53 protein-coding genes and 1 pseudogene (2 of these 54 running past the window's edge) are annotated in these 57,671 nt (G+C 47.9%); 47 read left to right on the forward strand and 7 right to left on the reverse strand.

Annotation, left to right across the window (positions count from 1 at the left end; translation table 11 throughout):
• The 8 genes from lipS2 to ACYQ2N_RS15305 all read left to right on the forward strand — a co-directional run.
• Positions 1–60, forward strand: the 3' portion of a protein-coding gene (gene lipS2 / locus ACYQ2N_RS15270) for a LipS2 family lipoyl synthase (protein WP_460000121.1). It extends 888 nt beyond the left edge of the window; only the last 60 of its 948 coding nucleotides appear in the window; the start codon falls outside the window, past its left edge; it ends in the stop codon at positions 58–60.
• 77 nt (positions 61–137) lie between these two features.
• Positions 138–947, forward strand: a complete 810-nt coding sequence (locus ACYQ2N_RS15275) for a lipoate--protein ligase family protein (protein WP_460000122.1) — start codon at positions 138–140, stop codon at positions 945–947.
• A 123-nt stretch (positions 948–1,070) separates the two neighbouring features.
• On the forward strand, positions 1,071–1,811 hold the full coding sequence (locus ACYQ2N_RS15280; RefSeq protein WP_460000123.1) for a 2-phosphosulfolactate phosphatase: 741 nt from the start codon (positions 1,071–1,073) through the stop codon (positions 1,809–1,811).
• 4 nt (positions 1,812–1,815) lie between these two features.
• Complete coding sequence (locus ACYQ2N_RS15285) at positions 1,816–2,358, forward strand: pyruvate kinase alpha/beta domain-containing protein (RefSeq protein ID WP_460000124.1); 543 nt, start codon at positions 1,816–1,818, stop codon at positions 2,356–2,358.
• Positions 2,359–2,411: 53 nt separating this feature from the next.
• Positions 2,412–3,002, forward strand: a complete 591-nt coding sequence (pduL, locus tag ACYQ2N_RS15290) for a phosphate propanoyltransferase (RefSeq protein WP_460000125.1) — start codon at positions 2,412–2,414, stop codon at positions 3,000–3,002.
• A 197-nt stretch (positions 3,003–3,199) separates the two neighbouring features.
• A complete protein-coding gene (locus ACYQ2N_RS15295) occupies positions 3,200–3,595 on the forward strand; it encodes a DUF5665 domain-containing protein (protein WP_460000126.1) in 396 nt (131 codons plus the stop codon).
• A gap of 67 nt (positions 3,596–3,662) precedes the next feature.
• Positions 3,663–4,337 (forward strand): TraR/DksA C4-type zinc finger protein, encoded by a 675-nt coding sequence (locus ACYQ2N_RS15300; protein WP_460000127.1) that lies wholly within the window; start codon positions 3,663–3,665, stop codon positions 4,335–4,337.
• A 182-nt stretch (positions 4,338–4,519) separates the two neighbouring features.
• Positions 4,520–5,656 carry an MFS transporter gene (locus tag ACYQ2N_RS15305; protein ID WP_460000128.1) on the forward strand — a complete coding sequence of 379 codons (1,137 nt, stop codon included), beginning with the start codon at positions 4,520–4,522 and terminating at the stop codon, positions 5,654–5,656.
• Positions 5,657–5,742: 86 nt separating this feature from the next.
• On the opposite strand, the gene ACYQ2N_RS15310 is transcribed toward ACYQ2N_RS15305, so the two are convergent.
• The 4 genes from ACYQ2N_RS15310 to ACYQ2N_RS15325 form a co-directional block, all read right to left on the reverse strand.
• The gene (locus ACYQ2N_RS15310; RefSeq protein ID WP_460000129.1) at positions 5,743–7,086 is read right to left on the reverse strand and encodes a hexokinase family protein; all 1,344 of its coding nucleotides are present in this window, start codon (positions 7,084–7,086) and stop codon (positions 5,743–5,745) included.
• 21 nt (positions 7,087–7,107) lie between these two features.
• Entirely contained in the window at positions 7,108–8,802 is a 1,695-nt protein-coding gene (locus tag ACYQ2N_RS15315; protein WP_460000130.1) for a glycoside hydrolase family 13 protein, read from the reverse strand.
• A gap of 178 nt (positions 8,803–8,980) precedes the next feature.
• Positions 8,981–11,203 (reverse strand): bifunctional alpha,alpha-trehalose-phosphate synthase (UDP-forming)/trehalose-phosphatase, encoded by a 2,223-nt coding sequence (locus ACYQ2N_RS15320; protein WP_460000131.1) that lies wholly within the window; start codon positions 11,201–11,203, stop codon positions 8,981–8,983.
• A gap of 347 nt (positions 11,204–11,550) precedes the next feature.
• Positions 11,551–13,014 (reverse strand): metallophosphoesterase family protein, encoded by a 1,464-nt coding sequence (locus ACYQ2N_RS15325; protein ID WP_460000132.1) that lies wholly within the window; start codon positions 13,012–13,014, stop codon positions 11,551–11,553.
• Between the two features lie 421 nt (positions 13,015–13,435).
• On the opposite strand from ACYQ2N_RS15325, the gene ACYQ2N_RS15330 reads away from it, so the two are divergent.
• From ACYQ2N_RS15330 to ACYQ2N_RS15505, 36 genes and pseudogenes are all read left to right on the forward strand, one after another.
• Positions 13,436–13,711, forward strand: coding sequence for a PadR family transcriptional regulator (locus ACYQ2N_RS15330; protein WP_460000556.1), 276 nt, complete (start codon positions 13,436–13,438; stop codon positions 13,709–13,711).
• Between the two features lie 91 nt (positions 13,712–13,802).
• Positions 13,803–14,444, forward strand: a complete 642-nt coding sequence (locus tag ACYQ2N_RS15335) for an ABC transporter ATP-binding protein (protein ID WP_460000133.1) — start codon at positions 13,803–13,805, stop codon at positions 14,442–14,444.
• An 81-nt stretch (positions 14,445–14,525) separates the two neighbouring features.
• Positions 14,526–15,311 carry an ABC transporter permease gene (locus ACYQ2N_RS15340; protein WP_460000134.1) on the forward strand — a complete coding sequence of 262 codons (786 nt, stop codon included), beginning with the start codon at positions 14,526–14,528 and terminating at the stop codon, positions 15,309–15,311.
• A gap of 67 nt (positions 15,312–15,378) precedes the next feature.
• Positions 15,379–15,543, forward strand: a complete 165-nt coding sequence (locus tag ACYQ2N_RS15345; RefSeq protein WP_460000136.1) for a hypothetical protein — start codon at positions 15,379–15,381, stop codon at positions 15,541–15,543.
• 19 nt (positions 15,544–15,562) lie between these two features.
• Positions 15,563–15,676 (forward strand): LuxR C-terminal-related transcriptional regulator, encoded by a 114-nt coding sequence (locus ACYQ2N_RS15350; RefSeq protein ID WP_460000138.1) that lies wholly within the window; start codon positions 15,563–15,565, stop codon positions 15,674–15,676.
• Positions 15,677–15,942: 266 nt separating this feature from the next.
• The gene (locus ACYQ2N_RS15355) at positions 15,943–16,407 is read left to right on the forward strand and encodes a hypothetical protein (protein ID WP_460000139.1); all 465 of its coding nucleotides are present in this window, start codon (positions 15,943–15,945) and stop codon (positions 16,405–16,407) included.
• Position 16,408: 1 nt separating this feature from the next.
• Positions 16,409–16,720: a hypothetical protein gene (locus ACYQ2N_RS15360; RefSeq protein ID WP_460000140.1), complete on the forward strand. Its 312-nt coding sequence runs from the start codon at positions 16,409–16,411 to the stop codon at positions 16,718–16,720.
• 160 nt (positions 16,721–16,880) lie between these two features.
• A complete protein-coding gene (gene lspA, locus ACYQ2N_RS15365; protein ID WP_460000141.1) occupies positions 16,881–17,342 on the forward strand; it encodes a signal peptidase II in 462 nt (153 codons plus the stop codon).
• Between the two features lie 75 nt (positions 17,343–17,417).
• Entirely contained in the window at positions 17,418–18,350 is a 933-nt protein-coding gene (locus ACYQ2N_RS15370) for an RluA family pseudouridine synthase (RefSeq protein WP_460000143.1), read from the forward strand.
• 246 nt (positions 18,351–18,596) lie between these two features.
• Positions 18,597–19,154 carry a bifunctional pyr operon transcriptional regulator/uracil phosphoribosyltransferase PyrR gene (gene pyrR / locus ACYQ2N_RS15375; RefSeq protein ID WP_460000144.1) on the forward strand — a complete coding sequence of 186 codons (558 nt, stop codon included), beginning with the start codon at positions 18,597–18,599 and terminating at the stop codon, positions 19,152–19,154.
• Between the two features lie 243 nt (positions 19,155–19,397).
• Positions 19,398–20,333 (forward strand): aspartate carbamoyltransferase catalytic subunit, encoded by a 936-nt coding sequence (locus ACYQ2N_RS15380; RefSeq protein ID WP_460000145.1) that lies wholly within the window; start codon positions 19,398–19,400, stop codon positions 20,331–20,333.
• The gene (locus ACYQ2N_RS15385) at positions 20,320–21,621 is read left to right on the forward strand and encodes a dihydroorotase (protein ID WP_460000146.1); all 1,302 of its coding nucleotides are present in this window, start codon (positions 20,320–20,322) and stop codon (positions 21,619–21,621) included. Before ACYQ2N_RS15380 ends, ACYQ2N_RS15385 begins: the two co-directional genes overlap by 14 nt.
• 80 nt (positions 21,622–21,701) lie before the next feature.
• Positions 21,702–22,511, forward strand: a complete 810-nt coding sequence (locus tag ACYQ2N_RS15390; protein WP_460000147.1) for a dihydroorotate dehydrogenase electron transfer subunit — start codon at positions 21,702–21,704, stop codon at positions 22,509–22,511.
• On the forward strand, positions 22,501–23,421 hold the full coding sequence (locus ACYQ2N_RS15395) for a dihydroorotate dehydrogenase (RefSeq protein ID WP_460000149.1): 921 nt from the start codon (positions 22,501–22,503) through the stop codon (positions 23,419–23,421). Before ACYQ2N_RS15390 ends, ACYQ2N_RS15395 begins: the two co-directional genes overlap by 11 nt.
• A gap of 109 nt (positions 23,422–23,530) precedes the next feature.
• Positions 23,531–24,241 carry an orotidine-5'-phosphate decarboxylase gene (gene pyrF, locus ACYQ2N_RS15400; RefSeq protein WP_460000150.1) on the forward strand — a complete coding sequence of 237 codons (711 nt, stop codon included), beginning with the start codon at positions 23,531–23,533 and terminating at the stop codon, positions 24,239–24,241.
• A gap of 107 nt (positions 24,242–24,348) precedes the next feature.
• A complete protein-coding gene (gene pyrE / locus ACYQ2N_RS15405; RefSeq protein WP_460000151.1) occupies positions 24,349–24,966 on the forward strand; it encodes an orotate phosphoribosyltransferase in 618 nt (205 codons plus the stop codon).
• Between the two features lie 125 nt (positions 24,967–25,091).
• Entirely contained in the window at positions 25,092–26,573 is a 1,482-nt protein-coding gene (locus ACYQ2N_RS15410; RefSeq protein ID WP_460000153.1) for an alkaline phosphatase family protein, read from the forward strand.
• 796 nt (positions 26,574–27,369) lie between these two features.
• Positions 27,370–30,879, forward strand: coding sequence for a pyruvate:ferredoxin (flavodoxin) oxidoreductase (gene nifJ / locus ACYQ2N_RS15415; RefSeq protein ID WP_460000154.1), 3,510 nt, complete (start codon positions 27,370–27,372; stop codon positions 30,877–30,879).
• A 243-nt stretch (positions 30,880–31,122) separates the two neighbouring features.
• Positions 31,123–31,395, forward strand: coding sequence for a type II toxin-antitoxin system Phd/YefM family antitoxin (locus ACYQ2N_RS15420; protein WP_460000156.1), 273 nt, complete (start codon positions 31,123–31,125; stop codon positions 31,393–31,395).
• On the forward strand, positions 31,382–31,684 hold the full coding sequence (locus tag ACYQ2N_RS15425) for a type II toxin-antitoxin system RelE/ParE family toxin (protein WP_460000158.1): 303 nt from the start codon (positions 31,382–31,384) through the stop codon (positions 31,682–31,684). Before ACYQ2N_RS15420 ends, ACYQ2N_RS15425 begins: the two co-directional genes overlap by 14 nt.
• Positions 31,685–31,704: 20 nt before the next feature.
• Positions 31,705–32,796, forward strand: coding sequence for a cache domain-containing protein (locus ACYQ2N_RS15430; protein ID WP_460000159.1), 1,092 nt, complete (start codon positions 31,705–31,707; stop codon positions 32,794–32,796).
• 344 nt (positions 32,797–33,140) lie between these two features.
• Complete coding sequence (gene fdnG, locus ACYQ2N_RS15435) at positions 33,141–36,188, forward strand: formate dehydrogenase-N subunit alpha (protein WP_460000160.1); 3,048 nt, start codon at positions 33,141–33,143, stop codon at positions 36,186–36,188.
• A gap of 1 nt (position 36,189) precedes the next feature.
• Positions 36,190–37,008, forward strand: a complete 819-nt coding sequence (locus ACYQ2N_RS15440) for a 4Fe-4S dicluster domain-containing protein (protein WP_460000161.1) — start codon at positions 36,190–36,192, stop codon at positions 37,006–37,008.
• A complete protein-coding gene (locus ACYQ2N_RS15445) occupies positions 37,008–37,706 on the forward strand; it encodes a formate dehydrogenase subunit gamma (RefSeq protein WP_460000162.1) in 699 nt (232 codons plus the stop codon). The genes ACYQ2N_RS15440 and ACYQ2N_RS15445 overlap by 1 nt, the downstream gene beginning before the upstream one ends.
• Before the next feature lie 188 nt (positions 37,707–37,894).
• A complete protein-coding gene (locus ACYQ2N_RS15450) occupies positions 37,895–38,677 on the forward strand; it encodes a formate dehydrogenase accessory protein FdhE (RefSeq protein ID WP_460000163.1) in 783 nt (260 codons plus the stop codon).
• A gap of 191 nt (positions 38,678–38,868) precedes the next feature.
• The gene (locus ACYQ2N_RS15455) at positions 38,869–39,132 is read left to right on the forward strand and encodes a type II toxin-antitoxin system Phd/YefM family antitoxin (RefSeq protein WP_460000165.1); all 264 of its coding nucleotides are present in this window, start codon (positions 38,869–38,871) and stop codon (positions 39,130–39,132) included.
• On the forward strand, positions 39,125–39,433 hold the full coding sequence (locus ACYQ2N_RS15460; RefSeq protein ID WP_460000167.1) for a type II toxin-antitoxin system RelE/ParE family toxin: 309 nt from the start codon (positions 39,125–39,127) through the stop codon (positions 39,431–39,433). The genes ACYQ2N_RS15455 and ACYQ2N_RS15460 overlap by 8 nt, the downstream gene beginning before the upstream one ends.
• 208 nt (positions 39,434–39,641) lie before the next feature.
• On the forward strand, positions 39,642–40,718 hold the full coding sequence (locus tag ACYQ2N_RS15465) for a Fic family protein (RefSeq protein WP_460000168.1): 1,077 nt from the start codon (positions 39,642–39,644) through the stop codon (positions 40,716–40,718).
• 96 nt (positions 40,719–40,814) lie between these two features.
• Positions 40,815–41,576, forward strand: a pseudogene (locus tag ACYQ2N_RS15470) (HsdM family class I SAM-dependent methyltransferase); the annotation flags it as partial.
• Entirely contained in the window at positions 41,569–42,723 is a 1,155-nt protein-coding gene (locus ACYQ2N_RS15475) for a restriction endonuclease subunit S (RefSeq protein ID WP_460000169.1), read from the forward strand. The pseudogene ACYQ2N_RS15470 and the gene ACYQ2N_RS15475, both read left to right, overlap by 8 nt.
• 85 nt (positions 42,724–42,808) lie before the next feature.
• The gene (locus ACYQ2N_RS15480) at positions 42,809–43,663 is read left to right on the forward strand and encodes a KilA-N domain-containing protein (RefSeq protein ID WP_460000170.1); all 855 of its coding nucleotides are present in this window, start codon (positions 42,809–42,811) and stop codon (positions 43,661–43,663) included.
• A gap of 15 nt (positions 43,664–43,678) precedes the next feature.
• On the forward strand, positions 43,679–45,682 hold the full coding sequence (locus tag ACYQ2N_RS15485; protein ID WP_460000171.1) for a DEAD/DEAH box helicase family protein: 2,004 nt from the start codon (positions 43,679–43,681) through the stop codon (positions 45,680–45,682).
• A 24-nt stretch (positions 45,683–45,706) separates the two neighbouring features.
• Positions 45,707–47,026: a type I restriction-modification enzyme R subunit C-terminal domain-containing protein gene (locus ACYQ2N_RS15490; protein WP_460000172.1), complete on the forward strand. Its 1,320-nt coding sequence runs from the start codon at positions 45,707–45,709 to the stop codon at positions 47,024–47,026.
• Positions 47,027–47,237: 211 nt separating this feature from the next.
• On the forward strand, positions 47,238–47,600 hold the full coding sequence (locus ACYQ2N_RS15495) for a YccF domain-containing protein (protein WP_460000174.1): 363 nt from the start codon (positions 47,238–47,240) through the stop codon (positions 47,598–47,600).
• A 207-nt stretch (positions 47,601–47,807) separates the two neighbouring features.
• The gene (locus ACYQ2N_RS15500) at positions 47,808–49,043 is read left to right on the forward strand and encodes an AAA family ATPase (protein ID WP_460000176.1); all 1,236 of its coding nucleotides are present in this window, start codon (positions 47,808–47,810) and stop codon (positions 49,041–49,043) included.
• Positions 49,040–49,687 carry an HNH endonuclease gene (locus tag ACYQ2N_RS15505; protein WP_460000178.1) on the forward strand — a complete coding sequence of 216 codons (648 nt, stop codon included), beginning with the start codon at positions 49,040–49,042 and terminating at the stop codon, positions 49,685–49,687. Before ACYQ2N_RS15500 ends, ACYQ2N_RS15505 begins: the two co-directional genes overlap by 4 nt.
• Positions 49,688–49,863: 176 nt before the next feature.
• Here ACYQ2N_RS15505 and ACYQ2N_RS15510 read toward each other — a convergent pair whose 3' ends face one another.
• A complete protein-coding gene (locus ACYQ2N_RS15510; protein WP_460000179.1) occupies positions 49,864–51,687 on the reverse strand; it encodes an Rqc2 family fibronectin-binding protein in 1,824 nt (607 codons plus the stop codon).
• A 512-nt stretch (positions 51,688–52,199) separates the two neighbouring features.
• Here ACYQ2N_RS15510 and ACYQ2N_RS15515 point away from each other — a divergent pair.
• From ACYQ2N_RS15515 to ACYQ2N_RS15525, 3 genes are all read left to right on the forward strand, one after another.
• A complete protein-coding gene (locus ACYQ2N_RS15515) occupies positions 52,200–54,938 on the forward strand; it encodes a calcium-transporting P-type ATPase, PMR1-type (RefSeq protein WP_460000181.1) in 2,739 nt (912 codons plus the stop codon).
• A gap of 172 nt (positions 54,939–55,110) precedes the next feature.
• Positions 55,111–55,947, forward strand: a complete 837-nt coding sequence (dapF, locus tag ACYQ2N_RS15520) for a diaminopimelate epimerase (protein ID WP_460000182.1) — start codon at positions 55,111–55,113, stop codon at positions 55,945–55,947.
• A 60-nt stretch (positions 55,948–56,007) separates the two neighbouring features.
• Entirely contained in the window at positions 56,008–57,186 is a 1,179-nt protein-coding gene (locus ACYQ2N_RS15525; protein ID WP_460000557.1) for an LL-diaminopimelate aminotransferase, read from the forward strand.
• A gap of 78 nt (positions 57,187–57,264) precedes the next feature.
• Here ACYQ2N_RS15525 and ACYQ2N_RS15530 read toward each other — a convergent pair whose 3' ends face one another.
• Positions 57,265–57,501 (reverse strand): DUF4368 domain-containing protein, encoded by a 237-nt coding sequence (locus ACYQ2N_RS15530; protein WP_460000183.1) that lies wholly within the window; start codon positions 57,499–57,501, stop codon positions 57,265–57,267.
• 26 nt (positions 57,502–57,527) lie between these two features.
• Positions 57,528–57,671: the 3' portion of a recombinase zinc ribbon domain-containing protein gene (locus tag ACYQ2N_RS15535; RefSeq protein WP_460000184.1), read on the reverse strand. Its footprint extends 354 nt past the window's final position; the window shows 144 of its 498 coding nt (coding positions 355–498); its start codon lies beyond the right edge, outside the window; its stop codon occupies positions 57,528–57,530.

Raw genomic sequence — 57,671 nt, forward strand, 5'->3', positions numbered from 1 at the left:
TACCCGCGCCCCTTAACCAAGGAGGAAGCTGCCCAAGCCTGGGAAGTGCTGCGCACCTGACAAATACCATTATCCGTTCAGGAATGCGGCGGCAAGCCTTGGAGATATAGGGTATTTTCTAAGAGAGGAAGAAGCTTATGAAGAAGTGGCGGTACTTGCCCTATGAGGTTCATACCGGCGCTGAAAACATGGCAATTGATGAAGCAATTCTGCTGGGCTTACGGTCGGAAGGCTGGGAAGCGACTTTACGCTTCTATGGCTGGAACCCGGCAACACTCTCTTTGGGTTACGCCCAAAGTTATGCGAAGGAGGTTGACGAAGAAGCCTGTAAGGCCGAAGGGTTGGATATTGTCAGGCGGCCTACAGGGGGTCGGGCCGTGCTGCATCAGTATGAACTTACATATAGTGTGATAGCCCCGGAAACGGAGGAAAATGTAGCCGGTACGGTGATTGAATCATACCTGAAAATAAGCCAAGCCCTGCTCAAAGCGTTTCAAACCCTCGGGATTCCGGCAGAAATGGTTGCGCATGCAAATATGAAAGAGTTAAGCTCAGCTGCCTGTTTTGACGCGCCTTCCTGGTATGAATTAGTGGTAGCAGGGCACAAGCTTGTTGGCAGCGCCCAGGTGCGCAAAGACGGAGTCTTGCTGCAGCATGGTTCGATCATCCTTCATTTTGATGCCGATCTGTTATTTCGGGTCTTGAGGTTTCCCAGTGAGGGAGTGCGGCAACGTTTACTTCAAAGTTTTAAACGTAAGGCTTGCGCCTTAGATGAAGTGTGGCTCAAGCCTGTCAGCAGAGCAGAGCTGGAAACGGCGATTTGCCAGGGATTTGAAGAGGTGATGGGGATTAAACTGGAAGGGGGTACTCTCTCAGAAGGGGAAAGATCGTTGCTGTCTGAGTTAACAGGCAAGTATTTGTCAGAGGAATGGACGAAAAAACGTTGAATTATGGGTTTAATCATGACGATTTTTATCGAAAGAGCTTGTGAATTTGTGTTTATAGCAGGAATCAGGGAACAAGAGGTGGAATTTCTGTCATAACACATAATTTGAGCCTGAGGTGACACCATGTTAATTGAAGTTCTTCATAGCGCAAGTTCACCGTTTTTACCATACTTGGAAGACAAACTAGTAATCGTCATTGATGTCCTGCGCGCCACCAGCACGATTGTCACTGCCCTTGCCAACGGGTGTCAGGCAGTTGTTCCCGTGCTTTCGCCGGAAGAAGCCCTGGAAAAACGGCTTACCCTCCCGGGATCACTTTTGGGCGGAGAGCGCTACGCTGTGAGAATTGAAGGATTTGACCTAGGGAATTCTCCGTTTGACTATGTACCGGAAAAAGTGGGAGGAAAAACAGTTATCTTAACCACTACCAACGGCACCAGGGCTATTAGGGCCGCATCTGAGGCCCCCCAGGTATGGCTTGCTTCTTTTGTCAACCTTCAGAGCATCGTGCATTCGATTTTCCGGGAGATGGAAAGAAACAGCGGACTGCAGGGGATAGCAATCTTTTGTGCAGGGACAGAGGACAGATTTGACCTCCCGGATATCCTGTGTGCGGGCATGCTGATCGATGCGCTGGGACCGGAAGTGGAAGTTAATGACCTTGGTGAAGCCTCACGCATGTTGTACCACGCTGCGGAAGGCCATTTGATCGAGACGATCTGCCGCTCTGACCATGGGCGGAAACTTTTGTCATTAGGGCTTGAAAGAGATATAATTTACTGTGCAACCACAAACATCTTGCCGATTGTGCCGGTGCTGGCAGACGGTGAGATTGTCTGGCTTACTGATGATATGAGGGGGTAGAATGATGGTGCTTTTCGAAAAGAGCGGGGCGGCAAACACCGAGCGTACAGTTTCCCTGGTGCTTAAACGGGCGCGTGAACTGGGAATTACTACGGTCGTAGTGGCTTCAAATTCCGGCGAGACGGCAGAGACCTTCCACGGCCACGATCTGCAAGTAGTGTGTGTTACCCATCATGTGGGCTATGCAGGCCCCGGTATTGATGAAATGGAAGCGGAGCGGCGTGCCAGTCTCAGTGCACAGGGGGTAAAAGTTTTAACAACTACCCATCTTTTTGCAGGAATCGACCGGGCTCTGCGCATTCAAGCAGGAGGGCTCTATCCGGCTGAGATTGTCGCTCATACATTGCGCATGTTCGGTCAGGGTGTCAAAGTAGGAGTGGAGTGCGCGGTCATGGCTTTAGACGCGGGGCTCATCGAATTCGGGAGCAAAGTGATCGCAGTAGGCGGTACTGGGCATGGTGCTGACAGCGCGCTGGTCATTACGCCCAACCATTCGAATCATTTCTTTGCCAGCAAAATTCACGAAATTATCTGTAAACCTGTTTAGTTAAATCATTTCTCCTGCTTCGTGAAATACTATGAACGACAGGAGGTGATATAATGCCCGATTTTGACGTTCCTCTCGGAATTTCTAGTCGACATGTTCATCTAACGCAAGAGCACGTTGATATTTTATTTGGACGAGGGCACAAGCTCACTCCTACTAAAGCTTTAAGCCAACCCGGCCAGTTCGCTTCTGATGAAACGGTAACGATTGTGGGTAACAAAGGCTCGCTTGAAGGAGTGCGTGTTCTGGGTCCGGTTCGCAACTATTCCCAGGTAGAATTGGCCACAACTGATACTTTTAAATTAGGAGTCAAAGCTCCTGTACGCGAATCAGGTGAACTGGAAGGGACGCCTGGGATTGAACTTGTCGGCCCTGTCGGTAAACTTAAACTTAATTCCGGAGTAATCATAGCCGCCCGCCACATTCATATGACTCCGGAAGAAGCTAAAGAACATGGGCTTAAAGACGGAGATCATGTGAGCGTTGAAATTCCAGGATCAAGAGGCGGAGTTTTGGATGAGGTTCTTATCAGGGTTAGTCCCAAATTTGAATTAGATATGCACGTGGATACTGATGAGGGAAATGCTTTTAATCTTCACACTGGAGACACAGTAGAAGTACTCCCGCAGGAGCGGGACTGCTAGGGCGGGTTATTTTGGATTATTAATGACGAGCTAGATCATTAATTTAAGAGATTAGATATTAACCTTATTTTAATTCGAACAGCTCTTAAGCATACTTAAACAGTGTGATTCAAGGGCTGTTGTTTTTGTGTAATTTTCTTATTCATGGGGCACAATGAATTCAGGTTTCAAGGTTAATAACTGAGGTGATGCTCGTAGTGGAGAAATCGCGCTCCCTAACTAGCAAGCTTAGGTTCATAAAGCTTAAAAATGCTGAGCTTAGCTACCCGGAAGAGAAACAGGATGAAAGTGCAGAGCTTGTACTGGAGCCGGAGTTAGAGGAAGTTCAGGGGCAAGTGGCAAAACTGGCGAAAATCCTTGAGCAAATGCGGCTTGCCGATTATATCACTTATCTGAACCGCCCCGGAAGACTGCTGCTCATAAACTTTGCAACCGGATTGGCTCGGGGCTTGGGGGCTGCCATTGGGGCAACTTTGTTGGCAGGCTTGGCAATTATGGTGTTGAAATGGTTGGGAGTGCTTAATCTGCCCCTTATTGGCGGAGTGATCGCAGATCTGGTGGAGATTGTGAATGAGCATATTGGAAGTAGATAAGGAGAGCTAATTATATAAGCGACTAAGTTTTGGGATAGGTTTTAGGATTGTGAGGAGGTCAAAAAGTATGGCAACCAAGAAGAGAGCACAGTATTCCCGCTTAATTGAAGCCCTGAAGGAAGAAAAAGAAAATTCCCTTGAGCTGGCGGCCAACTTGATCAGTGGGGATATGCGCGATTCTTTGGCCGAATTGTCACTCGCTGATAATCATCCGGCAGACATCGGCTCTGAGGTTTACCAGCGCTCGCGGGATGTGGCTATTCACGACCGCCTCCTGCATAAGGTTGAGGCGATTGATGCAGCTTTGGAGAGATGGGAAAACGGTACTTACGGAACGTGTGAGCACTGCGGCCGTGAAATTCCGCTCGCACGCCTGGAAGCGCTGCCCTATACAACCGTGTGCACGGAATGCAGTCGGGAAGAGGAACAGGAAGAACAGCATTCCCTTTATCGGGAACCGGTAGAAAATGAGATTTTGAACCGGCCTTTCGCCCGTACCTTTAACGACAGCACCGGGAAAGTGGAGTTCGATGGGGAAGACTCGTGGCAGGCCGTTGCCCGCTACGGTAGTTCGGATACCCTCCAGGACTTAGGGACGAACAGGGATATTGAGAGAGCGAGCGATCTTTGGGAAGACTCTGACGAGTGGGTGGGGGCCGTGCAGGATATTGAGACGATTCCGACCGTGCGCGAGCCTGGGAGGGAAAATACCAACCATTCCAGCAGTGAGCATGGGCGGTAGGCGAGGGGCTAGCTCGAAGGGCAACAAATAGATGTTTACCCCGACTGTTATGGTGACATTCGGGGTTTTTTGAAATTCTCGGATGCGGGTTTATAATGGTGAAGTGATAAGATATCCGGATACCGAGATCAGGTCAATCATGCCGGATTCGGAGCATCAGAGTACCGTTGGGGTGGAGAGCTTTGTTTAACGTAATTGTTTTAGGAATTGTAAGTTTATTGACCGATATCAGCACGGAGATGGTCTACCCTCTGCTGCCGATCTTTCTTACTTCGACTCTGGGCGCGAGCCCGGCGGTGGTCGGTATTATTGAAGGGATTGCCGAAAGTTTGGCCAGTTTGCTGAAGGTGTTTTCGGGGTACTGGGGAGATAAGACGAAAAAGAAAAAGGAACTGGCGATCGTTGGCTACGGCAGTTCCTTTGTCGGGAAAGTTACGCTCATTCTGGCCGGGTCTTGGGGCGGGGTCTTGCTCGCCAGAGTAGTAGACCGTTTAGGGAAGGGAATCCGCACGGCCCCGCGCGATGCTCTGATCGCAGATTCAGCCGATGCCAAAGCCCGCGGGCATGCGTTCGGACTGCACCGGGCGATGGACACTTTCGGCGCAGCGGTTGGAGTGGGGATAGCCTATCTTCTGCTCGTCAGCGATGCACAAGGTTATAAGCGTATTTTTTTCTTGTCTATGATTCCGGCTTTCTTAGGAGTTGTAGTTCTCTTTTTCGTGAGGCAGCCACGGGAGCTTAAAGCAAGCGGCAAGAAATTTTCATTCTCCTGGTCCCAGCTTGACAGTAAGCTTAAAGCGTTCTTGATCCTGGCGTTTGTTTTTACCCTCGGGAACTCATCCAACCAATTTTTACTGCTGAGGGCCAGCGGCCTTGGAGCTTCGGCTCCGTTAGTTGTCTTGCTCTATCTGGTTTACAATTTGAGTTATGGGGTTCTTTCGTACCCGGCAGGAAGGTTTTCCGACCGCATCGGGCGCAAGCGTGTGCTGGTAGCGGGGTATTTGGTTTATGCTCTGGTGTATTTTGCGTTTGCGCGGGTGACCAACCTATCTACGATGTGGACCTTGTTCATCGTGTACGGGATTTATATTGCGTTTACTGAAGGCGTGGAAAAAGCGTTGCTGGTGGACATTGCCCCGACACATCTGCGGGGGACTGTCATAGGGCTGCACGCGGCCCTCGTAGGGGCAGCGTTGCTTCCTGCATCCTTTATCGCCGGCTTTTTATGGGATCTGTTCGGCCCGGCGGCACCTTTTTACTTCGGGGGCGGCATGGGACTTTTGGCGGCTTTGGGGCTTATAGTGATTCTCAAGGACTGACATTGGGGTCGTAGCGCGTGCCTAGAAAAGGTGTTTTTTATTCTCGACCAAAAAATGTTAGCTCTAATAAAAATACTACGCAGCCATTATTTTATCTCGGTTAAGGCCGCTGCGATGGCGGCCCCCGTAAGGGAGCCGCCAGCTGACAATTTAACTGTGACCAGGCTCGTTTTACTCTCTAACGCTTCACTTAAGGCAGCAGTTAGTTCCTGGGCGTAGCCAGGCATTCCTTCGTACAGGGAGCCGTCAATCGCGACAGTGTGACGATTGTCGAGGTGCGGGTCGAGATGTCGGACAACCCCGATCAAGCTGGCCGCCACCAACCGGGCTGAACGTTTTGTGAGTATATGGGCGATCTGTTTGAGAGCAAAGAGCTCACCACTCTGGGCTAAAAGGCTGCGCAGAGAGTCTTTTCCTGGATCAAGTAAGCCGGAATCTTCCTTCGTAAGTATCAGGGCCAAGTCTTTGCCGCTTACGGAATAGGGTTGGTTCCAGCGGGCAGGGGGATTATTAAGCGTGCCAAGAAGCCCCCGGTGGGAAAAATCCAGGACAATCTGACGGAAAAGCTCTCCGAGGTATTTGCCGGAGAGCATTTTTTCGAATCTTTGCTCCCCTGGGTTATCGCTTTTCTGATCTAGCCTTTGATCAAAGGCGGTTTCCGGAGCGGCGGAGAAGTTCCCGGACTCGGTGTTTATTATGACAGGAGCATCAAATCCCGGTGCTTTCTGTTCAAGGTAGCAGGTGTTGTGTCCGGTGCCGATGATCGAGGCGATGTCTACGTTTGGGTCTTGATAGGCTGCTGTCAGGAAGGTGGCCACAGTGTCGTTGATAATGGCCGTGGGTTTAACCAGAGTGCCTAGTCCCCGGCGTTCCAGGGCAGCTGAGAGCAATTCTCCGACGTCTTTCCCGACTACCCCGGAAGTCTTCACTTCTTTATCCCAGTTGAGGAGAATTCCTTCGTTTATCCTTCTTTGCCGATAGGGAAAGGAGAAGGCGAAACCCAGGGGAAGTGGTTCTGAAGTGCTGGAATTCATCGTGGGATTCGCAGGAGAGTTAATTAGCACTTCTTGAATTATCCCTGCGAGAAAGTCGAAGAGTTCTTCAGCCGTCACGGCTGCGGCGCGGTAGTCGCGCCCGGACTCGGGGTCTGACAAAGGCCGGGCTAGCTTATGTAATTCCAGAAATTTCCTCTTTCCTTTAAGCCCGACGACAGCAGCCCGGACATTCGAGCCGCCGAAATCAAGGGTTAGAAAAACACCGGCTTCGTAGCCGCTCGGAGCCCGGAGATAGGAGGGAAACATCTTAAGCGAGCTTACGCGTCCGCTTAAACCTTGCTCCATGTGCTCCTGAAAACTGGAGGCAATATTTAAGATCTTGCTCTGAGAGATAGATAATTCTTTCTCCAGTTGCGCTAAAACTTGCTCTAGCAAAACACACACCCTCTCCTACGGCTAATTCAGCAAATAAACGCGCGCTTCGTACGGGCGCAGGGAGATTTTCTTAAGATCTCGCGCAACAATTTCAGCTTTAGTGTCCGGGTAATTGGCAATGAGCAGTCTGCCGGTCTTGAAGATGACCTTTTCCGGAAGGGTAAAAGAGGCACTCTCCTGGAAGAAATTCAGAATTACCAAGAGGGTTTCCTCGTTCCAATGGCGCAGATAGGAATAGATCTGGGTGTGCTCAGGCACAAGCAGATGATAATCCCCGTACACAAGGAGGGGGTATTGGCGGCGCAGTTCTATGAGCTTGCGGTAATAGTGCAAGATAGAATTCTGATCTTGCCGGGCTTGCTTGACATTGATTTCGCGGTAATTGGGATTAACGGGAATCCAGGGAGTGCCGTCCGTAAAACCGGCATGAGGACTGTTATCCCACTGCATCGGGGTGCGGGCGTTGTCCCGTCCTTTTTCATAAATTACTTCCGTTAATTCCTTCAGGTCTTTGGCGTTCTTCAGACCTTCTTCATACATGTTGAGCGTTTCGATGTCCCGATAATGCTCAATGCTAGGGAAACGGACATTGGTCATGCCGATTTCTTCCCCTTGATAAATGTAAGGTGTACCTTGGAGGGTATGAAGCAAAGTAGCGAGCATTTTTGCCGACTCCACCCGGTAGGTGCTGTCATTGCCAAAACGGGAAACCATGCGGGGATGGTCGTGGTTGCTTAGAAAGAGGCTGTTCCAGCCGGTGTCTGCAAGTTTCTTTTGCCAGTCGCTTATGATGCGCTTAAAGTCCGCCAGTTCCCAGGCTTTTTTCTCCCACTTGCCGCTGGGTCCGTAATCCAGTTCCAACAGCTCAAACTGAAAGAGCATGTTCAGTTCATGGCGGTACTCATCTACAAAAATGCGCGCCTTGTCCGCGTCAACCCAACGGGTCTCCCCCACGGTCATAAGGTCGTATTTAGACAAAACTTTAGTATGCATTTCTCTGAGGTAATATTGCAAGCGGGGGCTGTTAATGAAGAACTGCCCTCCCCATTGATAAGGAGAGCTGTCTTTGGGTGGGGCATCAGGCAGCTTAGGGTCTTTGGCAATCATGTTGATCACATCCATTCGAAACCCGTCAACGCCCTGATCCAGCCACCACTTCATCATATCGTAGATTTCGTAACGCACCTTTTTGTTTTCCCAATTAAGATCGGGTTGGTTCTTGGAAAAGACGTGCAAATAATACTCTCCGGTCAAGGCATCATACTCCCAAGCTGAACCGCCGAATTCCGAGGACCAGTTATTCGGCTCTTTGCCGTCTTTGCCCGGCCGCCAAATATAGTAATTGCGGTAGGGGTTGTCTTTGCCTGAGCGAGACTCTAGAAACCAGCAGTGTTGGTCTGAAGTGTGATTGACTACCAGGTCCATCACTAACTTCATGCCACGGCTGTGCAGTCCGTCCCGCAGTTCCTCCCAGTCTGCCATGGTGCCCATCTCATCCATGATTCCCCGGTAATCGCTGATGTCATACCCATTATCCACATTGGGGGAACGATAGACTGGGCAGAGCCAGAGCACGTTAACCCCCAGGTACTGCAGGTAATCAAGCTTGGAGATTATACCCTTCAGATCTCCGGTGCCATCCCCGTTGCTGTCTTTAAAGCTACGGGGATAGATTTGGTAAACGACGCTTTCTTTCCACCACTTTTTTTTAGGCATTTACGCTAACCCCTTTGATGATTCGTTTGTATTTTGGTAGTCAGAATTCAGTAGTCAGAATTCAGTAGTCAGAATTCAGAATACACCGAGAATATACCAGTAGGTCTTTGAAAATGTTTTCAGCGGGTCTCTCAGTATGCCTCCCTGCTCCTGTCTCCTGACTCCTGTCTCCTATCTCCTAATCCCACCGGCAAAGCTCCTGGAGCATTTCCCTCACTTCCACATAACTGGGCAGGAAGTAGCTGGCCTGAGATTTGTCTGTGCCAACGCGAATGGTAAAAGTATTTGGCGGCAACACGCCGGGCCAGGAATGCTCAAGTGCGAGGATGGCAAACAAGTCCTCATCGGTAGTATCATCCCCGATGGCCAGAATAAAATCATAGTTGTGTGTGAGCGCAAGATAGAGGCCGGTCGATCCTTTCGTCACCTCAGAGTTTCTGACTTCAATTACTTTGTTGCCTTGCAGTATATGAATATCGATGTTGGAGGTGAAAGCCACCAACTCGTCCATTAGTTCTCGAGCACAGGCGGCGCTAAGCTCCGGATTAGCTTGGCGGAAGTGCCAAGCCAGAGAGAATTCTTTCTCTTCGATAAATGAGCCGGGGAGTCTGTCGGCATACATTTCGAGCATCGGCATGAGCTGGCGTTTCCAAGAGTTGACCAGAGGTTTGCTCAAACTCCACTGCTCTCCCCGCCTTTTGAGCCATGCTCCGTGCTCAGCCACCAGTGTAATATCTAAGGAGCCCAGCCAAGTTTCAAGTATCGCTCTGTCCCTGCCACTAATAATAACGACTTCCGTATCAGCGTTCGCTAAACTCTTCAGAAGATCCAGAAGTTCCTTATCAGGCTTGGCTTGGTCAGGGCTGTCTGTAAACGGAACCAGTGTCCCGTCATAGTCAAGAAGCAGCAAGCGTTTGTCGGTCTGATGGAAACCAGCGTGCAAGGTCTGTTTGTGTTGGTCTAGCAGACGTGTTCTGGATTGTCCTTTCTGCACCTGCAACAGTTCCTGAATAAAGTCGCCTGACCAGCGCACCACATCGTAACGTTTGAGCCGCTGCTGCATGACTTCGTTGCGCTTTTTCTGCTCTGTCTCAGGCATTGCCAAAGCTTGTTGCAAAGCTCCAGCAATGGCTTCAATGTTGTTGGGATTGATGATCAGAGCCTCTCCCAGTTCTTTGGCGGCACCGGCCATTTCGCTCAGAATAAGCACACCTGTTTGATCAGTGCGGGCAGCCACATATTCTTTGGCAATTAAGTTCATCCCGTCCCTTAGGGGAGTAATTAAAGCTACGTCACTTTGTCTGTACATGGCCAGCAGAGAGTTAAGCGGCAAAAACTTATATTGGTAAATAATCGGGGTCCAGTTAAGCGTGCCGAAGCGGCCGTTTATCTCGCCTACAAGTTCATCAATCTGCCGTTTCATTTGCTGGTAATGTTCAACTCCAACGCGAGAAGGAACAACGATCATGAGCAGAACCACTTGCTCGCGCCACTGGGGATTGTTCTCCAAAAACAGCTTGTATCCCTGCAGGCGGTTGCTGATTCCTTTGCTGTAGTCTAAGCGGTCTACCGAAAGAACGGCCTTGAAGCCGTCAAGTAGTTGCTCCAGTTCCTTCAGGTTTTGCTCAAACTCTGAACCGATGGGGCTTGAGTGGTATCTTTGGTAGTCAATGCCCATGGGAAAGGTGTCAACTTTAACAGCATGATCCTGGGATAGGATTTGCCCGAGCTTGTGTTCATATCCCAAAATTCGCAGCACCGACCGTAAGAAATACTGGGCATATTCATGCGTGTGAAAGCCGATGAGATTTGCACCTAAGAGCCCGCGCAGGATTTCTTGGCCCCAAGCAGACGGCAGCAGCCGGTAGAGCTCATAGGATGGAAACGGAATATGCAGGAAAAAGCCGATGGGAGTGTGGGGCAGTTGCTCCCGGAGCAGGCCCGGCAGGAGCATAAGGTGGTAATCGTGCACCCAGATTACATCCCCTGGCTTTATTACCTCCAACACGGCATCCCTGAAGATCTTGTTAACTTCTTGGTACTGGAGCCAGTAATCCTTGTCATAGACTGTGTTGGATGGAAAATAGTGAAACAAGGGCCAAATAATCTTGTTGCAAAAACCCAGATAAAATTTGTCCATAGCCTCTTCCGATAAGAATACCGGAGAAGCGTGGAGATCGCCTAAGACGCTCTTCACTTCAGTTTGCATCTTGTCCTGCACCGTGATTCCCGGCCACCCGATCCAGACATACTCTATGTCCTGGGCCGAGGTGCTTTTCAACAAGTCTAAATAGGCACTTAAGCCAGAGACAAGCCCCCCAGCGCTTTGCTCAAATATGAGTTTGCCTTCCTTTTGAACCCCGTTCAACGGCAGTCTGTTCGAAACAATGAGTAACCTCATGAACATTTCTCCTTTCTACTTTGCTTTAGCTCCCCCTTCAATGCTTATTTGGATTGTTCTTTACTACAATAAAAACAAAGGAACCGCGTTAGGCGGTTCCGCAAGGGCCTCAATCCGTGGTTAAGTTCAGTAAATAGCGAATCCTAAGAAGATTTGTGGCGTGTGTTAAAACCAGGGGAAACGTTGGAAGAAATTTCACTTCTTTTTCCTAACAACTTAATCATAACATTTAAGTTGCTTTTTGTCTACACAAAATAAGGTTTGAAAACGTCTCTAGCGACATTGATCACGGGAAGAAGAGCGTTTGACGGAATGTTTTTTCTTCTTTTTTTATCCTGTGATTGGCCCTATTTTTTTTGAAGTACTGTGTTTCTGAACTCAGCAATGGCAAATTTAAGGATGTGATATAGCCACAGCCCAATGCTTTTGACGCGGTTCCACCACCTGTGGCGATTAAGCCAGAGCAGCCACCCGAGCAGGAGAGCAATAAGGCCTCCAATTCCCAGTACAAGGGGACGGTATTCCTTGTAAGTTGAGCTCGCAAACAGCCCTAGTGCTGCCAGGTAACGGTCTTGGAGCGCATTGGGCGGGGATGGAAGCTGAATAACTTGCAGGTAATTGTCCTTGCTGTTCAGCGCCACCCTGATGTAATGGTAATAGCTGTCCTTGGTCAGAAGCTCCGCGCCTGCCCCCCCGCTGATTATGTAGTTCACCTTGTCTTTAGTAAAGCTGAAGAAGGCGTGGATATGAGACAGATAGACCGTGTTCACGCCGTATTTAGTCATTAACCCTTCAAAACGCTTCGCTTCCTCCTTGTTGGGAAAGGCATGATCCAAATTGTTGGTCCCGCTCAGCTTTTGAAATTGTTGTTCAATAAGGCTGTTCTTCTCAGTTTGCGGCTTGTCCGGATAAGTGTTAGGCTGAAGGTCTGCCCTCGGATCGCTGGGCGGAATGTGAGTAATAACAGTAATGCGCTTGCCTTGAGCTTTTTGCAAATCACTTTCCAACCATTGATACTGCTCTTCCGGGATCGCCTGCTTCTCAGTCCAGCCGCGGGAGCTGTCTAAGAAGACGAAATGCGTGCCCATATAATCAAAAGAGTAATAAGGAGGACCGAAAAGAGTGGTGTAAATACCGCGGCCGTTTTCACGGATGTCGTGGTTGCCGAGAGTGGTGTAGAGGGGAACCTGAAGCTTGGCGACGGTTTCATAGAACAGCCGATACCGGTTCGGTTCCCCTCCGAAGACCAAGTCTCCGTTATCAATGACGAAAGCAGGACGGAAAGAGTTAATCTGATCGATGATTTGACCGAAGGTCTTATAGCCGTTGCGATTGTCCCCGAGAATCACGAATTCGGAAGCTCGAGGCTCTTTGAGGGTGAGCTCAATTGATTTTTCCTCATTGGGTGCGACTGCTGTCTTAAAGAGAATGGTATGCGGATCAATGACTTGAAAACTTTCGCTTGGATTAGTAACGGCAACCGTAGCGGGATTAACGTTTTCCAAACGCAAGCGGAGGTTCCTATTTTCCTTGTTTCCTTTGATACTGATGATGGATGTGGGAGCAAGGGATCTTAAGAGCAAACTTTCTTGCCCATCCTGCTCTTTCATCTTACCTTTGACAAAGCCTCCCGTGATGCTTACAACTGATCCGTTCCAGTCATAACTGGAACTCGAGGTATAGGGGTCAAAAACGAGGGGGAGCGGGGAGAAATCGGCATGGATTTTGTAATTGCTGTAGGTGTAAAATAAAAAACTGCCTGTGACAGATAAAGCGATTAACACTAGTAAGACGGAGAGCTTTTTTTTCATAGGAAACACCTGCTTTACTTTTGATCGCTAGGTTTAAGAAAAATTAAGGTTTAGCTTTAGCCTGTTTGAGCCATAAAGGACATGAGACTGTCTAAAAAAGGGATATGGCCTGCCCACCTGTTAATTAAATGATAACCAAAAAGGTCAAACGAATTCAAGATTTTTCCTCCTCCAAGAGATTATAGGTGTTTAAGCAATCCTCACCTTTTTATTTATAGGACGAATCGAAAAGCTGATGAGTTCATGAGGAGCAAACAATTTTTTGTAATCCAAACCCTATAGGTGCTTTAGTTATACCTACAGCTATAGCTATAGCTATTGAGCATGGTCTATGATATCATTATCGAAGAACGATATCGAGAAACGTAAATGAGGTGATAGCTTGGAAAAAGTAATCACTCGCAGGCTGTTTCTGGCATTTATGCAGGTGCATATCCTGCATCACGCCAAAATCGAGCCTGTTTTCGGCTTAGCGATGATGGAGGAGTTGCAGCGCCACGGATACAATGTGAGTCCCGGTACGCTTTATCCCCTTTTGCATACCCTTGAGGAGCATGGACTTCTGGACAAAGAAGAAAGAGTTGTTGAAGGGAAAGTGCGTAAATATTACAGCCTAACTGCCAAAGGGGAACGGGTATTGGCAGAGGCTAAGCGAAAAACTTCAGAGCTTTTCCACGAAATAGTGGAAGAGGGATAACAAAAAAGGCTTGGCTGTTGGGCTAATCGGAAAAGTATAACAAAGCGGGCACATTGGGAGAAGCCGCAAGTTAATAAGGAGTTGTACTAACGTGTTTGTTCTAAATAACGTCCGGTATAAGGGTATCTTGGATATTAAGCACTTAGTTTTGCCTCAATGCAAAATAGGCTGCCTGGTCGGCGAGAGCGGGAGCGGCAAAACCACACTTTTACGCCTATTAAACAATCTTGCCACTTGTGACAGCGGCTCTATTCTTTGGCATAAGCAGTCCCTGTATGAAATAGACCCAATCGAACTGAGACGCCGGGTTGTAATGTTGGGGCAGACCCCGGTGGTGTTTGATGGAAGTGTAAGAGAAAATTTGCTGATTGGTCTAAAATTTGCAGAGAAAGCCTTGCCGGGGGATGACGCGCTCAGGGAAGTGCTCAGGCAGGTATCTCTTAAAAAGGAACTTGAAGTAGAGGCCGCTCACCTCTCGGGCGGGGAGAAACAGCGCCTGGCCCTGGGAAGGGTGCTCCTCATGGAACCGGAAGTTTTGCTCCTAGATGAACCTTCTTCAGCTTTGGACGAGGACACGGAGGAAATCTTGATCGAGAGCTTGGTCAAGTATGTTAAGGATAAGGGAAGAACTCTGATTATGGTCACCCATGCCAGGAAAATTGCGGAGAAGTATGGGGAATATATTGTGGAAATCGAACGGGGTCTGGTGAAATCAGTCTACGAGCAAAAATAGTAAACAGCCATGCAAGCAAGGTAGTAGACAGCCGAGCAAGCAGTATTGGGTGTTGCTGATGGAAGGGAAGGAGATGTATAAATGGACCAGACAATAGATCTCACACTTTGGCGATTGGCTGCAGCTTATATTTTCGTTCTCATCCTGATGGTGATTGTTAAAGTAAAGGGCATCCCCCGGGAAAAAGAAATCCTTATTGCTAGTGTTCGGATGACAGTTCAGTTAGTTTTAGTAGGGTACTTGCTAGCCTATGTTTTTGCCAACAGCCATCCGCTTTACACCATTGTTATTATTGCCGTGATGGAGGTTTTCGCTGTTTTCAATATTTTTAAGCGGGTTAAACGCCAGGTTTCGCTCAAGCTTAAGCGAATTATTGCCCTGTCGATGATAGGGGGTTCTTTAGTAAGTACGCTTTACTTTATATTGGTTGTGGTTAACATCGCGCCCTGGTATGAGCCAAGATACTTTATTCCGATTGCCGGAATGCTGATCGGCAATGCCATGACTGGGATTTCTTTAGGGGTGAGTAGGCTTGTTGACGGGATGCATTCTCAGAAGCACTTGGTAGAGACCGCTTTAATGCTTGGCGCTACTCCTAAAATGGCTTCCAGGGACATCATTAATAATACTTACGATGCCGCCATTATGCCTACGATTAATTCTATGGTCGGCATGGGCATTGTCTTTCTGCCGGGAATGATGACCGGGCAGATTTTGTCCGGAGCTTCTCCTTTGCTGGCCATTGAATATCAGATTGCGATTATGCTTGGGATCATGGGTAGTGTCTCTTTGACGGTTATCCTCTTGGTGCAGCTAGGTTACAAAACTTTCTTTAACAAGTACAGTCAAATTTCAGAAGGAATATGACTGGGGGATTTATGTTATAATTAAAAAGAGCAATTGTATTCATAGATTTAAGAAGAAGGGAACAAATATGTTAGCCAAGTTTTTTGAAAGCAATATAGTGCTAGTCTATTTTATCTATCCCCTCATTTTCTTTCTCATGGGTTTTGGCATATTACTCAAAAATACGGTGCACAGCCGCTTCTATGAGGCCTGTAAAGAAATTCTAACTATTAATCGCCAAGGGCAAGACTAACAGAGAAATTGCCGCCTCAATGGTGTTAAGTGAAAAGACGGTGCGCAATTATGTAACCCAATTGCTGGCTAAGCTCGAGCTAAACAACCGGGCGGAAGCGGCTGCTTTTGCAGTGCGCTACCGTCTGGAGTAAATATAGGCCCATGGGGAGCAATGTCCTGAGAAATTTAGGACATTGCTCCCTTTTTTAGAGATAAAGTTTACTATCACAAACTTTTCCTAAATGTCATAATTGGCCTTAGAGAAGGTAAAACTACAAGTAGCTTTTGGCAATTGAGAGGATAAAGCAATGCTGAATCCTCAAGCGGAACAATGTGAAAGGAGGAACGGGTAAGGTCAATTTGAAAAATAAACTTCGTTTTCGTACAAAATCAGAGATAGGAAAGTGAGGTAAGAAAAATGATTACTAGTTTCTTGACGATGCCCCACGTTGTTTTCGGAGTGTGGGGAATTATTACCGCTGTTTGGGTTTTGGTCGAACTCTTAAATTTCAACGAGAAGAATTGGAGCCGAATTAAAGTTGCCAGTGCTTTAACCACAGTTTTTAACTGGTTGGCTTATGTTATTGGCGGTTGGTGGTATGTTGTCTATTATGCGGCCGACAAAGCTTTGATCAAAAAAGGGCCTTTTCCGCAGGCGCACGACTTTTTTATGGAGACCAAGGAGCACATATTCTTTCTATTGCTGCTTCTCAGCATGTTTCTCCCTGTCATCATCTATAATAATAAGCTTTTGGAAAGTAAAAGCATTAGGAAACTGGGCATTGTTGTAGCTATTATTATGGTCATTCTGGGCTTAGGCATGGAAGGTTTCGGTTCCTTTATCACTCAGGGATTAAGACTTGGAATCTTAGGAGGGAAGTAAGATGGAAAACAGCGTCTTAAGCAAGTCAACTGCAGGATTTGGCCTTTCACTCGCAGTCGTTAGCATATTCAACGGTTTATTGGTAATCGTCAAGGAAACCTATACGCCCCTCATGGACTGGATGAAAGCCTTGACCGGACATCACTGGATTACCCACGGAGTCTTTGATATCTTATTGTTCTTCATCCTAGGCTATCTTTTTTCTAAGTCCAATCTAGCGCAAAAGTTCGAAGCGGATAAAATGACCAATATAATTATCGGTTCTACTGTAATTGGTGTTATCTTGGTCGGCGGGTTTATGCTGACTAAATAGCAAAGCTTCCCGTTCGGTCCCGTCCGGTTAATTACGTAGCCGGGCGGGGCTTTTTCACTTAGGTAACTTAAGGCCAGCGTGAATATAGCCGTCTGGGATGTAGTTTGCCCGTCTGGGCCTTCTATGTTAAGATGAATCTAAAAACAGGGAGGGCAAAGGATTGCTGGTGTGGCTAACGATGATTGCGGTTTGGATCATCGACCGTCTCCTGAAAGTGTGGGTTCAGGGGCAATTTATTCCGAATGAGTCCATTGTAGTGATACCCAAATTATTTCACTTGACATTTGTGCTTAACCCAGGGGCGGCATTCGGGTTATTCGCCGGTCGCACCTGGATTTTTATTGTGACTGCATTAATCGTGCTGATTGCGGTGGTAATAGCCCAATTTCGCATACCCCGTGAAGAAAAACTCATCCGCCTTGCTTTAGGGATGATCGGCGGCGGCGCACTGGGGAATTTGTATGACCGGGTGGCGATCGGACGGGTGATTGATTATTTGGATTTCCAAGTATGGTCTTACGTCTTTAACTTCGCGGACAGCATGATTGTGATTGGGGTAGGACTTTTACTCTTTGAATTTTACCGGCAGGAACGGGCGAGCAGAGGTAAGTGTGAAGGATAAGGGTAGACGGCCATGCCGCATTAGAGGATGAAGAAAGTTTAAGAGCTGAAGAAATTATGGGAGTAAAGAAGTTTGGTGAAAAAAGTATTAACGAGCAAAAGCTCAATCCTCTCTCTGCCGCCGGGCGAGCGTTTAGATGTGGCCTTGGCCGCAGCTTTGGACAAAAGCCGTTCTTTTATCCAGACAATTATTGATGAGGGCCATGTGCATGTGAACGGGAGCACGAAAAAAGCCAATTATAAGATGCGGGAGGGGGACAGGGTCGAGGTGGAAATCCCTGCTCCTCAGGTCTTGGATGTGGTTCCTGAAGAGATTCCCCTGGATATTGTCTATGAAGATCAGGATGTCCTGGTCGTGAATAAACCGCAGGGGATGGTGGTGCATCCGGCTCCGGGAGCGTGGAAGGGCACTTTAGTCCATGCGCTGCTTTATTATTGTCGCGACCTCTCCGGGATTAACGGGGTGCTGAGGCCGGGAATCGTGCATCGAATAGATAAAGATACGTCCGGGCTGCTGGTGGTCGCTAAGAATGATGAGGCACACCAGGCTCTGGCGGAGCAGATTAAGGCGCATACCGTGGCGCGCAGGTACCGTGCTCTCGTCCACGGCCTGATTAATGAGCCGTCGGGAACAGTGAATGCTCCCATTGGCCGCGACCCGTCTGAACGCAAGCGCATGGCAGTGACGTTTCAGAATTCGAAAGAGGCAGTTACCCATTACCAAGTCTTAGAGCGCTTGGCTGAGTATACCTATGTGGAAGCGCGCCTTGAGACGGGAAGAACGCATCAAATTCGCGTTCACATGGCGTATTTAGGGTATCCGGTCGTAGGAGACCCTCTTTATGGTCCGAAGCGCAATCCGTTTAACCTAGAGGGCCAGGTTCTGCACGCGATTCATTTAGGGTTTAAGCATCCGCGCACCGGCCACTACTTAGAATTTGAAACCCCGCTGCCGGATTATTTTGAGCGCTTACTTAATGAGCTTAGGCATGGGTGGCATGACCAATAACGTACACAACAACAGTTGAAAAACTGGCTAATTGACTTTTTACTTTAAGTAAAGTAAACTTAAAATAAATATATCGCCTTTAATTCGGTGTTCTGTGAGACGCCAAAGGCAGACGGGGAAAACAGTTAAGTACTGTCTGCTTTGTGGCAGACAGTTTTTTGCACTATACACACCATACACCACGTGCTTAATGCTGTATGCACCTATTTTGCGAGCTTCAGGCTCTAGATGAAGGGAGTGCAGGCTGTGGAGGGGAATGTCAAAAGCACAATCTTGGATGCTGACGGCGTCCGCCGGGCTCTGACGCGGATTGCCCACGAGATCATCGAAAAGAACAAGGGGACGGAAGATGTCGTCTTGATCGGGATTAGACGCCGCGGGGTGCCGCTGGCAGAACGAATCAGAAGCATGATTGAGGAGTTCGAGGGAGTATCCCTACCGCTTGGTATTTTAGACATCACTTTGTACCGGGATGACTTGACCACGATCGACGTCCAGCCAGTGGTGCATGAAACCAAGGTTCCGTTCAGTGTTTACGGCAAAACAGTGGTTCTGGTGGATGATGTGATTTACACAGGGCGCACGGCCAGGGCTGCCCTTGATGCCACCATGGATTTAGGCAGGCCGCAGCGGGTTCAGCTTGCCGTTCTGGTCGACCGCGGGCATAGGGAACTTCCTCTGCGAGCTGATTATGTAGGCAAAAATCTCCCGACTTCCCGGCGCGAAGTGGTGTCAGTGCGCGTGCAGGAAATAGACGAGGCTGATGATGTTCTGCTTTTGGAAAATCCGGAAAAGCCGGAATAACTCAAGTAGGTTTCCCCTTTAAGGCCATCCGGCGAGATGGGCAAGGGCAGACGGAATAGGTATGTTTAAATCGGCCGTGTTCCTCTTGCCCTCAGGGTAAGAGGATTTTTTAGTTTCGATGAGCATTCCTGTGGTTAAAGTATTTTTTAAGTAAAAAAGTGTAGGTAAGTGTAAGCAAGTGTAAGTAAGTGTAAATAAATGTAAATAAATGTAAATAAATGTAAATAAATGGAGGGAATAGGAATGAAGTGGCAGCGCAAAGATATCCTTGACTTGGAGAATTTGAGCAAAGAGGAAATACTCCACATTCTCCACACAACGAAGCCTATGAAAGAGATTCTCATGCGGCCGCTCAAGAAATTGCCGACCTTGCGGGGGAAATCAATGATGAACCTGTTTTTTGAGAACAGTACCAGAACCAGAACCTCCTTTGAGACGGCAGCTAAGGTTTTGAGTGCAGACACTTCCAGTATTGCGGTAGCCCAGAGCAGCGTCAGTAAAGGGGAGACCCTCCTTGATACAGCTAAGACGATAGAGGCAATGCGCGTGGATCTGGTAGTTGTCAGGCATTCAGCATCCGGGGCTGCCGCTTTTTTGGCGGAAAACTTGGATGCAGGAGTCATCAATGCCGGAGATGGGCAGCATGAGCATCCGACCCAGGGTCTTCTGGATATGTTTACGATGCAAGAGCATCTGGGGGATCTGACCGGGAAGAAAATCCTGATCGTGGGTGACGTTCTTCATTCCCGGGTGGCCCGCAGTAATGTCTGGGGCCTTACGAAAATGGGGGCAGAAGTAGTCTTGGTCGGGCCGCCAACGCTGGTGCCGCCGGAGCTAAAAGTTTTGGGTGTTAAGCTCGCCCACGATCTCGATGCCGAGATTCCGGGGGCTGATGTCGTGATGGCTCTGCGCCTGCAACTAGAAAGACAGCAACACGGACTTCTTCCTTCTCTGCGCGAATACAGTCAATTGTACTGCCTTACCATGGAACGGCTGAAACGAACAGGAAAAGAAACCCTGGTCATGCACCCGGGTCCCATGAACCGGGGAGTTGAAATCGCAAGTGAGCTGGCGGACAGTCCTCGGGCTGTAATCGAGGAACAGGTCACCAACGGGGTCGCAGTACGCATGGCTCTAATCTACCTACTGATGGGAGGGTCCGGAAATGTGGTGGCTTAAAAATGTACTGGTAATAGATCCAAGTCAGGAACTGTCGGGAGTCCGCGATGTGCTGGTGGCAGGCGGCAAAGTCCAGGCCATAGCCCCTTCATTCGCCGAAGAAGAAGTGGCAGCTAAGTCAAACGGAGAACAAGTACAGGGAGTAGATGGCCAAGGAAAATTCCTCTTTCCGGGCTTGATTGACGTGCACACTCATTTACGCGAGCCCGGCCAGGAGGAAAAAGAGGATATTCTAAGCGGAGCACGGGCGGCTGTGCGCGGGGGTTTCACTTCGATTCTCGCGATGGCGAACACTTCTCCGGTCATTGACCAAAGAGCTTTAGTCGAGTTCGTTCTTAATCAGGGGCATAGGGCAGGACTCGCTCGTGTTTATCCGGTTGGGACAGTCAGCAAAGGGATGAAAGGGGAAGAGTTGGTCGAGATGGTTGACCTGGCGCAGGGAGGAGCGGCAGCTTTTTCTGATGACGGTAAAGGGATTCAGAATGCTGAACTCATGCGTCTGGCCTTGGAATATGTAAAGCTGACCAGGTGCCTTATTATCAGTCATTGTGAAGACTCCAATCTACAAGGAAAAGGATCAATGCATAAAGGAGAGGCTTCGGCTCGCCTGGGGCTGAGAGGAATTCCCTCCAGTTCGGAAACAACGATGCTGGCCCGTGATTTGCTGTTAGCCGCCGAAACCGGGGGCAGGCTTCATGTGGCTCATGTTTCAACCCGTGAGGGCGTGGAGATGATCAGAGCAGCGAAAGCACGGGGGGTGGATGTGAGTGCCGAAGTTAACCCACATCACCTGATGTTTACGGACGAAGATATTACCCTCACCAATACCTCGCTTAAGGTTAACCCTCCGCTGCGTTCCCAGGCGGACAGAGAGGCTTTACTCGCGGGCTTGGCTGACGGGACGATCGACATGCTCGCCACTGACCACGCGCCTCATACCTGGGAAGAGAAAGCCCGTCCATTTGCTGAGGCTCCCTTTGGAATCAGCGGATTGGAGACGGCGCTGCCAGCGATGTGGCAGCACTTAGTCAAGCCTGGGAAGATAAAACCTGAGCGTGTGATCGAAGCTTGGAGCACAATTCCCGCACGGCGGTTCGGTCTGTCCGGCGGCTCTTTGGAGCCGGGGCAGGTTGCGGACATGGTTCTGTTTGACCCGGAGTATAAAGAAGTGGTTCGGGCAGAGGAGCTGCGCTCAAAAGGACAGAACACCCCGTTTTTGGGTCAAGAATTACAGGGATTTCCGGTGATGACTTGGGTTGGAGGGAAATTGGTGTTTTCAAGGGACTAGACCAAGGCTAAATACCGGTCAAAGACAAAAACGCCAAGGATTGTGAGGGGTACAGAGTTGCTAGAGAAAGGAGCTTTTACTTGCTGGAAGAACTAGAAGTGGTTGAACATGAGGCTCTGGGAGAAAAGCTGCACCGTCTTGTGCTCAGGGGTCCAGTGGCCCGTGAGGCTCAACCAGGGCAGTTTGTGCACGTACAGGTTTCCAGGTTCCATGATCCTTTGCTAAGACGCCCCTTGAGTATCGCTCGTATTTCCCCTGAGGATGAAGAGATAACCGTACTTTACAGGGTTCAGGGACAGGGCACCGCTTTACTGGCGGAGGCTGTACCCGGTTCACGCCTCAGTGTCCTTGGGCCCTTAGGGCAAGGCTTTAGTGTACCTGCTCAAGGGGAACTGTGGCTGGTGGCTGGAGGTATCGGGGCTTTTCCCCTGTACGCCTTGGCTGCCGCAGCACGTGAGCGGGGCTTAAGAGTCCGGCTCTTCTGGGGCGGGGAGAATGCCGACTTCCTGGCTGCGGCAGGGCTTGAGTCTTGGCAGGAGCTTGGTGTGGAAGTTTGTCTTGCAACGATGGATGAAAGTCTTGGTTATGGCGGCCTTATAACGGAAGTATTGGCAGAGCATATAAGAAGCCTGAGAGATCGGGATCAGACTGACTTCCCCAAGGTTGCTGCCTGCGGCCCCCACGGGATGCTGAGGGCAGTAGCGGCTCAATGTATGGCAGCGGGCCTGTCTTTGGAAGTTTCTCTGGAAGAGAGAATGGGGTGCGCTGTTGGGGCTTGCCTGGGCTGCGTTGCTATGGTCCGCGATCAGGAAGGAAACGTACGCCGGGCTAAAGTATGTAAGGATGGCCCGGTTTTCCGCGGAGAGGAGGTCGTGTGGGATGGGAATTGACCTTCATGTTTCCCTTGCAGGCCTGAGCCTGCGTAACCCTGTTCTTACCGCTTCCGGCACCTACGGTTTTGGCGAGGAGTATGCTCCGTATTGTCCCCTTGAAGCCCTGGGCGGGATTACAGTCAAGGGCATTACCCTTAAACCGCGTCTGGGAAATCCGGTGCCGCGCCTGGCAGAGACTCCGGCAGGACTGCTTAATGCGGTAGGCTTGGAAAATCCCGGCCTGGAAGAGTTTATCAAGTCATATTTGCCTCGCTTGCGCTGCCTGCCCACGGCTGTCATAGTCAACATTTCAGGCTTCGCCCTGGAAGAATACGCGGAAATGGCCCGGGCCCTGCGTTCTGATTCAGGGTTAGCGGCTGTGGAAGTGAATATTTCCTGCCCTAATGTCCGGCACGGGGGGATGTATTTCGGGACTGACCCCAGAAGTGCAGAGGAGGTCATTGCGGCAGTCAAAAAAGAAACAGACCTTCCCGTCATTGCCAAGCTCTCGCCTAATGTCACCGACATTGGGGAGATGGCCAGGGCAGTGGCCGCCGGAGGAGCAGATATAGTCTCTCTTATCAACACCTTGCTCGGAATGAGCATTGACATCGAAAAAAGGCGTCCCGTGCTCGCCAATACGTTTGGCGGGCTTTCCGGCCCGGCCGTGCGCCCGGTCGCAGTGCGCATGGTCTGGCAGGTGGCAGAGGCCGTGAGTTTGCCCATCATAGGGATGGGAGGAATCACAACCTGGCAGGATGCTTTGGAATTCATGCTGGCGGGTGCAAGCGCAGTCAGCGTCGGAACAGGGAATTTTGTCAATCCCAGGGTTCCGCTCGAGATCACCGCAGGGCTCAAGGATTACGGTGAACGTCACGGCTTTCAAACTGTGAGCGAATTGGTAGGGCGGGCGCACACAGAAGCCTGAATTTAGGAGTATCTAGGCAGTCGCAAACAGCGAACGGGGGCTAGGTGTCCGCCCCTTCTCGATAGACTCGCTGATGTCTTAAATGAGTTAGTGCAGGGAGGTTAATAGAATGAGTGAGGAGCTTACACACAAAGTGATGGTCGCTTTGGACGTGGAAGGCAGGGAACAAGCCTTGGCTCTGGCCCGGGAACTTAGCGGCAGCGGCTGTTGGCTCAAAGTGGGGCTTGAGCTTTATGCGTATGCAGGACTTGACATCATCCGGGAGTTGAAGGAGTTGGGCTTTCCGATTTTTCTTGACTTAAAGCTGCATGACATTCCGACAACTGTGGCCCGCACTGTGCGGGCCCTGGCCGCGACCGGGGTTGACATGCTTAACGTGCATTGTAGCGGTGGGTATGAGATGATGGCCCGGGCAGCGCAAAGCGCCCGCGAGGTAGGTGTCAAGACTGGGCTTGTGCCTAAGGTGATTGGGGTTACCGTTCTAACCAGCATGACAGCTAGAGAATTGGCTGAGGATCTGGGGCTTGCGGAAGAACTTCAGGAACATGTCCTGCGTTTAGCTTTGCTGGCTAAGCGGGCCGGTTTGGACGGAGTGGTGGCCTCGGCTCAGGAGGCACCCGTGCTCAGACGGGAGTGCGGGGAGAATTTTCTTTTAGTTACGCCCGGTATACGGCCTGCCTGGAGCGCGCACGATGATCAGGCGCGAATACTCACGCCACGGGCAGCTTTGGCGGCCGGAAGTTCCTACCTAGTGGTGGGGAGGCCCATCACACGCGCAGCTAAGCCCCGCTTAGCCCTGACAAAGCTGTGGGAAGAATAACTTCTTTAGCATAGTAACTTACGGGCAGAGTAAAGGCTGCAAAAGTTGCAAAGGTGGCGTAAACAGAAGTGCGCGTGCAAAAGACGAAGCCGAAGGAGGAAGTAATTATGGAAAGCACAAACAATAAGCCAATTGAAAGCAAGGATCTAAGTAATGAGGGGCTGCTCCAAATATTCAGGGAGAGCGGGGCTCTCCTGGAAGGGCACTTTCTCCTTACTTCCGGCAAGCATAGCGCTCAGTACATGCAGTGTGCGCAAGTGCTTCAGTACCCGCACCTGGCGGCCCAGCTCGGTCAGCAACTGGCCCAGGCCTGGCAGGGAAAGGGAGTGCAAACGGTAATCGGCCCGGCTATGGGTGGGGTTTTGGTTGCCCATGAAGTAGGAAAAGCCCTAGGGGCCAGGGCTCTCTTTACAGAACGGGAGAATGGGATTATGCGCTTGCGCCGTTCTTTCCAGCTTGCTCCGGGAGAGAAAGTGCTCGTGGTTGAAGATGTTATCACTACCGGCGGCTCGGTTAAGGAAGTTTTAGGAGTGGTGCACGAGTACGGAGCGGTGCCGCTGGGAGTCGGAGTGTTGGTCGACCGCAGCGGGGGTCGAGTGGATTTCGGGATTCCTTTGAGCAGTCTGCTTCGTTTGGAGATCGCGTCCTATGTGCCTGAAGATTGCCCGCTGTGCCAACAAGGACTTCCGTGGATGAAGCCAGGCAGCCGTGTGCAAAATCCATGAGCATATGAAGTATGCCCAAACGTACCATGCAATCAAGTGAATGCATGGGCGGACGATGATAGCAAAGGCGGGAAAGATTTGGTATAATTCTTGCGCAAGTTACTTTCCGGGAAGGGGTGGAATAGATGAAAAAGATGATTGTCTTTATTGTCGATTCCCTTCATCCCATTGTTTTAGGGCGGATGCTCTCCGAAGGGAACACCCCTGCTCTTAAATTTCTGGTGGAGCACGGCCACTACGCAGAACGCGTGGTTTCGTCTTTTCCCACCATGACCCCGGTGGCCACGAGTTCAATCATGACCGGGAAATGGCCGGATAGGCACCTTGTCCCCGGCTTCATCTGGTACAATGAGGAAACAGGGCGGATCATGGACTACGGTGCCACGTGGCAAAGTGTACTCAAGCAGGGACCGGAAAAAGTCGTGCGCAATTTACTGCAGAGACTGAATGAGGAACATCTGAACAAAGAGACGCCTACCGTCCATGAGACACTTGAAGATAACGGTTTCATAACCGGAAACATAAACTTTTTTATTCACCGCGCCTCCGAACAGTATTTAGCTAGGATTCCTACCTTAATGGCTTTGACGACCCGCTTGCGCCTGTATAAAGAAAAAGTGTTGGGTCCGAAATTACTCGTTTTGGGTGAGCTGGTTCATCCTCCGCTCAGAGGCGGGCCTTTTTCTTTTCCTAAAGGGATTTTCCACCGGTTTGGGTTTAATGATGTTTTCTCCGGCAGAATTGCCGCTCAGATTATCCGGGAGGGGCAACAGCCGGATTTTCTGGTTGTATATTTGCCAGACAATGATAAATACTCGCATCAATACGGGCCTTTGCGCAGCGGCCCTTCTTTGGAGCGGGTGGATCAGCAGATCGGCTTGGTCTTAGATGCTTTGGGTCCGTGGGAAAAGGCTTTAGAGGACAATGTAATTATCGTGACCGGGGATCATTCCCAGACTACGGTTGGCCTTGACAATGAATATCAGATTGACCTTGACCGCACCTTGCGCGCGTTCAAGCGCTTAAAGGTCACGGATAAAGAGACAGGGGATCGGGAAATTGCGATTTGCCCGAATGAGCGCATGGCTTTTGTGTATCTGTTGCAACGACCAAAACAGCTTCTGCCCGAAGTGGCGGGGATTCTCGCCCGCGATTACCGCAATGCCCAGGTTGCTTGGCGTGAGCGCAAAAACCGGTATGTTGTGGTTGAGGGAGGGACGGAAAGGAAGCTTAGCTTTGCCCGCCGCGGCCCGTATCGCGATATTTATGGGCAAAGCTGGAATTTCAGCGGGGATTTGTCCGTAATTGATGCGACAGTCGACGCCGACAGCAGGATTGAATACGGACGCTATCCGGACGCTTTTGCTCGCTTGATATCTGCCCTGGAAGCGCGGCGCGGCAGCCGGGTTGTAGTCTCGGCTCTGCCCGGATATGAATACTTCGGGGAAGGAGCGCCGATTCATCCCGGCGGGGGCAGTCATGGCTCCCTGGAAGAGGAAGACTCAGTCGTACCGATGATTGTGTGTGGCACAGAGGAAGTCATGGACAATCCCCGGATTATTGATATTTATGGGCTGATTATGAGGCATTTTCAGGTGCAGACATAGGGGCTAGCCTGTAAAATGATACGAAGCCATTGTGAGAGAGCATCTGTTATCACTCGGGATTTTTAATTATATTTTGCGGTACATGCCTAGTCACTAAATCATTCGGCGTTTTTTAAAGCCATGCTTGATAAAGTACTAATCGGACATATTGAGCACCAGGTTCTGGCTTTTTGGCGCAAGTCAGTGAAAAAGCCGCATTAAATCTCATAGCCGAGTTCAGCGAGTACATAAAATCTCTGGAAAAATTTCCGGAGCGAAATCCTTGGCTTTCAGATTCCGCTTTACCTATCAATAAATACCGGAAGCTGTTAATATACAAACGGTATCTTTTGATCTATCAAATTAAAGGCAGCACAATGTACGTGGATTATATTGTCGATTGTCGACAAGATTATGGATGTCTTTTATAGAGTGAATTTGTTTATTAAATGTGTTCATAGAAGTTCAAAAAGACTACCTATGTTATTTTTATATAGATAACAGACTTAAGAAATCTTGCTCCTAGGCCTCTGACAGGGGATTTATTTTTGTGAATTTGACGGCCCCCGTTTGCGTACTTGCTGTGTGAAGATTCTCAGGTAAAACCGTAAAGGTGTTATTTTATGTGAGCATTAGCCGACTAAATGGCTCTGTACTGTTTAATTTTAGCGTTCACATACTTAGCGAACTATGTTATTATTTTGAGTATGCAGGTTCTTTTAGACATACCCATGCTTAAACTCTCGGAAAAAGAGGCCAAACAAAAAGATATTATTAACATCTTCATAAGCTAGGAAATCAGGAGGAGGATTATTAAATGACCAATACTAAAACTATGGATGGTAACGAAGCAGCGGCCTATGCATCATACGCCTTTACCGAAGTTACTGCGATTTTCCCGATCACGCCATCGTCGCCCATGGCAGAGTTTGTGGACGAATGGGCAGCACACGGCAAAAAGAATATTTTTGGACAGTCTGTTAAAGTTGTCGAGTTGCAATCCGAGGCCGGTGCTGCAGGGGCAGTACACGGTTCTTTGCAAGGAGGCGCTTTAACAACTACCTATACGGCCTCGCAAGGTTTACTGCTCATGATTCCAAACATGTATAAGATTGCCGGTGAACTGCTTCCGGGAGTATTTCACGTTACGGCCAGATCACTTGCCGCCCATGCTCTATCCATTTTTGGTGACCACCAGGATGTGATGGCAGTACGGCAAACAGGTTTTGCCCTACTCTCTTCCGCAAGTGTCCAGGAAGCAATGGACTTAGGATTTATTGCTCACCTAAGTGCTTTAAAAGCCAGGGTTCCCTTTCTCCATTTCTTTGACGGCTTCAGGACTTCTCATGAAATCCAAAAAGTTGAAGTCATTGACTATGAAGATATTGAAAAATTGGTTGATTATCAAGCACTCCAGGAATTTAAAAATAAAGCGCTTAATCCGGAGCACCCTGTACTGAGAGGCACTGCCCAAAACCCCGACATCTATTTCCAGGGCAGAGAAGCCGCCAATCGTTTTTATGATGCCGTACCCGATATCGTTGAAAACTACATGCAAGAAATTAAAAAGCTAACCGGCCGGGAATATCATCCGTTTAACTATTACGGTGCGCCGGATGCCGAAAAAATCATTATCGCTATGGGTTCTGTTTGCGAAACAATTGAAGAGACCGTCGATTATTTGATGGCCCAAGGTGAAAAGGTAGGCGTGCTCAAAGTTCATCTCTATCGTCCTTTCTCGGCCGAGTATTTCTTCAATGTTTTACCGAAAACCGTAAAGAGAATTGCCGTACTTGACAGGACGAAGGAACCCGGTTCCCTGGGCGAACCCCTCTATCTGGACGTCACAAACCTATTCTATCAAAATGAACTTAAGCCTGTGATCGTTGGCGGCCGCTACGGTTTAGGTTCTAAAGATGTTACACCTTCCCAAATCATGGCCGTATTTGACAACCTCAAACAAGCTGTTCCGAAGGACCGCTTCACGATCGGCATTACAGATGATGTTACCCATACTTCCTTGCCGGAGGGCGAAGCCATTCAAACTGCCCCGGAAGGAACAATCGCCTGCAAATTCTGGGGGTTGGGTTCGGACGGAACGGTTGGCGCCAATAAAGAAGCTATCAAAATTATCGGCGACCATACCAACCTTTATTCACAGGCTTACTTCCAATATGACAGCAAAAAATCAGGCGGCGTCACGATTTCCCACCTGCGGTTTGGTAAAAAACCGATTAAGTCTCCCTATTATGTCACAGACGCCAACTATGTCGCCTGTCATAATACCGGTTATGTATACCAGTATGATATGCTTAAAGGATTAAAGAAAAACAGCACATTCGTTCTTAACTGTCCCTGGAAAGAGGAAGAACTGAGCGAAAAACTTCCCCCCTCCATGCAAAGGTATATTGCTAAGAACAATATTAACTTTTATATTATCGATGCGGTTGCTATCGCCGGTGAAGTAGGGCTTGGCGGCAGGATTAATATGATCATGCAGGCTGCCTTCTTTAAACTGGCTAATGTGATCCCGGTTGATGAGGCTATCACCTATCTTAAGAAATCAGTCGAAAAGGCTTATGGCAAAAAGGGCCAAGGTATTATTGATATGAACCATAAGGCGATTGACCGCGGGATTGAAGCGTTAGTGAAAGTGAATGTACCCCCAGCCTGGGCTGAGGCCATGGATGAAGCAGCTGCTGCCGTGGATGAACCGGACTTTATCAAAGATATTTTACGGCCGATGACCCTACTGGAAGGAGATAATCTCCCGGTTAGTGCCTTTATGGGCATAGAAGACGGCACATTCCCCTCCGGAACAAGTGCCTACGAAAAACGCGGTATAGCCGTAAGCGTGCCGGAGTGGCAACCGGAAAATTGCACCCAATGTAACCAGTGTTCCTTTGTGTGCCCCCATGCGGCCTTACGGCCTTTCCTCTTGAATGAAGACGAAAGCAAAAAGGCACCGGCAAACTTTACCGCCAAAAAAGCAATTGGTAAAGACTTTGACGGCTTGCAATACCGGATCCAAGTCAGTCCGCTGGATTGTACGGGGTGCGGCAACTGTGCCGAAATTTGCCCGGCAAAAGAAAAAGCACTTGTCATGAAACCTGCTGCCGAACAGACTGAAAATCAGAAAGCCAATTGGGAGTATGCGACAACGATCACCAATAAGGCTAATCTTGTAAAACCAAACAATGTGAAGAACAGCCAGTTTGCCCAACCGCTGTTCGAATTTAGCGGCGCCTGTGCCGGTTGTGGCGAGGCTGCATATATTAAACTGCTTACGCAATTGTTTGGTGACCGGACAATGATCGCCAATGCTACCGGATGTACTTCTATTTATGGCGGCAGTGCTCCTTCCGTTCCCTATACGACCAATGCTGAAGGCAAAGGTCCGTCGTGGGCCAACTCCCTGTTCGAGGACAATGCCGAATTTGGTCTTGGAATGTATCTTGGAGCGAAGCAAAATCGCGAAAAACTCGCTGATTTAGTCAAAGAGGGAATCGAAACCTCCATCAGCGACGGACTAAGAGAAGATTTCCGCGAATGGCTGGCCGGTATGGATGACGCAGCAGCCTCGAAAGCTGCCGCTGCCAAGATTATTCCGGCGCTCAGTGCCGAAGCCGCCGGCAATGACCTTCTGGCTCAGATTCTGGCTAAAAAGGACCACCTCATTAAAAAATCCCAATGGATAATTGGGGGAGACGGGTGGGCATACGATATCGGCTATGGCGGTTTGGACCATGTCCTGGCCTCCGGAGAAAATGTGAACATCCTTGTCCTTGACACGGAAGTTTACTCCAACACCGGCGGACAGTCATCGAAATCCACGCCTACTGCTGCTGTGGCCAAATTCCAAGCCGCAGGCAAGCGCATCCGCAAGAAGGATCTCGGCATGATGGCGATGAGCTACGGCTATGTTTATGTCGCCCAAGTATGCCTTGGTTCGAACATGGCCCAAACCCTGAAAGCTTTCCAAGAGGCAGAAAGTTATAATGGTCCCTCCCTGATCATCGCTTACTCACCCTGTATTAACCACGGCATCAAAGCCGGGATGGACAAAAGTATCCTGGAAGGCAAGAAAGCGGTTGAGGCCGGATACTGGCATCTCTACCGTTATAATCCGGAACTGGGCGACCAAGGTCAAAATCCTTTTATCATTGACTCCAAGGAACCATCCTCTTCATTCCGCGATTTCATCCTCGGTGAAGTCCGGTATGCCTCCCTGCAAAAAACCTTCCCTGAAGTAGCCGATGAACTCTTTAACGAGGCAGAGCAGGATGCTAAAATCAGGTACCAATCGTATAAACGGCTCGCGGACTAAAGAACGTGTGGAACTAGGCAGGGCTGCGTCTGCACAGAAAGAGAGGCTAATCAGATTCACTGGTCAGCCTCTCTTTTTGATTCAAAGAAATGAATAGCCTAATCGAACAAAAGGAAAAGGCGATGCTGACTATATACTGTGGCAAAGACGGTCTGCCCATTGAATACTCAAAAACTGAATTGATATTTACTCAGAATTATGATACTATAAATGCGCGGATATTGAGAATTGGAAGTGAGGAATATGCCAAAGATTCGTCCTATTTCGGATTTGCGCAATAATGCCAACGAGATTTCTGAGTTCTGTCACAGTGAGCGTGAGCCAGTGTTTATTACCAAGAACGGCACGGGCGACATGGTTGTGATGAGTATAGAATTTTATGAGCGTCAACAGGCTTTAATCGAGCTTTATAGCAAGTTGTTTGAAGCTGAGGTAGAGATTGCAAACGGTGCGGAAGGAAAGGATTTCTTTGAAGTGGCCGAAAAGCTGAGGCCTTATGTTCATGGAAAAGTATAACCTGCGGATATTTCCCGCGGCCGAACGAGATTTGCAGGAGATTACTGATTATCTAAATGAACTTTCGCCGCAGGCCGCTTTTAAACTCTATGATGAAATTGTAGATAGCATCGGTTCTCTTCAGCAAATGCCAAAGCGTTGTCCACTAATAAAGAATACCATCCTGCGAATGAAAGGATATCGCATGCTGGCCGTAGAGAATTATGTGGTGTTTTATGTTGTGAGCGGCGATACCGTGCAAATACGGCGCATACTTTTTGGCCGCAGGCAGTATGAATTTTTCCTATGAGAAAATCGGGGTGAATTTGAATGCGTTCGCTCAAAGTACAAATCCTGGCCTTACTACTCGGAGCACTCTTGCTCTTGTCGGGGAGTTTTATGGCCGTTTTGGGCTGGCATATGAAAGATCGTGCCGAGGCTACGGCTCTAATAAAAGCGAAAACCGATCTGGCGACTTGCTCGGAGATTGTGGAACGCACCTATCCAGGGTTATGGCGGGTCCAGGATGGCCTCTTGTACAAAGGGGAGCAAGAGATTACCAATAATACTCAGTTAGTCGACCATCTGGCAGCACTGACCGGGGATACAGTCACCTTCTTTCTCGGGGATACTCGGGTGGCTACTACTGTTCGTGGGCCGAACGGGGACAGAGCGACAGGTACTAAAGTATCTGATCCGGTAGCCCAGATGGTCTTAAAAAACGGGCAGACCTATTTAGGCCAAGCCAATGTTGTCGGGCAGATCTATCGGACAGCTTATGAGCCGCTTAGGGCTCAAAACGGGACCATCATTGGCATGTTTTATGTTGGCGTATCCCATAGTTTTGAGCAAGAGATGGTAGGATCCCTATCTAATATGGGCCTTATCGGTGGAATCCTGACGCTCTTGGTTGCGCTTTTGGGCTGGTTCTTTGTCCAAAAAGTCATTATTAGGCCCCTGCACAAGGTTGCGTTGGGTACCCGCGATGTAGCCACCGGCCACGTTACTCAAAAACTGGATATTTCGGGGCCAAAGGAGATTGGCGAACTGACCGGCGCCTTTAACCAAATGGTCGAGCGCTTGGAAACCATGGCAGAACTGAAGGATTTGAACCCCTTGGAGCAGGCACCGGTCGATCAGGAAACGGTCAGTAATGTCCTGAATGAAGAGGGCTGTATCGGGCCCGAGGGTCTACCCAAAGGGCTGAATGTTTCCACCCTGAAACAGATTGTTGTTTTCTTGCAAGGGCTCTCCGTGCCCGTCTCGGCAGAGACAGTGGCTGAGGGGGTAAAGCTCACCCGCGTTACCGTAAGGCGCTACTTGGAGTTTCTCGAACAATGCGGGATGCTGAAAGGCGAATTGAAATACGGCGCCGTGGGTCGGCCTGTTAAACTATATAGTATGACAAGCCTAAAACCATGAACCGTCGAATAACTTATTCTTCGTAAATCATTTGAAGTTACAAAAAGATATTATGAATATTGGGCATTGGCCTGGGGATGGATTCCCTGGGCTATTTTTGTCTCTTTTTATTGCTTACATCTTGATTTCTCTCAGGCACTCAGTTATTTACGTAATTTACATAATTCCTTTCTTTATTTGCATTAAGTTCGCAATAGTGACAGAGAAAGAGATTACGGTTTAAGATGAGTCTGCAGTATTTTTTGAAAATTCGGGCTTTGTGAAATCCAATGCTAATTTATGATTCGTATTGATAACTGGCTCGAACACAAGAATTCGCATGACTATGAAGGAGGAATACGGAGATGGATATGTCACGCCGCAGTTTTTTGAAGATGAGCGGAATCTCTGTGGCAGCATTAGCAACAGGCCTAGGCCTTGATCCTGCGGTCGCCCAGGCCAAAGGATATTCCTTGCGGATTGAAGGCAGCAAGACTATCCCGAGCATCTGCCATTTTTGTTCGGGCGGATGCGGCATGCTTTTGTATGTCAAGGATGGTGAGCTCATTCACTTGGAGGGAGATCCGGATCATCCCACGAATGAGGGCACCCTGTGTCCTAAAGCTGCAAGTTTGCGCAGCGTCGCTTATTCTAGCGAGCGTTTAACAAAACCTCGCCGCAGGGCACCCGGGGCCAAGGATTGGGAGGAGATCTCCTGGGAAGATGCGCTGGAACGCGTGGCTAAAAAGGTAAAAGAGGTTCGGGATGCTTCGTGGAAGGACTCCGAATCCATTGTCAATGCGAGTACAGGCTTAGCGCAGAATTATTTAGTCCGTCGGGCGGAAGGCATTGCCTTTCTCGGCTCGGCTGAAGTCGATAATGAAGAATCCTATCTCATCAGCAAGTTCTGCAGGGTGCTCGGCGTGCCCTATAACGAACATCAGGCCCGTATATGACACGCCCCCACGGTGGCAAGTTTGTCACCTTCTTTCGGTCGCGGAGCTATGACAAATTCCTGGTCTGACTTACAAAACGCGGAAGCCTTCCTTATCGCGGGCAGCAATTGTGCCGAGAACCATCCGATCGCCATGCGCTGGATCAACCGGGCCAAAGCCAAAGGCGCCAAGATCATTGTCGTTGATCCCCGTTTTACTCGCACCGCCAGCAAAGCTGATTTGTTTGCGCAAATTCGGCCCGGCACCGATATCGCTTATCTGGGTGCCATTATCAACTATATTTTGACTAACAAACTTTATGATGAGGCCTATGTCCTCCATTATACCAATGCCTTACTTAAGGTTGGACAAGGGTTTAAGTTTGATGAAGGACTCTTTTCCGGTTTTGATCCGAAAACCAACAAATATGCCGTAGATTCCTGGGGTTATCAGTTAGGGCCGGATAATAAGCCTTTAGCTGCTGCTAGCCTGGAGGATGCGGATACGGTTTTTACCAAGCTGAAAGCACATTATTCCCGTTATACCTTTGAAACGGCCGAGAAGATCACGGGGATTCCGGCCAGCAAAATCAAGGAGATCGCGGACACGTTCTGCAAGGCCAAGCCAGGTACGATTCTCTATGCCTTGGGCATGACCCAGCATACAACTGCGGTGCAAGGAATTCGCGCCTATGCCATCATCCAGCTTCTTCTGGGGAACATCGGCAAAGCGGGTGGCGGTGTCAATGCCTTGCGCGGCGAACCGAATGTTCAAGGTTCAACTGACATGGCCAATCTCTTTAACAACCTGCCTGGATACCTTCCGTCCCCGATCAGCACGGACAAAACCCTGCGGGATTATTTAATGCGCAACGGTTCGATTCAGGAAAAACCGCTGGTCGCGCTCTTGAAGGCATGGTATGGAGAAAACGCCAACAAGAATAATGATTTTGGCTTTAACTACCTGCCAAAACTCAACCCTGCAACCAATGCGACGATGGTTAAAGTCTTTGAGCTCATGCAAAAAGGCCAGTTCAAGCTGCTCTTTAACGTCGGTTCCAATTCCTTGGTTTCCATCGCCAACCGTCAGTTAGTTCGCTCGGCGCTGGCAAAGCTCGACATGATGGTTGTTTCCGATATCTTTGAGATTGAAACGGCGCAGTTTTGGCGTGAACCCGGAGTAAACCCAGCCGAGATCCAGACGGAGGTGATCATGTTCCCGGCCGCTTTTGTCTACGAAAAGGACGGCTCACTGACGAACTCGTCTCGCTGGATTCAATGGAAAGAGGCTGCAATTAAACCTCTCGGCGAAGCAAAAGCCGATCTTGATATGCTTGATGCTGTCTTCAAGAAGGTGCGCCAGCTCTATGCAGGGAGCACCGACCCGAAAGATGAACCGATTTTGAAAGCGCGCTGGGATTACGGTGAGGAACCCAAAGCGTTAAAAGTTCTTCAGGAAATTAACGGGTATGACGAAACAACAGGCAAACTCCTACCAACGTTGGCTGATTACTTGAAAGCCCCGGTAGGATCCGTCTCCACGGGCTGTTGGATTTATGCCGGGGTCACGGGCAACGGAAATTTAGCGGCTCGCCGCGGGAATGCCGATCCCTCAGGCTTGGGATTATTTAACAACTGGTCTTTCGCCTGGCCTGGGAATATCCGGATTCTTTATAATCGTGCTTCTTGCGATGTGTCAGGACAACCCGTTGATCCGAAACGCAAGTTGGTCTGGTGGGATCCGGCGAAAAACCTGTGGGTGGGCAATGATGGCCCTGATGTCGTGGATAAAACGAAAGGCCCGGATACTCCGGAAGGAAAACAATCGTTCCGGATGAATCCGGAAGGACTGGGCCGCTTGTTTGCTGCTAAATATATGAGCGGCTTACCCAGTACGCCGCCTCAAGACGGACTTCCTGCCGTGGGCGTTCGCCCGGCAGGCCTATGTGTGGATGGCCCGTTACCCGAGTTCTATGAACCCACGGAAAGCCCAACCTTAAACCTCTTGCATCCTAAAGTTTCCGAAAATCCAGTCGCCCTGGTTCCCAGTGCTTTCCCAGACATTCAGAAACGGGGCAAGGCGGAAGATTTCCCCTATGTTCTCACCACGTATGCCGTTGTCGAGCATTTCTGTGCGGGCGGAATCACACGCAACATTCCCTGGCTCAATGAACTGATGCCGGAACCTTTCGCAGAGATTAGCAAGGGGCTGGCCCGGCACATCGGGGCTAAAGACGGTGATAAAGTGGAGGTATCCTCCGCGCGGGGACAAGTCATCGTACGCTGCCTGGTAACAGACCGTATCCAGACTTATCAAGTGAATGGCAAAAACACGGAAACCATTGGCATGCCCTGGAGTTGGGGATTTGCCTCATTAAGCCCGGGGCCGAGCACGAATGAATTGACCATTGCTTCTCTGGACCCAGGGGCAGGGACTCCGGAGACCAAAGTCTGCTTGGCTAACATAAGGAGGGCTTAAGATGGCGCAGAAGATGGTATTGGTGGATACGTCCAAATGTACCGGATGCAAGGCATGCACCGTTGCCTGTAAGGAATGGAATGAGCTACCCGCTGAAAAAACGCAGTTAGTGACAAGCTACCAGACTATGAAGGATTTTAGCCCGTTAAGCTGGACATACCTGACCTTTGTTGAAAAGTACGAAAACAACCAAATGCACTGGTACATGCGCAAAGCCCAATGTTTCCACTGTGCTGATCCAGCCTGCTTAAAGGCTTGTTCTTCTAAGGCAATTTCCAAGACCGAAAGCGGCTATGTGGTCATCAATCAGGACAAATGCATTGGTTGCGGGTACTGCGTGGACAACTGTCCGTTCGGAGTGCCCAAAGTGGATGAGGCCCGGAAAAAGGCGTCAAAGTGCACCGGGTGCATCGATCGCGTGGAAAACAATCTCAAACCGGCCTGTGTTCAAACCTGTCAGCCTGGCGCCTTAGAATTTGGTGACCGGACAACCCTGATGGCCAAGGCCCATACACGTCTGGCCGAAGTGAAAAAGGAGCATCCGAAAGCTCAGATCTACGGGGAGAAGGAAATGGGAGGAACAACCTTCGTCTACCTCTTGCTCGATCAGCCGGAGGTTTACGGGCTTCCGGCTAATCCGGCAATCCCGCTCTCGCTCACCCTCTGGAAAGATGTTATTCGTCCGGTTGGTTCCGTAGCTGTTGGCGGAGCGGCTGCCGCTGTGGTTATAGGTCTCCTGGGTAATCTCTTTAAGGGTGCTTACCACTCCCAGGGAGAGGATGCCGTCTCTGAAAAGAATGTGAAGGGAGGAAAACGCTAATGTCACAACCACAGCTTAAGGAAAAACCTGAACTAAAGCACCTGGAAGCAGAGAGGGTTCTGCGCTTTACTTCAGGAGAACGAATAAGCCACTGGGTTCACGCCATCTCCTTTTTCCTTCTTTTGTTTACGGGACTGGGCATCTTGAGTCTATCCTTCCGTCCAGCGTTGGGGGTTATTGGCGGGGTGCAGGTGGCCCGCGGGGTTCATCGCCTAACGGCTCTCGTATTTGTGGTCGGAGTGGGTTCAATGTTTTTCCTCGGAAATCCACGCTACCACTGGGAATGGTTAAAATCCGCCTTCCACTTCGAAAAGGCGGATTGGCAGCATATTGCGGCATTCCCCAAAGAATTCTTCGGCGGGCATGGGGAGTATCCGGCTCAGGGCAAATTCAACGGGGGCGAAAAGATCAACTCCTTACTCACAATCTTTGGCTCGGTGTTCATTACCTTAAGCGGATTTGTTATGTGGTTCAACACCGCCTTTCCTCCGGCTCTGGTACGTTGGGCTTATCCCGTTCATGACTTAGCGATGTTCGTCATGACAGCTGCTGTGATCGGGCACATGTACCTTGGCCTTCTTCACCCCGACTCGCGGGCATCAATTTATGGCATGCTCAATGGCTATGTTTCATCGAAGTTTGCTAAGGCCCACCATGCGGCTTGGTATGAAGAAGTCAAGAAGCAACGTGGCATGTAAGCTTTTCGGAAGCGGTTGACGCTATATCTAACAACTTAGATGTTAGATATAGCTGTACCCTGCCACGGCCGAAAAACCTTAGAACAGGCACACGATAGTCGTATGTTTGGCACATTTGTAGATTAAACTAAGTAAGATTGTTTGAGGTTTATGGAAAAATTTTTGGTAGAAGGAGCCGGAGTACAACCATGAAAGACGAGAGTGAGTCCTTACAGTCCAAGGCAAGGGAAGATCATCTCGCCTTGGAAGTTGATGTACAGTTAGAGGCAGCTGAAAAGGTATACCATATCTTACAAGAAGGCATACGGGAATGGCAGGAAGAAGAACACCCTGCCCTTACGGAGTGGACGCCGAAGTTTTCTTCCAGGCCCTATTTCACGCTGGGCGATCTGCCCGAAGGGCCGGTACTGGAACTTTGGCAGAGACTTAACGAATGTATTGGCGTTCAAGTCTCTCCCGAAGCCTTAGCTAAGGACATTAGGGAATTTAAAGAGGGGCGGAATCTGCCGGATCAGGAAATGCTCACTCGTCTCTCCTTCGCCTTTTCCGGTGTGGCCGGGTGGTTGCGCAAGCGCTTGCCTGAAACAGCGCTCCATGCCGCAGAGGAGGGATGGCAGCAGGCCGTTTGCCCGGTCTGTGGCGAAGACACACGCCTCAGTCTCCTGATCCCACCTGTCGGCAAACGTGAACTCTACTGCCGAATATGTGGACATACCTGGCCTGGCAAAAGGGTCGGATGCATCATCTGTGGAAGTGAAAACGCCTCCAGCCAAACCTATCTCCATTCTCCAGAGTTCCCCGGGCTAGAAATAGTCGTGTGCGAGGAATGCGGAGAGTATTTCAAGGAGATCGACCTACGCACCCGGAGTACCGAAGACTTGGTCTGGGAGGATGTACGAACCTTACCGCTCAACTACGCTGCCGAACAGTGGCTCGCTAAGCAGGCCAGTGAGAAAGGGAGCCTACAGTAGAAAGTAACCAAGCACCGGGATGATCCATAGTAAGAAAAAGGCTCACAAACCAGAGAAAAACATACAGGCCGCTCCTTATGGAGCGGCTTTTTATATGGCAACTTGATTAAAGAAAAATACAGGGAAAATGTTTATAATTCTGCAGAATTATCGTATAATAATAGCAGAATAATTAATGCGAGGTGATTATTATGATTATCAAGTCTTCAACAACACTTAGAAACGATTATGGTGCTATATCATCCCTTGCACATGAGGTGGAAGAGCCTATCTATATTACAAAAAATGGCGAGGGTGACCTTGTTGTTATGAGCATTCAAGCCTTTGAGAAAAGAGAACAAATATTAAAGCTGCGCTCAAAGATAGCGATAGCGGAGCAATCAAGATTGTCGGGAGAGGCTACTATTACTTTAGACGAAGCAAGGAAACGTCTGGAGGAAAAGTATAATGGCTAAATTCAGGCTGGAGATTTTATCACCTGCTTGGAAGGAACTTGATGAGATTGCAAGCTATCATTTGCTTGTGGTGGGTTCTGCTTCAGCAAGGAAAATAACTGATAAAATACTTGATGCACTTGCTGGACTTGAGGATTTTCCTTTATCCTGTCCCTATGCACCAGATGTTGAACTTAAAAATGGTGACTACAGAATGCTGGTGTGCGACAAATATGTATGCATTTATAGACTAATTGGCGAAGTTGTTTATGTTTATCATATAGCACATGGAGCAACGGAATATTCGAAGCTATTTAAGTAAAAGCACAAAGCCCTTAAAACACTCAGCATGCTACAAATGTGTGCGGCAGTATTACCGGCTAATGCGACTATCCCAGATGTAGCCTGGAACCGACGTCCAAAAACTACCCATGTTATTTACACATAGGTAGTTTTATTGCATTATATACCTATATTCGATTGACGTAAGTAAAAAATGGTAATATTATACCTATATGGAGGTACGTGCAATGTGCAAGTATAAATTACCTATGCTGCCACCCAATATTGACTTAGAAACAAAAGCGGTGCTAAAACAATTAGCAAGAGCGAATAGGGCGTTGGCTGAACTGAAGGGTTATGCAGACACAATTCCTAACAAGCACATTTTGATCAATGCAGTTATGATTAACGAGGCCAAGGATAGCTCGGCTATTGAAAACATTATTACAACGCATGATGATTTATATAAAGCAATGAGTGATGCAAGCAGAGCGAGTTCTGCAGCAAAAGAAGTGGTTAGCTACAGGACGGCTTTGTGGTTTGGATATGAGCAGGTTAAAGCTCGTGAAATGCTAACAACGAATATGATTGTAGAGATACAAGGATTAACAGAAAAAAATCGGGCTGGCATTAGAAAGCTGCCCGGTAATGTTTTATTGAACGAAAGAACCGGAGAAACGGTCTATACTCCACCCTCCGGTGAAGATGAGATCAGAACCCTTCTTAGCAATCTCGAAAGATACATTAACGAGGACTTTGACGACATTGACCCGCTGATAAAGCTTGCAATTATTCATTACCAGTTTGAGAGCATTCATCCCTTTTATGACGGCAATGGCAGAACAGGCAGAATAATTAATGTACTTTACTTGGTGTTAAAGGAGTTGCTCGATAGCCCAATCCTATATTTGAGCAGTTATATCATTCGGAATAAATCTGCATATTATAAGCTTTTGCAGGAAGTTAGAACCGAGGAAAACTGGGAGGAATGGATTGTCTACATTCTTACCGGAATAGAGGAAACTGCCGAGGAAACATTAAACCTTGTCAAAAGAATCAATGCGGAAGTTGAAGTCATGAGTGCTGAAATTAAAGAGAAGCTTCCTAAAATATATTCTAAGGAGCTGATTGATTTATTATTCCATGAGTTTTACACAAAAATTGTCTATATTGAAAACGGTTTATCAGTTTCAAGGAAAACTGCAGTCAATTACCTTACTGCCCTTGAAAACGAAGGCTTCCTGACTTCTGAAAAAATCGGCAAACAGCGAATTTATCAGAACAAGAGGTTGTATGATCTGGTTAAGTATACAATCTCCCCATAGCTGAAGCCAAGGGTATGCGGCTTAAGTCTTTAGTCTTTAGTCAAAACGATCTACGACGTGGCTTGTGCTACGGGTGGCATGTTTACTGTGGCCAAGTTGCGTCTTTCCGCCATGAACCTGATGCTCCATTCGATTACCCAGCCCCATATCAACTATGTGGATAGCGTTTCCAAGCAGAACAGTTTTTCTTCCGCTGATGATATTGTCCTGGCTAACCCACCCTTTACCGGTACCGTGGATGCCGAGAGCATCAACGATAACTTAAAGGCAGTCTGCGACACCAAAAAGACCGAGCTATTATTTGTGGCACTCTTTTTACGGATGCTCCGCAAGGGCGGACGTTGCTCGTGTATTGTGCCAGATGGTGTTTTATTTGGCACGACCAAGGCCCACAAAGCCCTGCGCCAAGAGCTGGTAGAAAACCATCAACTACAGGCGGTTATCTCCATGCCCAGCGGTGTATTTAAACCGTATGCAGGGGTTAGCACTGCCGTTCTTGTGTTTACCAAAACAGGCGCAGGCGGCACCGACAAGGTTTGGTTTTACGATATGAAAGCCGATGGCTTTTCTTTAGATGACAAACGTTCTGCCATTGAAGCTAATGATATTCCGGATATACTTGCCCGTTTTCATAATTTTGGGGGTGAAGTGGATCGTAAGCCAACCAAGCAGAGCTTTTTTGTGGACAAGTTCGCCATTGAAGCCAATGACTATGATTTATCCATCAACCGCTATAAAGAGGTTGTTTATGAAAAGGTGGTTTATGATGCGCCAGCGGTGATTATAAATCGCCTGGATAAGCTAAGCATTGATATTGCTTCCAAGATGGATGAGTTGAGGGGGCTTATTGGTGAGTAAGTGGGAAATGGTAAAGTTGGGGGATGTGGCTACTTATATAAATGGTTTTGCGTTCAAACCTGATCAGTGGACAGATAAGGGGCTTCCAATTATAAGAATTCAAAATTTAAACAACGAAGAAGCTGCTTTCAATTATTATGATAAGAGGATTGCCGAGAAGTATCTTGTAGATAATGGAGATATCTTAATTTCTTGGTTTGCAAGTCTTGGCGTGTTTAAATGGACTAGGGGTAAAGCATACCTAAATCAACATATCTTTAAAGTAGTATTTGATAAAATCGAAGTAGACAAAGACTTCTTCGTTTATGCAGTTGGTAGAATGTTAAACGAAATGGGAAGACAAACGCATGGTTCAACTATGAAACATATTACTAAGGGAAACTTTGATAACATGCTGTTTATTTTCCCGCCTATTGAAACCCAAAAACAAATTGCCACAACCTTAGACACTGCCGCAGAACTGCTTGCCATGCGCAGACAGCAGCTTGCAGAGCTGGACAACCTTATTAAATCCATCTTTTACGATATGTTCGGCGACCCTGTAACAAATGAAAAGGGATGGGAAGTTCAAAAATTGATGGATATTACCACTAAAATTGGTTCTGGTGCTACCCCAAAAGGCGGAAAAGAAAGTTATAAAGATGAAGGTATTAGTCTGATTAGAAGTATGAACGTACATAATGGTAAATTTAAGTATGAGCAATTAGCATATCTGGATGATGAGCAAGCTAAACAGTTAGAAAATGTAATAGTGAAAGAAAACGATGTATTAATAAATATAACAGGAGCATCTGTTGCACGTTCATGTATTGTTCCAAATGATGTACTTCCTGCAAGGGTTAATCAACACGTTTCAATCGTAAGATTAAAGCCAGGAAAGGCAACCTCAGAATATATAAACAATATGTTTACGAGTAGCAGTTATCAAATTTACCTTTTATCAATTGGTGGGGCTGGTGGGGCAACACGGGAAGCTATTACTAAACAACAGATTGAACAATTAGTTATTCCACTACCATCCCACTCTCTCCAAACCCAGTTCGCTGAAATCGTCACCAAAATTGAAGAGCAAAAAGCGTTTGTGAAAAACGCGATCGATGAAACTCAATACCTCTTTGATAGCTTAATGAGCGAGTATTTTGAGTAGGCCCACTCGAATTGATAGAAGCAGGAAATACAGCTTCCATATGGAATTAACATATAAGTGGTATAATGTGGGGAGGTCAATGGGGATGGATAAAAATAATCTAAAAGCGTTTATTAATGCCAACGGTACAAAGATTGCCATACTTTCTAGTGGGACCGAAAATGACTACATCTCATTGACTGATATTGCCCGATATAAAAGCGAGGATCCAAGTGCGGTTATTCAAAATTGGATGAGAAACAGAGATACCATAGAATTTCTGGGTTTATGGGAGCAACTTAACAATCTTAATTTTAAACCCCTCGAATTCGAGGGGTTTAAAAATCAGGCAGGAGCGAATTCTTTTGTTCTTTCTCCGCAAAAATGGATTGCCAATACAAATGCAATCGGGATCATCTCAAAATCCGGAAGATATGGCGGCACTTTCGCCCATAAAGATATTGCCTTTGAGTTTGCATCTTGGGTATCCGCGGAATTTAAGCTGTATATCATTAAGGACTATCAACGGTTAAAAGCAGAAGAAAACAGTAGATTGTCTTTGAACTGGAATCTGAATCGTACGCTTTCTAAAATCAATTATAAGATACATACGGACGCTATAAAGAAGAACTTGATTCCGGAAAATGTATCCAAGAAGCATGCGGGGATTACTTATGCAACAGAAGCGGATCTGCTTAATGTTGCGTTATTTGGAAAGACGGCCAAAGAATGGCGCACGGAAAACCCGGATTTAGACGGCAATATTAGGGATTATGCAACCTTGCAGCAGCTAATTGTACTCGCTAACTTAGAGAACCTGAATGCTGAATTTATTAAACAAGGATTGTCGCAGAGGGAGCGTTTACTTAAACTTAATGAGATTGCCATAGAGCAATTACGGTCTTTAATAGATAATCCGAGTGTTAAGAACTTAGAAAATTTGGATAAACCTTTGGAATAAGGCGGGGTCGATCGAATGCCTGCAAACTTCGATTTCTTACAGGGGCAAACTGAATTTACCTTATTTGCCGCGGCTTGCACCGAGGCGGAGCGGGTTTTAGCCACATCCCCGGCGATGGCGGCGGTGGGGAGCCGCAAGGCCTTTGAGCTGGCGGTGAAATGGGTGTATGCTGCGGATAACACCATCGCTATGCCCTACAAGGATAATTTGCAGTCGTTGATTCACGAGCCCTCGTTCAAGTTTACCATGGATAACCAGACATGGAGCAAGCTGCCCTATATCATCAAACTGGGCAACCTGGCGGTTCATACAGAAAAAGCGATCAGCCGCAGTGATGCGATTCTGTCCCTTTCCTCTTTATTTGAATTCGTACAGTGGCTTGATTATTGCTATGGTGCAAATTATGAGGAACGTCGCTTTCATGAAGAAAATATCCCTGCGGTAAAGGTAATTCTCGACGAAGCAAAAATCAAAGAAAAAGATAGTCTAATCGAGCAAAAGGATTCTGAAATAGAGGCTCTGCGTGCCAAAATTGCGGCCATGAGCGACCGCTTTACTGCGGACAAAGCGCAGCATAGGGAAGAACGCCGGTTCACACCTGAGGACATTTCGGAATTTCTCACCCGCAAAAAATATATTGATGTGGATTTGAAGCTCTTGGGTTGGGTATTCGGCGATGATGTACGGGAAGAAGTAGAGCTTTACGGTATGCCGAATCATGAGGAAAAAGGCTATGCCGATTATTTACTATATGGTAAAGACGGACTGCCCCTTGCCATTATCGAAGCGAAGCGCACCTCCAAAGATCCGAAGATTGGCACCCATCAGGCCAAGCTCTATGCCGACTGCTTAGAGAAAATGACCGGCAGACGGCCCATGATGTTTACCACCAACGGCTTTGAAACTTATCTGTGGGATGATGTAACCTCTCCCCAGCGCAAGGTGAGCGGCGTATTCTCCAAAGCCGACCTTGAAAAGCTGATGAACCGCCGCAGCGAACGCAAAGTCTTAGATGAAATACCGATTGACGATAAAATTACGGATCGCTACTACCAAAAGGAAGCCATCCGTGCGGTGTGTGAAAATATTATCACAGGCCATAGAAAAGCCTTGCTGGTTATGGCGACAGGCACGGGCAAAACAAGAACAGCCTCCAGTTTAACCGATGTCTTATCCCGTGGCGGATATGTAACAAACACCTTGTTTTTGGCGGATCGAACCGCCTTGGTCAAACAGGCAAAGGACGATTTTAAGAACCATCTGCCGGATATGTCCTTGTGTAATCTGTTAAGCAATAAGGAGGATAAAACGGCCCGCATTGTATTTTCAACCTATCCGACGATGCTTAATGCCATTGACACGGCTAAGAGCGAGGACGGACAGCGGCTGTTTACCCCTGCCCATTTTGATTTGATTGTGGTGGATGAAGCCCACAGAAGTATATTTAAAAAATACCGGACTATTTTTGAGTATTTTGACAGCGTACTGATTGGTTTGACAGCGACTCCCAAGATTGAGGTTGATCGCAACACCTACGACTTTTTTGAGATGGAAAGCGGCGTGCCAACCTTTGCCTATGACTATGAAACCGCTGTGGAGCAAGACCTTGTTTTGGTGCCTTATTATAATATTGAGGTAAAGACCAAGTTCCTGGAGCAGGGCATAACCTATGAGGAACTTTCCGAAGAAGATAAGGCCCGCTATGAAGAGGATTTTACGGATGAAGATGGCGAGATGCCTGACTTTATTCCCTCCCCTGAGATAAATGAAATTATTTTTAACCAGGCTACGGTTGACATGGTGTTGGAAGATTTAATGACCAAGGGTATCAAGGTGGCGGGCGGTGACAGGCTGGGGAAAACCATCATCTTTGCCCAAAACAAAAAACACGCGCAATATATCATCGAGCGTTTTGATAAGCTGTATCCTCAATATCACGGGAGCTTTGCCAAGCGTGTTATTTGCGATGACAGCTATGCGCAGACGATCATTGACGACTTTAAGGTTGCCGAAAAATAGCCCCATATTGCCGTTTCGGTGGATATGCTAGATACAGGAATTGATGTACCGGAGCTTGTCAATTTGGTCTTCTTTAAGCGTGTTCGCTCCAAAACAAAGTTTTGGCAGATGATTGGTCGGGGTACAAGGCTATGCCAAAACCTGTTTGGAGAAGGACAGGATAAAACTCACTTTGCCATTTTTGACTATCTTGGAAACTTTGAGTTCTTCCGTGAGCACAAAGAGGGTTTGCTGGGCAGCGAAACCCAGAGCCTTTCCGAAGCGATCTTTGCCAAGCGGGTGCGCTTGATTCATCACCTCCAGCAATCTGCCTTTATCGACGAGCCCTATCAGTCCATCCGTACTGGGCTGAACGAAACGGTATTACAGCAGATAAAGGTACTGAATACCGAGCTAATTTCGGTAAAAATGCAGCTACAATATATTGAAAAGTATAAAAGTACGGCTGCTTTTGTCTGCCTATCCGATTTGGATAAACATAATCTGATCGCTTTCCTTGCGCCGATTGTCTATATGGATGACACGGACGAGTTTGCCAAACGATTTGACAATTTTATGTATGGTATGATGATTACTCAGATTGAGGGATTGCCACAGTTCAAAAAAGGCAAAAAGCAGCTGATGAACGTCTGTGCTAGTCTTTCTAAGCGTGCTACGATTCCGCAGATCAAAGAAAAGCTGGAGTTTATCAACACCATCGGGACAGACGAGTTTTGGCAGGACTCCGATATTTTGAATTTCGAGAAGGTGCGGATTGAACTGCGCAGTCTGATCAAGTTTATTATAGATGAAGGTGGAAGAAATCCGATCTACACCAATCTTGCCGATGATATTCTTGAAATCAAAGAGGGAGAAGCCTTATATAAGGCCTATGACTTTGAGGATTATAAGCTCAAGGTAAACCGCTATATCGAGCAAAACCGTGACCATGTTGCCATTCATAAGCTGCGCAACAACATGCCCCTTACTGCTTTAGACTACAAAAGCTTGGAGCATATCTTCACCGGGGAACTTGGCACAGCAGAGGATTATAAGCGAGAATTTCAGGATACTCCATTCGGTCTGCTTGTGCGTAAAATTGCCAAGCTGGAATATGAAGCCGCAAGTGCAGCTTTCTCAGAATTTATTAATGACCAGTCCCTCAGCCAGGCCCAGATTGTTTTTGTCAAAAAGGTGATCGATTATATCGTGCAGAACGGGTATATCGAAAATGTATCTGAGCTCATGAAGCCGCCTTTTGACAAACCGCAGAGTTTTATTAAGCTGTTTGATGGCTCCAAACAAAAGAAGATTGTCGAGCTGGTTGCGAAAATTAAGGAGAATGCGGTTAAGACAGTGGGGTAGATTTAGGCTTCTTAAATTGTGATTAGCCACATCCTATTGCAGTCCCTGCTTAAGGAACCAATCCTACATGAAATTTTTGTTAATTCAGGAGGAATATTTAGTAAACGTATTGAATGTTTTACAGTAGAAATATCTGAGGGATTCGAAGACTCGCTTAAAGTAGTTGATCTAACTACCTTTGTATTAGTTGGATGGCATATGGAGGAAGACGATGAATTTTGTTGGTAATATCATTTGGCTATTATTTGGCGGTATCATTGCATCTATTATATGGTTTATAGCAGGTCTGATTTTGTGCGTAACAGTTATTGGTATACCATTTGGAGTTCAATGTTTTAAGATTGCGAAATTTGTATTGTGGCCTTTTGGAAAGGAAATAGAACTCGGTCATTTCGGAGCAGGAGGATTGCTTTTGAATATCATCTGGCTTATATTTTTTGGATGGGAGTTTGCCATAGCTCATCTCGTAATAGGTGCAATATTTTGTATTACAATTATAGGCATACCATTTGGGCTTCAGCATTTTAAATTTGCTAAACTTGGGCTTATACCATTTGGGGCGAAGATACGCTAAATTAGCGCAATGCCACACTAACTTTATACCGAGTATGTCTAAACCAAGTGGTTTCGCCTCGCTATATGGCAGCTTCCAAAGAGTTATAAAGATTTCGTTCTAAGTTATATTATAAAAAAATAATGACTCATTTATCGACTTGATCCATACTTAAGACTTTCAAGCTACTATACAATGATCTAAAATTATAGAGAGGAGTTTAAACATATGTTATTTAAAATTCTTCAGATAGATCATTGGAGGCAATATCAAAATCTTGAAATTAAATTTCACAATCGAATGACAATTCTTACTGGTGCCAATGGTGCAGGAAAGACAACAATTTTAAACTTATTAAATAGGCATTTTGGATGGAATATCAATTTTGTTGGTACATATAAGCGTGATAAGAAAAGAAATATTTCAAAATATATTTCAGATGTTTGGAGAAAGTTGACTCAAGATGAGCCACAGAACACTATTGTTGAAATTGGGAAAATAACTTATTCTAATGGAGTTAAAGCCCAATTAACTGTCTCTAATGATGTATCACAGACCTATCAGATAAACATGAATAATATGCAATCAATTAGTGGCCTTCACATTCCATCTCACAGACCAATCTATAGTTATCAGCCTGTACAAACAATCCCGACTGTACCACAGACCAGACAACAGACATTTCAAGAGTATTTTTCCCTTGTACATAATACATTTCTAAACAATTATACGGGTAAGAGGGCTAATCAGATTATTAAAGAGACACTAATTAGTTTGGCTACTTTTGGATATGGAAATGAAGTTGTAGTCCCAGACGAAGAGGCCCTTCGTACTTTTGAGGAATTCCAAAATATCCTAAGAATAATGTTACCTCCAAAACTGGGTTTCCAGAAAATCTCAATACGTATGCCGGAGGTAATTCTAGTTACCAATTCAGGGGAATTCGCTTTGGATGCTGTCTCTGGTGGCATTGCCGCGATAATAGACTTAGCCTGGCAAATTTTTATGTACCAGGCTCAGGGAGAATTTGTAGTAACAATAGATGAACCTGAGAATCACTTACATCCTGAAATACAGAGATCATTATTACCCAATCTTATAGAAGCGTTCCCTCAGGTTCAATTTATTGTGGCAACCCATAATCCCTTTATTGTGAGTTCTGTTCCATTTTCTAACGTATATGTGTTAAATTACAACGAAAATAATAAAGTCGACAGTACCCTTCTAGACCTTGTAAACAAGGCCGGAACGTCGAACGATATTTTAAGAGATGTTTTAGGAGTACCTGTTGTTATGCCAATATGGGTTGAAGAAAAAATTGATAATATTATCAACAGGTATGTTTCGGTTGGCATTAATAAGTTAAATTATGATTCTCTTAGAAAGGAAATGAAAGACTTAGGGTTAGACAAGTTCATTCCCAATACCATAGCAAAGGTTATTGAAGTGGGTGAAATTAAATGATTAAGATAAGAAAGGGTGAGGAACCCGAGGTCTTGCTACACAATAAAGAAGCTTGGACAGAAAGATATATACGTTTGCTTGAAACAGAAGAGGAAATTCCTACAAGTTTAAAATTAAAATATCGCGACCCAGAAATAAAGGAAAAGATAATAGAGGAAACCCATGGAAAATGTGCTTATTGCGAGAGTTATATACCCCATATATCATTTGGCGATGTCGAGCATATTTATCCAAAATCTAAAAGACCAGATTTAATATTCGAATGGTCTAATCTAACTCTTTCATGTGAACAGTGTAATAGAACAAGAAAGAAAGATTATTATAATCCTGATGATCCGATCATTAATCCATATATAGACGATCCTTCTGAGTATTTAATTGCTCATGGCCCTTTCATTTCGCACTACCCAGGCAATCGAAAAGGAGAGCTTACTGAAAGAATTTTAGAACTTAATCGAAAGGAACTTATTGGCAGAAGATTAGATCGTATTAAAGATTTAATTCCATTAATTGATAAATGGGCAACCGAAAGCAATGATACTTTTAAAGAGATACTTAGAGAACAATTACTAAAAGAAGCAGAAGATGATATTGAATATTCTTTTACAGTAAAACAATTTTTAGTTCAAGAAGGTATTGATTGAGGGAGAAAGTTACTTTCACAATCAGAGAATCACCGTACAATAATTTTGCAGTCAATGATTAAACTTCCCATTATCCATATTCTATGTCGTTTAATTCTTACGGGGGGCTCAAAGAGCCGCCGCACGTGGGAGCCACTGGCTTCGCGGTGCGTACGGGTTAATATAAGAGCGTATTGTTATTCTCCGCTCTCCAGCAGCCGCTCCAGCACTTCGGGTTTAGGCGTGAGGTAAAGGGTCCAGTTCTTGTCGTAGATGACCATGCCGGGCTTTCCTTCCTTTGGCTTTTTAATATTTTTAACATGAGTGTAGTCCACCGGGACTTGGGACGAGCCTCGGGCCTGGCTGAAGTAAATAGCCAGGGCAGCAGCTTCTTCCAGAGTGGTGTCATCCGGGAATTCTTCTCCGTCTGCCAAAGGCACGATCACGTGGGAGCCGGGGATTTCTTTGACATGGAGCCAGAGGTCAGTGGATTTGGCTTTTTTCAGAGTAAGCCATTCGTTCTGCTTGTTGTTGCGCCCGACTAAGATCAGGCGCTTTTGGCTGGAATAATAGGCACGGGGAACCGGGTCCGGCGGTTTGCCGGACTTTTTGTTTTTGTGGTTGTGACCACCTTTAGCGGCCACATACCCTTGTTCGCTTAATTCTGCGTGAATCTCCTCAAGCTCAGGCAGGCTGGCAGCCTGTTCCAAACTGAGGAGCAAGGATTCAAGATAGCTTAACTCCGTGAGAACGTTTTCTTTGAGCGGCTCTGTTTTGCTTAGTGTCGTTTTGGCTTTGTTATAAAGGCGGTAGTAGCGCTGGGCGTTGTCGATCGGGCTCAGCAGAGGGTCGAGGGGAATGGTGAGTTGGGGAAGGCTGGGATCGTAGTAGTCTTCGAGCACGGTTTCAGAGGCTCCGGATTGGATGCGGTAGAGGTTAGCCGTCAAGAGTTCTCCCCATTTCTGATAAGCGAAGGAGCTTCTGGCCTCTGAAAGGGTATCCTCATAGATATTGAGCTTTTTGCTTAAATGGGCTTGGTGCTCCTGGACAACTTTTTTGAGGGAGCCCCGTTTTGCCTCTAAGGTGTTGCCTGCGCCTTTGAGTTCATAAAAGCGGGCGATGCACTCATTAAGGCTGGCAACGCTTTCACAGCTTAGACTTTGGTACTGCTGGAAGGGGAGAAATGTAAAAGCGGTCGCTTGCGTGGACATAGGGTTGGTACCGGTGTTGTGCTTGCGCCGGTCGCCTGCATAATAGAGGCAAGGTGCACTAAGGCTGTCTTTTTCCGGGCAGGCCAAACGGCGGTAGGACTGAAAGAGGCGGCTTAAGTCGATATCCCCGCATTGTTCCAGCCGAGTTTCTTCAGAAAGTCCTGCCTCCAGCACGAGTTCGCGCGCGAGTTCCGGGCTGACTCCGGCTAGGCGTTTGAGCAGAATACTCGGGAGCAATGCGCTTAAATCCTCGCTGTATAAGGTTTCGCGCCAGGCTTCTTCATCCTGGGTTGGCTCCATTTTTCCCTGTGAGGGTGGAGTTAGGTATGGGCGTCCGGGCAGAACCTCCCGGTAGCGGCTTACGGCATGTGAGTAGCGTTTGAGCCCGTCGATAATGCTGCCGGAGACTGGGTCAACTAAAATCAGATTGCTGTGCTTGCCCATGATTTCCAGGTACAGGTGATACGTGGCGAGGTCGCCGCGTTCATTATAGTTCTGGAACACAAACGTGATGAGCCGTTCCAAGCCTGTTTGTTCGACAGCTATGATTTTAGAGCCTTCCAAATGTTTGCGTAGAATCATGCAAAACATGGGAGGGGCTGCAGGGTTTTTCTTGCTTACAGTTGTTATGTGGAACCGGGCTGCCGTGGCGCCGGCATTAAGCAGGAGACGGAATGAGGAGCCTTGGTTGCGCAGCAAGAGTTGAACTTCCTCTTTTTCCGGCTGGTGAATTTTATCAATACGAGCCCCAACAAGCTGGGGCGCAAGTTCTTGGACCAAATAGTGGAGGGTGACGCCGTCGAGGGCCATAACAGGAACTCCCTTCGTTGGAAGATAGATCAAATATAGAATACTCAGGAGTCAGGAGTCAGCATGAGAGAACGGATGACAACTCAGGAGGTAGAATATTTTTGGGAACAAATCAAGACTAAAACCTTGAAAAAACAAGAAATCCCAACTGAATTCTGCCCTGAAAAACAGGCAAGATGCAATTACTTAGCGAACCGTCCGAGCAGAAGAGCGTCGAGAGCACAGTTGATTCAGCGTTAAGCAGCGCCACTGGTTAACTACAGGTATTACCCTGAGGTTTGGCGCTGTAGCTGAATCAACAAGCGAACAGCTCTGGCGCGTGGTGAGCGGGTAATGCAGCTTGCCGGTCAGAAGCAAAATTTTTCATTCATCAGTGGTGTCGCAGAGAGGCATCGGAGTCTGAATACCTAAATAGTAAAATCGCTCTCTAAGTATAGCAGTCCTTGGGTATTTTTTCTAGGGACAAGGCATAAGCATGTACTAAAACAGGTTGGAAGGAGGAACTTGGGTACATGCGGCAACAAGCGTGGCACGTCTTGCCTTGGTTGGAAGTGGTTAAAACGCTGGGCGTACACCCGGGCAAGGGACTAAATTTGAAAGAGGTAAACCGCCGCCTGAGTGAAGTAGGGCAAAATGTATTAGCAGTTAAAAAAGGGGTTCACCCTGTTTTTCTATTCCTGGGGCAATTCCGCGATTTTATGGTCTTGGTTCTGCTGGCGGCTACGGTTGTTTCTGGGCTCTTAGGGGAGATTGCGGACGCTGTGACGATCATGGCCATCCTGATTATTAATGCCGTTTTGGGCTTTATTCAGGAGTTCCGGGCTGAGCGCTCGATGGAATCTCTGCGTTCTCTGACGGCACCGGAGGCCAAAGTTTTGCGCGAAGGGATCGAAAAGCGCATCCCTGCGGCCGAACTTGTCCCTGGAGATATTGCTATTTTAGAAGCAGGAGACCGCATCCCTGCAGATATTCGCTGGATTCAAGCGGTCAATCTTGAAGTGGAAGAGTCCGCTTTAACAGGGGAGTCTCATCCTGTAGGCAAGAGCATTGCTCCCATAATGGATGAATTAACCCCGATGGCTGACCGCCAAAATATGGGCTACATGGGTACGGTTATCGTCAATGGGCGGGGTGCAGGGGTAGTGGTGGCTACCGGCATGGACACGGAAATGGGCGTTATAGCCGGGATGATCCAAAGTGTGGAAGATGAAGAAACCCCTCTGCAAAAACGCCTGGCCCAGCTCGGGAAATGGCTGGTAATTATCAGTGTTCTGGTGTGCGTGGTTGTGGTTATTACCGGGATTTTGCGCGGGGAAGGATTCTATAAAATGTTCTTTGCCGGGGTCTCACTCGCGGTGGCGGCGATTCCTGAAGGGCTGCCGGCGATTGTGACCGTAGCGCTGGCCATTGGGGTGCAGCGTATGGTTAAAAGGCAGGCCATTATCCGCAAGCTTCCGGCTGTGGAAACTTTAGGATGTGCAACTGTCATCTGTTCGGATAAGACAGGCACACTGACGCAAAATGAGATGACTGTAAGACAGGTTTTTGCCGGTGGCAGGATGGTTACGGTCTCAGGTCAGGGATATGACCCTAAGGGAGATTTCCACGGACGGGAACCGGGTAAGGAAGGGGAGCCCTTGCGGGAGGCCCTCAAAATTGCGGCCTTGTGCAATAACTCCAAACTCACGAAGAAAGGGGTTCAGGTGGCAGGACTCTTCCGTTCCGCAGCCACAGAAGCCCCGTGGGGAATCGAAGGGGATCCGACCGAGGGTGCACTCCTGGTGGCGGCTGCCAAAGCCGGAATTTGGCGCGAGACTTTGGAACGCAAAGAAGAGAGAATAGGGGAAATCCCGTTTGACTCGGACCGTAAACGCATGAGTGTGATTTATCGTTCAAAAAAAGGAAAATATGCGTATGTCAAAGGTGCTCCCGATGTCATACTTAAGCTTTGTACCCATGAACTGAATGATCAGGGAAGAATAGAGCTTACAGAGCTGCGCAAGCGCACAATTCTGCGGGCCAATGACGCCATGGCTAAACAGGCTTTACGGGTTTTAGCTCTGGCGGAAAAGTCTCTGGCCGATGAGCGGGCTCTTGACGAACTTAGTGAACAAGGCTTGACTTTTGTCGGCCTTATGGGCATGATCGATCCCCCACGCGCCAGTGCGGGCAAGGCGATTCAGGTCTGCCGCCGGGCCGGGATCAAGCCGGTGATGATCACCGGGGATCATCGCCTGACTGCGGAAGCGGTAGCTAAAGAACTGGGAATTATGCGTCAAGGGTCGGGAGAAATAGTCACCGGAGCAGATTTGGAGAGTATGACTGACGAGGACTTGGCGAAAAAGGTCATGAACGTCTCAGTTTATGCCAGGGTTACACCCAAGGACAAATTGAGAATCGTGAGGGCGCTTAAGAAACATAATCAAGTGGTGGCCATGACCGGGGACGGGGTTAATGATGCCCCTGCGGTCAAAGAGGCAGATATCGGCGTGTCTATGGGCAAGACCGGCACGGATGTCACGAAAGAAGCTTCGTCCATGGTCCTGGGGGATGATAATTTTGCCACGATTGTGGCAGCGGTGGAGGAAGGGCGCGCTATCTATGATAATATCCGCAAGTTTATCCGGTATTTACTGTCATGCAACTTAGGAGAAGTGTTGACCATGTTTTTAGCGACCTTGGTCGGCTTGCCGCTGCCCTTGTTACCGATCCAGATTCTGTGGGTAAACCTGGTTACGGACGGGCTCCCGGCTATGGCCCTCGGTGTCGATGGCGCTGAGCCCGACATCATGAACCGTCCGCCCCGCACTCCGGGTGAAAGCGTGTTTGCACGGGGTCTGGCCCGGAAAATTGGGATTCGGGGAACGCTTATGGGGATAGGAACTTTGTTTGTATTTGTGTCAGCCCTCTTTATCGGAGTAAACATCTTAGGGGCGCGGACCATGGCTTTCACTACCCTTGTTTTCTCCCAGCTCTTTCATGTGTTCGACTGTAAGTCAGAAACGCGGGGGATTTTCGAAATCGGATTGCTCTCGAACCCATATTTGGTCGCAGCGGTACTGACTTCCGTCACGATGCAGCTGAGCGCAATTTATCTTCCGCCTTTACAGGCGATTTTTAAGACCACGGCCTTGGTGGGCTGGCAGTGGGGGTTAATCCTGGCAGTGGCAGGAGGACCTTCTGTCCTGATCGGGCTTGCCCGCTTGGTGCGCCATCCCTTGAGAGCCAAACCTTCTTTGGCCCAGCGGTAAGCATTTGAGCAGACTATTAGCGCGGCTGAAGGTTACATTGTATATTACCCTTTCCAGTCGTGTATACTTTCCATCAAACGGTTGACCTGCAATAGATGCTCGTAGTATTCTTTAACATGAACAGCAGGTGATGCGTAGGGTAAAGGAAACTTGGCGACAGGGAGGGAAGAGCATGGAATTCGTTAAAATGCACGGTCTGGGAAATGACTTTGTCTTCCTGGACCATTTTTCTGTGTCCCCGGCAACGGATTATCCCGCACTCGCCCGCCGTCTCTGTGACCGGCATTTCGGTATCGGTGCGGACGGGCTGATAGCTATTCTCCCTTCCGAAGCGGCGGACGCGCGCATGCGCATTTTTAACGCGGACGGCTCAGAGCCGGAGATGTGCGGCAATGGGATCCGTTGTGCGGCCCGTTTTCTCTATGATAAAAGGTATGTAACCTCAAATCCTCTGACAATAGAGACTTTGGCCGGAATCTTAAGCCTGCGCCTTGATTTGGGTGACGGGATAGTAAAAGGGGTAAGAGTGGACATGGGCGCACCGATCTTAAAGGCAGGGCTAATTCCGGTCCTGGCTCAGGGTGAGCCTCTAATTAACGCGCCCTTGAACGTAGAGGGCAAAGTATGGCATTACACCGCAGTTTCGATGGGAAACCCGCATTGTGTGATTTTTGTTAAGGACTTTGAGGACTTGGATTTTGAACATGTGGGTCCGGCGATTGAAAAACACTCTGACTTTCCGCGCAGGACGAATGTCGAATTTATCCGGGTGGACTCTGAAAATGAAATTACCATGAAGGTTTGGGAGCGTGGAGCAGGACCTACTTTAGCCTGCGGCACGGGTGCCTGCGCTGCGGCTGTGGCTGCGGTGCTCAATCATAAGACTGAGCGCTCCGTGACCGTGCATTTGCCCGGCGGTGACCTTGTGATCGAATGGGCTGCAGATGACCATGTTTACATGACCGGCCCGGCCAGTTACGTTTTCCGCGGGGAGCTTGTAGAGCCTTAGCGAATGCAAGATGGATATTAGCTAATCTACTGCTTATCTAAGCAGATTAATAAGGAGGACATAGTAGTGGAAGAAGCACTTAGGATCAAAGCTTTGCCCCCGTACTTATTTGCCCGTATTGATGAAAAAATCATTGAGGCCAAAGCCAAGGGAGTCGATGTCATCAGTCTGGGCATCGGCGACCCGGATATGCCGACTCCGGATCATATCATTGAGCGCCTGACTCAAGCTGCCCGTAAACCGGCAAATCACCGCTACCCTTCTTATGTGGGGATGCTGGAGTTTCGCCAGGCTGTGGCTGATTGGTATAAGCAACGCTCAAATGTGGAGCTTGACCCCAAGAAAGAAGTAGTGACCTTAATCGGGTCCAAAGAAGGCATTGCGCATATCGCTTTTTGCTACATCAATCCCGGTGATATTGCCCTTATTCCCGACCCGGGCTATCCGGTCTATGGTATTGGCACGATGCTCGCCGGAGGAGTACCTTATACCATGCCTCTTAAAGAGGAAAACGGTTTCTTGCCCGATCTGGACAGTATCCCTGAGGATGTGGCCCGTAAAGCGAAGCTCATGTTCCTTAACTACCCGAATAATCCAACGTCCGCTATTGCGGATGAAGAATTTTATCTTAAAGCAATCTCCTTTGCTAAGAAATATGACATCATTCTCTGCCATGATGCTGCCTATTCTGAAATTGCCTTTGAAGGGTATAAGCCTTTAAGCTTTCTTGAAATCCCGGGAGCTAAAGAAGTGGGCATTGAATTCCATTCTATGTCCAAGACCTATAATATGACCGGTTGGCGGGTTGGCTGGGCTGCCGGCAATCCCCGTGTGGTGGAATCACTGGGTCGTATTAAGTCAAATATTGACTCCGGTGTCTTCCAAGCCGTTCAGGAAGCCGCGATGGAGGGTCTTGCATCCTCTCCGGATGTAGTGCAGGAGATCTGCCAGGTATATCAGGAACGCCGCGACATTGTAATTGACGGGCTTAATGCCTTGGGCTGGAACATGCCTAAGACCAAGGCCACTATCTACGTCTGGCCCAAAGTACCGCGCGGTTATACTTCCGCTTCGTTTGCCGAGGCAGTGCTTGAAAAAGCAGGAGTAGTGGTTACTCCGGGTAATGGCTACGGGGAATACGGGGAGGGATACTTCCGCATTTCGCTCACACTCGGGACGGAGCGCCTGCAGGAAGCACTCAAGCGCATGCAGCAAAGCCTAGGAAAGTTTGAGTTCTAAATGTAATTAATCTAAAATGCAAGTTAAGATGATAGAAAGACCTCCTATTTAGGGCGCGTCGTAAAGAAGTAAAATTCTTTACACAGTGGCATGGCACTTGTTGTCATGCCATTTTCCTTTGTAGGACTTCCTCCATAGTGGTTCGATCATCGACCACACCAACAAAGTTAAATAGATGTCAACCTGCTGTGTTCTCTTTCCCGTGCTTTTGTCGGGAGCATGAATGATGATCTTCTCAATGAATTCATTTAGCATCTCGGCGGTAAGTTCCGTGATTTCAGTATACTTCCTGACGATTTTTAGGAAGCTGTTCACATTGACGCTTTGATTCTCCTGTGAAGTTATCGCTTCTTCATGCTCGGATATTTTAGCCTGTAATTCTCCTTGTCTGCCTCGTAGGTTGCGGAGAGCTTGGAGAATCGTTCGTCAGTCAATCTGCCGGAAACATTGTCCTCATAGATTCTTTGAAACAGTATGTCCAGTTC

This window comes from Paradesulfitobacterium aromaticivorans (assembly GCF_054657415.1).

Coding starts and splice junctions, on each gene's coding strand:
- ACYQ2N_RS15280 (WP_460000123.1), top strand. CDS start 1,071: ATGTTAATTGAAGTTCTTCATAGCGCAAGTTCACCGTTTTTACCATAC.
- pyrF (WP_460000150.1), top strand. CDS start 23,531: ATGAGTGAGGAGCTTACACACAAAGTGATGGTCGCTTTGGACGTGGAA.
- ACYQ2N_RS15385 (WP_460000146.1), top strand. CDS start 20,320: ATGTGGTGGCTTAAAAATGTACTGGTAATAGATCCAAGTCAGGAACTG.
- ACYQ2N_RS15430 (WP_460000159.1), top strand. CDS start 31,705: ATGCGTTCGCTCAAAGTACAAATCCTGGCCTTACTACTCGGAGCACTC.
- ACYQ2N_RS15340 (WP_460000134.1), top strand. CDS start 14,526: ATGGACCAGACAATAGATCTCACACTTTGGCGATTGGCTGCAGCTTAT.
- ACYQ2N_RS15465 (WP_460000168.1), top strand. CDS start 39,642: ATGTGCAAGTATAAATTACCTATGCTGCCACCCAATATTGACTTAGAA.
- ACYQ2N_RS15350 (WP_460000138.1), top strand. CDS start 15,563: ATGGTGTTAAGTGAAAAGACGGTGCGCAATTATGTAACCCAATTGCTG.
- ACYQ2N_RS15515 (WP_460000181.1), top strand. CDS start 52,200: ATGCGGCAACAAGCGTGGCACGTCTTGCCTTGGTTGGAAGTGGTTAAA.
- ACYQ2N_RS15420 (WP_460000156.1), top strand. CDS start 31,123: ATGCCAAAGATTCGTCCTATTTCGGATTTGCGCAATAATGCCAACGAG.
- ACYQ2N_RS15395 (WP_460000149.1), top strand. CDS start 22,501: ATGGGAATTGACCTTCATGTTTCCCTTGCAGGCCTGAGCCTGCGTAAC.
- ACYQ2N_RS15325 (WP_460000132.1), bottom strand. CDS start 13,014: ATGAAAAAAAAGCTCTCCGTCTTACTAGTGTTAATCGCTTTATCTGTC.
- ACYQ2N_RS15360 (WP_460000140.1), top strand. CDS start 16,409: ATGGAAAACAGCGTCTTAAGCAAGTCAACTGCAGGATTTGGCCTTTCA.
- ACYQ2N_RS15380 (WP_460000145.1), top strand. CDS start 19,398: ATGAAGTGGCAGCGCAAAGATATCCTTGACTTGGAGAATTTGAGCAAA.
- ACYQ2N_RS15320 (WP_460000131.1), bottom strand. CDS start 11,203: ATGAGGTTACTCATTGTTTCGAACAGACTGCCGTTGAACGGGGTTCAA.
- ACYQ2N_RS15345 (WP_460000136.1), top strand. CDS start 15,379: ATGTTAGCCAAGTTTTTTGAAAGCAATATAGTGCTAGTCTATTTTATC.
- ACYQ2N_RS15450 (WP_460000163.1), top strand. CDS start 37,895: ATGAAAGACGAGAGTGAGTCCTTACAGTCCAAGGCAAGGGAAGATCAT.
- ACYQ2N_RS15505 (WP_460000178.1), top strand. CDS start 49,040: ATGATTAAGATAAGAAAGGGTGAGGAACCCGAGGTCTTGCTACACAAT.
- pyrE (WP_460000151.1), top strand. CDS start 24,349: ATGGAAAGCACAAACAATAAGCCAATTGAAAGCAAGGATCTAAGTAAT.
- ACYQ2N_RS15300 (WP_460000127.1), top strand. CDS start 3,663: ATGGCAACCAAGAAGAGAGCACAGTATTCCCGCTTAATTGAAGCCCTG.
- ACYQ2N_RS15455 (WP_460000165.1), top strand. CDS start 38,869: ATGATTATCAAGTCTTCAACAACACTTAGAAACGATTATGGTGCTATA.
- ACYQ2N_RS15425 (WP_460000158.1), top strand. CDS start 31,382: ATGGAAAAGTATAACCTGCGGATATTTCCCGCGGCCGAACGAGATTTG.
- ACYQ2N_RS15510 (WP_460000179.1), bottom strand. CDS start 51,687: ATGGCCCTCGACGGCGTCACCCTCCACTATTTGGTCCAAGAACTTGCG.
- ACYQ2N_RS15480 (WP_460000170.1), top strand. CDS start 42,809: ATGGATAAAAATAATCTAAAAGCGTTTATTAATGCCAACGGTACAAAG.
- ACYQ2N_RS15440 (WP_460000161.1), top strand. CDS start 36,190: ATGGCGCAGAAGATGGTATTGGTGGATACGTCCAAATGTACCGGATGC.
- ACYQ2N_RS15355 (WP_460000139.1), top strand. CDS start 15,943: ATGATTACTAGTTTCTTGACGATGCCCCACGTTGTTTTCGGAGTGTGG.
- ACYQ2N_RS15275 (WP_460000122.1), top strand. CDS start 138: ATGAAGAAGTGGCGGTACTTGCCCTATGAGGTTCATACCGGCGCTGAA.
- ACYQ2N_RS15410 (WP_460000153.1), top strand. CDS start 25,092: ATGAAAAAGATGATTGTCTTTATTGTCGATTCCCTTCATCCCATTGTT.
- ACYQ2N_RS15490 (WP_460000172.1), top strand. CDS start 45,707: ATGCTAGATACAGGAATTGATGTACCGGAGCTTGTCAATTTGGTCTTC.
- nifJ (WP_460000154.1), top strand. CDS start 27,370: ATGACCAATACTAAAACTATGGATGGTAACGAAGCAGCGGCCTATGCA.
- ACYQ2N_RS15285 (WP_460000124.1), top strand. CDS start 1,816: ATGGTGCTTTTCGAAAAGAGCGGGGCGGCAAACACCGAGCGTACAGTT.
- ACYQ2N_RS15460 (WP_460000167.1), top strand. CDS start 39,125: ATGGCTAAATTCAGGCTGGAGATTTTATCACCTGCTTGGAAGGAACTT.
- ACYQ2N_RS15445 (WP_460000162.1), top strand. CDS start 37,008: ATGTCACAACCACAGCTTAAGGAAAAACCTGAACTAAAGCACCTGGAA.
- ACYQ2N_RS15485 (WP_460000171.1), top strand. CDS start 43,679: ATGCCTGCAAACTTCGATTTCTTACAGGGGCAAACTGAATTTACCTTA.
- dapF (WP_460000182.1), top strand. CDS start 55,111: ATGGAATTCGTTAAAATGCACGGTCTGGGAAATGACTTTGTCTTCCTG.
- pduL (WP_460000125.1), top strand. CDS start 2,412: ATGCCCGATTTTGACGTTCCTCTCGGAATTTCTAGTCGACATGTTCAT.
- ACYQ2N_RS15500 (WP_460000176.1), top strand. CDS start 47,808: ATGTTATTTAAAATTCTTCAGATAGATCATTGGAGGCAATATCAAAAT.
- ACYQ2N_RS15315 (WP_460000130.1), bottom strand. CDS start 8,802: ATGCCTAAAAAAAAGTGGTGGAAAGAAAGCGTCGTTTACCAAATCTAT.
- ACYQ2N_RS15330 (WP_460000556.1), top strand. CDS start 13,436: ATGCAGGTGCATATCCTGCATCACGCCAAAATCGAGCCTGTTTTCGGC.
- ACYQ2N_RS15495 (WP_460000174.1), top strand. CDS start 47,238: ATGAATTTTGTTGGTAATATCATTTGGCTATTATTTGGCGGTATCATT.